This window comes from Streptomyces sp. NBC_01320, from assembly GCF_035974375.1.
GTDB lineage: Bacteria > Actinomycetota > Actinomycetes > Streptomycetales > Streptomycetaceae > Streptomyces > Streptomyces yanii.
Genome location: NZ_CP108390.1, coordinates 1,436,372 through 1,494,042, shown reverse-complemented (window position 1 = coordinate 1,494,042; position 57,671 = coordinate 1,436,372). Strand labels below are relative to the sequence as shown.

The 57,671-nt window shown below is 68.1% G+C and carries 36 protein-coding genes and 8 pseudogenes (1 of these 44 cut by a window edge); 20 read left to right on the top strand and 24 right to left on the bottom strand.

Annotation, left to right across the window (positions count from 1 at the left end):
- Positions 1–3: 3 nt before the first annotated feature.
- A complete protein-coding gene (locus OG395_RS07210; protein WP_327241580.1) occupies positions 4–1,464 on the bottom strand; it encodes an IS1380 family transposase in 1,461 nt (486 codons plus the stop codon).
- Between the two features lie 200 nt (positions 1,465–1,664).
- Here OG395_RS07210 and OG395_RS07205 point away from each other — a divergent pair, with 200 nt between their 5' ends.
- On the top strand, positions 1,665–3,512 hold the full coding sequence (locus OG395_RS07205) for a discoidin domain-containing protein (RefSeq protein ID WP_327242136.1): 1,848 nt from the start codon (positions 1,665–1,667) through the stop codon (positions 3,510–3,512).
- A 790-nt stretch (positions 3,513–4,302) separates the two neighbouring features.
- On the opposite strand, the gene OG395_RS07200 is transcribed toward OG395_RS07205, so the two are convergent.
- The gene (locus OG395_RS07200; RefSeq protein WP_327242135.1) at positions 4,303–5,409 is read right to left on the bottom strand and encodes an ROK family transcriptional regulator; all 1,107 of its coding nucleotides are present in this window, start codon (positions 5,407–5,409) and stop codon (positions 4,303–4,305) included.
- Positions 5,410–5,723: 314 nt separating this feature from the next.
- Between OG395_RS07200 and OG395_RS07195 the strand changes: the two genes are divergently transcribed.
- The 5 genes and pseudogenes from OG395_RS07195 (at position 5,724) to OG395_RS58155 (ending at position 11,567) form a co-directional block, all read left to right on the top strand.
- A complete protein-coding gene (locus OG395_RS07195; protein WP_327242134.1) occupies positions 5,724–6,029 on the top strand; it encodes a hypothetical protein in 306 nt (101 codons plus the stop codon).
- Positions 6,002–6,217: pseudogene (locus OG395_RS07190) on the top strand (carbohydrate ABC transporter permease); the annotation flags it as partial. The gene OG395_RS07195 and the pseudogene OG395_RS07190, both read left to right, overlap by 28 nt.
- A gap of 119 nt (positions 6,218–6,336) precedes the next feature.
- Entirely contained in the window at positions 6,337–7,602 is a 1,266-nt protein-coding gene (locus OG395_RS07185; RefSeq protein WP_327242133.1) for a Gfo/Idh/MocA family protein, read from the top strand.
- Between the two features lie 180 nt (positions 7,603–7,782).
- Positions 7,783–10,917, top strand: coding sequence for a discoidin domain-containing protein (locus tag OG395_RS07180; protein WP_327242132.1), 3,135 nt, complete (start codon positions 7,783–7,785; stop codon positions 10,915–10,917).
- A gap of 437 nt (positions 10,918–11,354) precedes the next feature.
- Positions 11,355–11,567 (top strand): hypothetical protein, encoded by a 213-nt coding sequence (locus OG395_RS58155; protein WP_442818742.1) that lies wholly within the window; start codon positions 11,355–11,357, stop codon positions 11,565–11,567.
- A 152-nt stretch (positions 11,568–11,719) separates the two neighbouring features.
- Here OG395_RS58155 and OG395_RS07175 read toward each other — a convergent pair whose 3' ends face one another.
- Together OG395_RS07175 and OG395_RS58150 are read right to left on the bottom strand one after the other, a co-directional pair.
- Positions 11,720–15,421, bottom strand: a complete 3,702-nt coding sequence (locus OG395_RS07175) for a beta-galactosidase (protein WP_327242131.1) — start codon at positions 15,419–15,421, stop codon at positions 11,720–11,722.
- Between the two features lie 1,773 nt (positions 15,422–17,194).
- Entirely contained in the window at positions 17,195–17,347 is a 153-nt protein-coding gene (locus OG395_RS58150) for a transposase (RefSeq protein ID WP_442818741.1), read from the bottom strand.
- Between the two features lie 107 nt (positions 17,348–17,454).
- On the opposite strand from OG395_RS58150, the gene OG395_RS07170 reads away from it, so the two are divergent.
- The 3 genes and pseudogenes from OG395_RS07170 to OG395_RS07160 form a co-directional block, all read left to right on the top strand.
- A complete protein-coding gene (locus tag OG395_RS07170; RefSeq protein ID WP_327242130.1) occupies positions 17,455–20,247 on the top strand; it encodes a galactosylceramidase in 2,793 nt (930 codons plus the stop codon).
- Positions 20,248–20,441: 194 nt separating this feature from the next.
- Positions 20,442–21,617 (top strand): annotated as a pseudogene (locus tag OG395_RS07165) (ROK family protein); the annotation flags it as partial.
- 55 nt (positions 21,618–21,672) lie between these two features.
- Positions 21,673–22,089, top strand: a pseudogene (locus tag OG395_RS07160) (transposase); the annotation flags it as partial.
- A 60-nt stretch (positions 22,090–22,149) separates the two neighbouring features.
- Here the strand turns inward: OG395_RS07160 and OG395_RS07155 are convergent.
- On the bottom strand, positions 22,150–22,908 hold the full coding sequence (locus OG395_RS07155) for a GntR family transcriptional regulator (protein ID WP_326791699.1): 759 nt from the start codon (positions 22,906–22,908) through the stop codon (positions 22,150–22,152).
- Between the two features lie 213 nt (positions 22,909–23,121).
- Between OG395_RS07155 and OG395_RS07150 the strand changes: the two genes are divergently transcribed.
- The 5 genes from OG395_RS07150 to OG395_RS07130 all read left to right on the top strand — a co-directional run bounded on the left by OG395_RS07150 (position 23,122) and on the right by OG395_RS07130 (position 27,965).
- Positions 23,122–24,279, top strand: a complete 1,158-nt coding sequence (locus OG395_RS07150) for an ABC transporter substrate-binding protein (RefSeq protein WP_327242129.1) — start codon at positions 23,122–23,124, stop codon at positions 24,277–24,279.
- Positions 24,276–25,208: an ABC transporter permease gene (locus tag OG395_RS07145; RefSeq protein WP_327242128.1), complete on the top strand. Its 933-nt coding sequence runs from the start codon at positions 24,276–24,278 to the stop codon at positions 25,206–25,208. Before OG395_RS07150 ends, OG395_RS07145 begins: the two co-directional genes overlap by 4 nt.
- Positions 25,196–26,023, top strand: coding sequence for an ABC transporter permease (locus tag OG395_RS07140; protein WP_326791696.1), 828 nt, complete (start codon positions 25,196–25,198; stop codon positions 26,021–26,023). The genes OG395_RS07145 and OG395_RS07140 overlap by 13 nt, the downstream gene beginning before the upstream one ends.
- A complete protein-coding gene (locus OG395_RS07135; protein WP_327242127.1) occupies positions 26,020–27,150 on the top strand; it encodes an ABC transporter ATP-binding protein in 1,131 nt (376 codons plus the stop codon). Before OG395_RS07140 ends, OG395_RS07135 begins: the two co-directional genes overlap by 4 nt.
- Before the next feature lie 125 nt (positions 27,151–27,275).
- Positions 27,276–27,965, top strand: coding sequence for an HAD family hydrolase (locus tag OG395_RS07130; RefSeq protein ID WP_327242126.1), 690 nt, complete (start codon positions 27,276–27,278; stop codon positions 27,963–27,965).
- A gap of 164 nt (positions 27,966–28,129) precedes the next feature.
- On the opposite strand, the pseudogene OG395_RS58145 reads toward OG395_RS07130, so the two are convergent.
- Positions 28,130–28,672, bottom strand: a pseudogene (locus OG395_RS58145) (alanine racemase); the annotation flags it as partial.
- Between the two features lie 62 nt (positions 28,673–28,734).
- Between OG395_RS58145 and mobF the strand changes: the two are divergent.
- A pseudogene (gene mobF / locus OG395_RS58140) lies at positions 28,735–29,961 on the top strand (MobF family relaxase).
- A gap of 649 nt (positions 29,962–30,610) precedes the next feature.
- On the opposite strand, the gene OG395_RS07120 reads toward mobF, so the two are convergent.
- Together OG395_RS07120 and OG395_RS07115 are read right to left on the bottom strand one after the other, a co-directional pair.
- Positions 30,611–32,041 (bottom strand): IS1380 family transposase, encoded by a 1,431-nt coding sequence (locus tag OG395_RS07120; RefSeq protein WP_327249265.1) that lies wholly within the window; start codon positions 32,039–32,041, stop codon positions 30,611–30,613.
- A gap of 32 nt (positions 32,042–32,073) precedes the next feature.
- Positions 32,074–33,111: a group II intron maturase-specific domain-containing protein gene (locus OG395_RS07115; RefSeq protein ID WP_327242125.1), complete on the bottom strand. Its 1,038-nt coding sequence runs from the start codon at positions 33,109–33,111 to the stop codon at positions 32,074–32,076.
- Positions 33,112–33,225: 114 nt separating this feature from the next.
- Between OG395_RS07115 and OG395_RS07110 the strand changes: the two genes are divergently transcribed.
- Together OG395_RS07110 and OG395_RS07105 are read left to right on the top strand one after the other, a co-directional pair.
- On the top strand, positions 33,226–33,573 hold the full coding sequence (locus OG395_RS07110; RefSeq protein ID WP_266649909.1) for a hypothetical protein: 348 nt from the start codon (positions 33,226–33,228) through the stop codon (positions 33,571–33,573).
- Between the two features lie 132 nt (positions 33,574–33,705).
- A pseudogene (locus tag OG395_RS07105) lies at positions 33,706–34,827 on the top strand (recombinase family protein); the annotation flags it as partial.
- A 528-nt stretch (positions 34,828–35,355) separates the two neighbouring features.
- Here OG395_RS07105 and OG395_RS07100 read toward each other — a convergent pair.
- Positions 35,356–36,003, bottom strand: a pseudogene (locus tag OG395_RS07100) (reverse transcriptase/maturase family protein); the annotation flags it as partial.
- Between the two features lie 884 nt (positions 36,004–36,887).
- On the opposite strand from OG395_RS07100, the gene OG395_RS07095 reads away from it, so the two are divergent.
- Positions 36,888–38,321 carry a hypothetical protein gene (locus OG395_RS07095; RefSeq protein WP_327242124.1) on the top strand — a complete coding sequence of 478 codons (1,434 nt, stop codon included), beginning with the start codon at positions 36,888–36,890 and terminating at the stop codon, positions 38,319–38,321.
- A gap of 97 nt (positions 38,322–38,418) precedes the next feature.
- Here the strand turns inward: OG395_RS07095 and OG395_RS07090 are convergent, their stop codons facing one another.
- The 8 genes and pseudogenes from OG395_RS07090 to OG395_RS07055 form a co-directional block, all read right to left on the bottom strand.
- Positions 38,419–38,937, bottom strand: coding sequence for a hypothetical protein (locus OG395_RS07090; RefSeq protein ID WP_327242123.1), 519 nt, complete (start codon positions 38,935–38,937; stop codon positions 38,419–38,421).
- A gap of 506 nt (positions 38,938–39,443) precedes the next feature.
- Positions 39,444–39,872, bottom strand: a complete 429-nt coding sequence (locus OG395_RS07085) for a DUF4279 domain-containing protein (protein ID WP_327249264.1) — start codon at positions 39,870–39,872, stop codon at positions 39,444–39,446.
- A gap of 82 nt (positions 39,873–39,954) precedes the next feature.
- Positions 39,955–41,220 carry an ISL3 family transposase gene (locus tag OG395_RS07080; protein ID WP_327242122.1) on the bottom strand — a complete coding sequence of 422 codons (1,266 nt, stop codon included), beginning with the start codon at positions 41,218–41,220 and terminating at the stop codon, positions 39,955–39,957.
- 81 nt (positions 41,221–41,301) lie between these two features.
- Positions 41,302–41,769 carry an IS3 family transposase gene (locus OG395_RS07075; RefSeq protein ID WP_327242121.1) on the bottom strand — a complete coding sequence of 156 codons (468 nt, stop codon included), beginning with the start codon at positions 41,767–41,769 and terminating at the stop codon, positions 41,302–41,304.
- A gap of 851 nt (positions 41,770–42,620) precedes the next feature.
- Positions 42,621–43,861 (bottom strand): annotated as a pseudogene (locus tag OG395_RS07070) (IS701 family transposase).
- A gap of 160 nt (positions 43,862–44,021) precedes the next feature.
- The gene (locus OG395_RS07065; RefSeq protein WP_327242120.1) at positions 44,022–44,804 is read right to left on the bottom strand and encodes an amino acid ABC transporter ATP-binding protein; all 783 of its coding nucleotides are present in this window, start codon (positions 44,802–44,804) and stop codon (positions 44,022–44,024) included.
- Positions 44,801–45,775 carry an amino acid ABC transporter permease gene (locus tag OG395_RS07060; RefSeq protein WP_327242119.1) on the bottom strand — a complete coding sequence of 325 codons (975 nt, stop codon included), beginning with the start codon at positions 45,773–45,775 and terminating at the stop codon, positions 44,801–44,803. The genes OG395_RS07065 and OG395_RS07060 overlap by 4 nt, the downstream gene beginning before the upstream one ends.
- 147 nt (positions 45,776–45,922) lie before the next feature.
- Positions 45,923–46,855, bottom strand: coding sequence for an ABC transporter substrate-binding protein (locus tag OG395_RS07055; RefSeq protein WP_327242118.1), 933 nt, complete (start codon positions 46,853–46,855; stop codon positions 45,923–45,925).
- 390 nt (positions 46,856–47,245) lie between these two features.
- Between OG395_RS07055 and OG395_RS07050 the strand changes: the two genes are divergently transcribed.
- Positions 47,246–47,821, top strand: a complete 576-nt coding sequence (locus OG395_RS07050) for a MarR family winged helix-turn-helix transcriptional regulator (RefSeq protein WP_327242117.1) — start codon at positions 47,246–47,248, stop codon at positions 47,819–47,821.
- 48 nt (positions 47,822–47,869) lie between these two features.
- Positions 47,870–49,687 carry an asparaginase domain-containing protein gene (locus tag OG395_RS07045; protein WP_327242116.1) on the top strand — a complete coding sequence of 606 codons (1,818 nt, stop codon included), beginning with the start codon at positions 47,870–47,872 and terminating at the stop codon, positions 49,685–49,687.
- Between the two features lie 163 nt (positions 49,688–49,850).
- On the opposite strand, the gene OG395_RS07040 is transcribed toward OG395_RS07045, so the two are convergent.
- The 7 genes from OG395_RS07040 to OG395_RS07010 all read right to left on the bottom strand — a co-directional run.
- A complete protein-coding gene (locus OG395_RS07040; RefSeq protein WP_327242115.1) occupies positions 49,851–50,408 on the bottom strand; it encodes a MarR family winged helix-turn-helix transcriptional regulator in 558 nt (185 codons plus the stop codon).
- 132 nt (positions 50,409–50,540) lie between these two features.
- Positions 50,541–51,746, bottom strand: coding sequence for an XdhC family protein (locus OG395_RS07035; protein ID WP_327242114.1), 1,206 nt, complete (start codon positions 51,744–51,746; stop codon positions 50,541–50,543).
- Positions 51,747–51,923: 177 nt separating this feature from the next.
- A complete protein-coding gene (locus tag OG395_RS07030) occupies positions 51,924–52,523 on the bottom strand; it encodes a thiamine pyrophosphate-dependent enzyme (protein WP_327242113.1) in 600 nt (199 codons plus the stop codon).
- Positions 52,520–53,077: a thiamine pyrophosphate-binding protein gene (locus OG395_RS07025; protein WP_327242112.1), complete on the bottom strand. Its 558-nt coding sequence runs from the start codon at positions 53,075–53,077 to the stop codon at positions 52,520–52,522. Before OG395_RS07025 ends, OG395_RS07030 begins: the two co-directional genes overlap by 4 nt.
- Positions 53,078–53,162: 85 nt before the next feature.
- Positions 53,163–54,299, bottom strand: a complete 1,137-nt coding sequence (locus OG395_RS07020; protein WP_327242111.1) for a pyridoxal phosphate-dependent aminotransferase — start codon at positions 54,297–54,299, stop codon at positions 53,163–53,165.
- Positions 54,300–54,522: 223 nt separating this feature from the next.
- Positions 54,523–55,005 carry a (2Fe-2S)-binding protein gene (locus OG395_RS07015; RefSeq protein WP_327242110.1) on the bottom strand — a complete coding sequence of 161 codons (483 nt, stop codon included), beginning with the start codon at positions 55,003–55,005 and terminating at the stop codon, positions 54,523–54,525.
- Positions 55,002–57,671: the 3' portion of a molybdopterin cofactor-binding domain-containing protein gene (locus OG395_RS07010; protein WP_327242109.1), read on the bottom strand. Its footprint extends 696 nt past the window's final position; the window shows 2,670 of its 3,366 coding nt (coding positions 697–3,366); the start codon falls outside the window, past its right edge; its stop codon occupies positions 55,002–55,004. The genes OG395_RS07015 and OG395_RS07010 overlap by 4 nt, the downstream gene beginning before the upstream one ends.

Here is a 57,671-nt window from a genome sequence, read left to right as displayed (position 1 = left end):
TCGTCAGGTGACGTCGGGAAGTTTCATTACGTGGTGCCAGGCGGTGGTGAACGCGGACGCCCAGGGCCAGGTCTGGTCAAGGTGGAGGGTGCGTCGGCGGGCGTGGGAGGTGAGGCGGGCGGGCAGGTGGTACAGCTTCCTGCGGATCGTCTCTGGTTCGGACTTGGCCAGGCCGGGCTCGTCGTGCAGGAGGAGGAGCCGGGTCCAGGCGTCGAGGTCGGCGGCGAGGGTGGAGGCCAGCACCCAGGCGGCGTTGAGCTGCCAGGACTTCGAGGGCAGCAGCCCGAGACCGATCCGCTTGGTCGCTTTCACCCGGTCCTCCACCTCGGCGTGATCGCGATACAAGGCGTCGAGGAACCACACCTGCCCGGATCCGGGCACGCCGGAGAGTCCCTGGTGGGCGGGGATGTTCGTGGCGACGATCTGGTAGCGCCAGCCGGTGCGCTTCTCGAAGGCGGTCAGCTGCTTCGCGTCCCGGCGCGAAGGCTTGACCCGGCGCACGATCAGCCGCATCCCGGCCGGCCAGCCGGCCAGGTCGCGCACCCCGGTCAGCTCGGCGACCTGGTAGAACAGTCGTTCTCCGTCGGGGTTGTTGATCTCGTGGACCTCGCCGTCCTGTCGCAGCGCGGCCGTCCACACGTGCTCGGGCAGCAGCGCGATCGCGGCCTCGTCCGTGTCGTTGACGGCCCAGCCGGTCACCCACCGCACCCGGCGCCGGCTCGTGGTCAGCGACTGCAGGTGCTCGAGAACCCCGTGGCTGAAGGCGGCGCCGTCGATCCGGATCAGCAGCTTCGACCACAGCGGCAGCGGCAGTTGCCGCAGCGCGGCGGCCAGGACGCTCCTGTGATCAGCGACATCGTTCGGAGCGGCATTGCCGGGCCGCAGCAGCATCGCGACGCACTCGCGGGTGTTGGCCACCCAGGCCCCCAGCGGCATGTGACCGAAGGTGCCCTTGAACGTGCCGCCCGCACCCTCCTTCTTGCTGGTGCAGGCGACGATGGTGGCGTCGAGATCGAGGACGTACCAGCCGAGCAGATCCCGGCCGCACACCGTGATCCAGGGAAAGCCGCCGGGGCGCAGGGCAAGCAGTGTCCACACCACGCGACGTATCGCGGCGCGGACCCGCTCGACCCGCACCGCCACCGGGCCGTCGATCGTCTCCAGAGTGCGCCACAGCGTGCTGTCCGAGACGGGATGCGGGAACAACATCCGCCAGTGATGCTGGAGTTGCTCAGCCTCCAGGACGTTCCTGGCCCCGAGCGCGATCGCACAGGCCAGCTGGACCAGCGCCATGCCCCGGTCCCGCCATCCGGGCCCGACACCCTGGGGCAACGCGCGGGTCAACGCGATGGTGAGCCCCACGCGGTCCGCGACCTTCCGCAACAGCACGATGCCCGCATGTCCGACGAGATTGCGATCGTCGGCCCGCACCACGAGCCGCCGATCCCACCCGCTACCCTTCACCTTCTGGGTGCCCCTTGCTCCGCGACGTTCTTGATCTAGTCAATCCAGATCATCGCAGGCCAGGGGCACCCTTCTACTGTCAAGACGTCAGTTCACAGGCGGACAAACGCTATAGCTGAATACATGAGGTCAACGGTCCCGGGTACTGGGACTGGGGCGGACTGGACGCCAACCCCCGGATCGGCGGCTACTTCCTCTGGGTGTTCGAGGACTATGGCACGAACTCGCCGTATCAGAAATCCGGGGTCGTGGACATCGACCGGTACCCGAAGTACTGCTACTACTATCTCAAAGGGATGCAGTCGCCGAAGAACCCCAATCACGGCGGCCCCATGGTATTCATCGCCAGCAGTTACTCGGCAGCATCCAGGCGGGACGTCATGGTCTTCAGCAACACCGACCACGTGAAGCTGTACCAGAACGACACCCTTGTCGGCGAGAAGAGCCGGGCCCAGAACGCCAGCACCGCCAAGCACGTCGCCGCGAAGGGCGGCAGTCCGTACTACACCTTCTCGCTCCCCTCGTTCGTCGCGGGCGAGCTGAGAGCCGAGGGCTACATCGACGGTAAGCTGGCCACCACCCAGGTCGTGAAAACCCCCGGCGCCCCGCACCACATCGAGATCGAAATCGACGACGCGGGTGTCCGGTCGACACTGCGAGACCTGCTTGCGTACTACCTGGGGGACGTGTCGCCGGCCGGGGTGAAGGCGGCTGCGGCGTTGGCCGACAACGTGCAGCCCAACACGGTCGAATCGTTGATCAAGGAGGTAGGCGCGAAGCGCGGCAGCCCGCTGCCCGCTGCGGCGGCCGATGCGCTTCGTCGTTACGCCCGCGCGCTCACACGCATCCAGCCGGTGGCAGACGGCTCGGACCTGATCCCGGTGTTCATCAAAGTCGTTGACGCGAACGGCACCGTCGTCCCGACGTCAACTGCGGAAATCAAGCTCGTAGTGACCGGACACGGCAGCCTCGTCGGCCACGACATCCCCCGCATCGCGGTACAAACTCAGAAGGCTCGGGCCGGCATCGGCTACGCGTTGCTCGCGGTGGACAAGGAACCAGGTGACATCAAGATCACCGCGACGTCCGACGGGCTGGAGGCCGGCAGTTTCACGGTGGCGACAAGCCCCTATTCCGGCAGCTACCTGCCCGACGGCCAGCATCCCGAGCGGAAGGACATCTCGACGCTGGAGATCCAAGGCGCGCTGAACCTCGCGTTGAACAGGCCGGCCACAGCCTCGAGCTTCCAAGAAGGCCACAGCCCCGGCGACGCCGTGGATGACGACACGGATACCAAGTGGGTCACGAACGGCAACATCCCCGGATGGTGGCAGGTTGATCTCGGCCAGTCGTCGGACATTTCGGAGTTCCAGATCGTCTGGGAGTCCGACCAGGCAACCTACACGTACGCCATCCTCACATCGGATGACGGGACGAACTGGACCAAGGTGGTCGACCAGGAGTCGAACACCGCCAAGCGTGGCACGTCCTACCATAAGGTGTCGGCCAAGGCGCAGCATGTGCGGGTGAACCTGCTGTCGGCCGGCGGGTGGTGGTGGCCGAGCATCCGCGAGGTCCGCGTCGTTCCGCCAGGCGGCAACGGTGGGGCGCAACCGGCTGACCCTGGGCCGAAGATTCCCCGCAGTCAGATCAGCGAGGTGACCGCCTCCAGTTCCGCGAGCGGCTTCGAACCCACGAAGGCGTTCGATGACGACATCACCTTCGGCACGGGATGGCTTGCCGCGTCGGCAACGGTTCCGCAGACGCTGACCGTGAAGCTGTCGGCTGCCCACGACCTGGCCGGCTCTCGCATCAACTGGGGCAAAGACAGCAGTTGGTACACCTACAACATGCAGGTCTCCGGGGACGGGAATTCATGGACAACCGTGATCCCCGGGCTGACCCGCGGCGGCCAGCACACGCTGCCGGAGACCTTCACCGCCGCCGGCGTACGTTACGTCCGCATCAACATCACCGACGTCGTCGGCGGCGGCGCGCAGTCGATCGCGGGCATCGCGGAGGTGGTCCTGTACGGCTCGCCGAGCTGACCAATGAGACAGAGCCGGGAACATGTACTTCGCGGCTCGTTGATTTGGATGGATCGGGTGTCACGGTGGTGTGCGGGGAGAGGCCGCGGGGTTTGGCTGGGTGTGTCGACGACTTCCCGGTCCTCGCGGCTTCGATCCCGCCGTGAGTGCCTGGTGACGCCTGTAGTTGAGAAGCGTCTGGGAGCTGTGCCTGTCGCTGCTGAGTTTCTGCGCTGCCTGGACGTGACCGGGATCGTCGACGAGCTGTGCCCAGGCGGTGCGAGCGCGCACTTGACGCATCGGCAGGTGATCGAGGCGCTGGTGGCGAACAGGCTGACCTCGCCCTCCGTTGGTGCGGGTCGGCGATTGAGGCCGCACCTGGGCGGTGGAGGAGGTGCTGGCATCGACGCGAACCAGCTCAACGACGAACGCCTCGGGTGATGGACGCGATCGCTCCCAACTGGAGCAGATCGATGGCCTCCGGGTCTCTCTGGTTCACCCGAATCCCAACGCCGGGGCTGGACGGCCGCTCGGCGGTCGGCCAGCCCCGACCTCATCAGGGCCCCGGATGGGTCGCCGACGATGAGACCACTGTGGATTCTCGGTTGCGGGTGTGTCGGCGTAACCTCAATCGGCCTGCCGCGGCCGAGATGGCCCCAGGTTGCTGCCAGGCCGCCTCGCGAATGACGAGCCGGAACTCCTCCAACTTCTCGGGGACGTCTTGGCACTGGGAGCGCAGGTCACCTGCGGCCCACCCGGGGCGGTTTAGCGTCGGCGCGCCCGTCGCCTCGATAGGCACCGCAGTCGGCTGTCAGGGGGAAGATGGAATCGGCCCGAACAGGCGCGCCTCCATCTGCTGAAGTCCGTTGCGCACGGCGCCGAGCGCCACGGACTCGTCGCCGAGGCTTGAGGCTTTAACCTCCGGCGGGAACAGGCAGAGGTCGATCAGGTGCTGGCGGACAGGTTCGATGATGTCGTCGCCGGCCCGGGAGATGCCGCCGCCGACGACGACCAGCGTCGGGTCGATGGTCATCGACATGACGGCGACTCCGGTGGCTAGATCGCGGGCAAAGCTGTCGACAAATTCCCGGGCCCGGGCGTTGCCCTCGCGCAGGTCGGTGAAGACCCGCAGCGTCGCATCGCCCGTCGTGCTGTCGGGGACGTAGGACAGCAGCCGGCGGTAACTGTTCGCCCAGTCCAGGAGACCAAGGGTGCCGATCTCCCCGGCCGCGCCCCGGCGGCCGCGGTAGGGCTTCCCGTCGATGAGGACGGCCGCGCCCATGCGGTGGCCCGCGTGGATGTACACGAGGTCGGGGACGCCGGCGGCAACGCCGCGCCACTGTTCGGCGAGAGCGGCCAGGCGCATGTCGTTCTCGGCGCGGATCGGTCCGTCGACCCGGCCGGGACCCAGGATCCGGGCGAGTTCGTCCGCAAGGTTCAGCCCCGTCAACTCCGGCAACGGGTTGGACAGGACGACCCGGCCCTCGGCGTCGATGATCCCCGGGGAGGCGATCACGGCTGCCAGCAGAGGGCTGTGGTCGGCAGAGGGTTCGGAGGCCAGACATGCGGTGACCGCGTCGCCCATCGCCGCCAGTCGCTCCTTGGCGGGCAGGGCCGGATCGACGTCGGTGCGCCGGACTGCGGTCACGGCGCCTCGCAGGTCCGCCACCATCGTGAGGATCTTGTGGGCGCCGACGTCCACACCCAGAACCCGACCCGCGTCGGCGTTGAACTCATACCGCTTGGCCGGCCGCCCCGGCTGGCGCGCGGCGGTCGGGTCCGGCGGCGCGGTCTCGGCGGCCCAGCCTTGGGCCACCAGCTCGACCACACCCTCCTCGCAGGTCGGCCGGGACAATCCTGTGGACCGGGCGAGCTCGGTGACCGTCTGGGCTCCGTGCTCATACACGTTGCTCAGCATCGTTGCCAAGTTGCGCCTGCGCAGTGCTGACGGGTCCCCGCCCTTGATTCGCATCTGGCCCCTTCCTCGGTTCGGACGTGATCGTTCCGAGTTCCCCCCTTGACAGCCGGTCGCGAAGGGACGCTATCTTCCCCTGGCAAATGTTAAACAAGTCTTGTTATCTATTCAACTCTGATGGGGGAGGGCCTCGTGAGACGCAAGTTGATGTCCCTGGCCACCTCGGGGCTGGCAGCAGCGGTGGTGGTGGTGCTGTCACTGCCGGGATCGATGCCCCGCCGAAGACCTACCAGGACCTGCTGGACGATTGCGCGAAGTTGAAGGCCAAGGGGATCAACCCGTTCGTTGTGGGCGGCGGCGGCAAGGACACCCGGGCCGACATGTACCCGCTGATCGGCGCGGTGGCCACCGACACCTACAAGCAGACGCCTGACTGGCTGACGCGGAAGGCGAAGGGTTCGATGAAGTTCACCGACCCGGCGTTCACCAAGGCCGCGCGGAAGGTCTCGGACCTGGCGAAGAAGGGCTATATCGACACCGCGGGCCCGTCCCGCTCCTACGCCGATGACGAACAGGCGTTCCGCGACAACAAGGGCTCTGGAACGACTTCCTCAACCCCCTGATCATCCTGGGCCCGGCAAACGGCACCACCGTCACCGTCGGCATCTACCGCGCGATCGGGGAGCACCAGTCGGATTTCGGGGCGGTCCTCGCGTTGATGTTCCTGGCCACCCTCCCGATCCTCATCTTCTACCTGGCGTTCCAGCGCCACTTCGTCAAGGGCCTGACAGGCGGGGCGACCAAAGGATGACGCCACCTGCCTCAGTCCCGGCCGCTCATCGACCAGATTGCTCAACGGGAGTAGTTGTGAACCCTGCCACCGTGCCCGCCAGTGGCGCACATGCCTCCGCTCCGTTCCTCACAGGAGACTTGGCCACGCCGCTCGGCCGTCCGCTGTCGCTTGTGGTCCTCGGCGCGGGGGCCCGTGGCTCGGCCTACGCCGACCTGGCCGCCAAGCGTCCCGAGCGGGCCCGCGTCGTGGCCGTCGCCGAACTCCGCGACAGCGTCCGCACGGCGTTCGCCGCCAAGCACGGCCTCACCGATGAACGCTGCTTCGCCGACTGGCGTGAACTGCTGGATCGCCCGCGGCTGGCCGACGTCGCGATCGTCGCGGTCCAGGACGCCGACCACGTCGAGGCGGCCGTCGGACTGGCAGACCTGGGCTATCAGTTGCTGCTGGAGAAGCCGATGGCCACCACTGAGGAGGGCTGTGACGCCATCGCCGAGGCCGTGCGGCGCAACGGCACAGCGCTGGCTCTGACCCACGTCATGCGCTACACCCCCTACACCGTCGCGCTGAAGCAAATCCTCCTGGAAGGCGCGATCGGCGACATCGTCTCCCTGCAGCATCTGGAGCCGATCGGCTACTACCACTTCGCCCACTCGTTCGTCCGCGGCAACTGGCGGCGCGAGGACCAGTCGTCGTCACTGCTGCTGGCCAAGGCCTGCCACGACATCGACTGGCTCTCCGACGTCGTCGGCCGGCCGGTCCGGCGAGTGTCGTCGTTCGGGTCGCTCACCCACTTCCGTCCCGAATCCGCACCCGAAGGCGCCACCGACCGCTGCGTCACCTGCCCGCTGGAGTCCTCGTGTGCCTATTCGGCCCCACGGCTCTATCAGGGAGGGCTGCGCAAGGGAGGCACCAAGCAATACTTCACCCGGATCACGACGGCCGGAGAGCTGACCGAGAAGGCCGTGACCGAGGCGCTGACCGAAGGACCATACGGCCGCTGCGTCTACCACAGCGACAACGACGTCCCGGACCACCAGGTGGTGAACCTGGAGTTCGACAACGCCGTGACCGCATCATTCGTCCTGACCGCGTTCACCCCCCTGGACAACCGGCACACGAAGATCTTCGGCACCCGCGGGCAGCTCACCGGAGACGGCCGCCGCATCGAGGTCTACGACTTCCTCACCGAGCGCACCACCGTCGTGGACACCTCCCTCGACGGCTCCTCCGCGGCCGAAGGTCATGCCGGCGGCGACGAGGCGATGTTCCACGCCTACGTCGACGCCCTACAGGACGGCCGGCCCGAACGGATCGTCTCCGGGATCGACGCCAGCTTGGCAAGCCACCGCGTGGTGTTCGCCGCCGAGCGGGCCCGGCGCGCCGGGACGGTCATCGAGCTCTGACCGTCAGCAGGTTATGAAAGCGTCCGCCGGTCCTCCGCTACTACGGCGGACCCACGTGAGACGCCCGTCGCGATGCGCTCCGGGAGGACGGGGCTGTCGAGGTTCAGAGAGCGACGGGTGAGTACCACCGCACCACCACCGTGAAGTTCACACCCTCATCCGAGGAAGGAAGCATCACGTATGAATCTGAGACGAAAACTCATTGCACGTCTGATGGCCACGATCGCGGTCGGAGGCCTGCTGACTGCCGGACCGGCAGCGGTAGGCGTGGAGAGCGCGTCAGCGGCGGTCGGACCGGACCCTTCCAGCGGTGTCCAGGTGGACGCCGGGTACCTGCGCGTAGGGATGGACACCACCGGTCAGGTCACGAGCCTGGTCGACTCCCGCACCGGCCAGAACCACCTGGCGGCAGGGCACGGCACGGCTCCCCTGGTCAGCCTGGTGATCGGCGGGAAGCAGGTGAAGCCGACCGCGCTGACGCGGACCGGCAGCGTGCTGGCGTTCACGAACTCCGAGGCCGGCACCGAGGTCGACGTGGTGGTGCACGACCGGGCGTCGTATTCGACGTTCACCGTCACGAAGGTCAAGGCGCCGTCCACCGCTGATGTGCAGACCCTGCTGTGGGGTCCGTTGGCGACCACGCTCACCGACACGCTCGGGGAGTCGGCCGGCCTCGCGAGCAACGGCAGCTTCACGGCTGGGATGAAGGTGCTGAACGACCGCACCGAGGGCGGCTGGCCCCGCGACTACACCAGCATGGGCTGGCAGAAGGAGGTGGATCTCAACTACTCCCACCTGCGGGTGTCAGATTCGGATCATCCACTGGAGCAGTGGGCCGTCGGCGGCCACACCCCGTGGGGGAACCTGCTGCGCGCCTTCACCTTCGACTACACCAAGCAGCGCCTGCGGATGAACGATTCCGGCTACGGGATTCCGGTCGGGCCGTTGCCCAGCGGTGGCGAGATCGTCGGGTCGGAGATCGCGCTGTACGGCACCACGCCGGATCTCGTGCCGACCGTGCTGTCGACGATCGCCAAGAAGCAGGACCTTCCGTACCCGACGATCAACGGGCAGTGGCAGAAGGCGGCGCAGGCGACCTCCAAGTCCATCCTGGTCCTGTCGGACCTCGACACCGGCAACGTCAAGACGGCCGCCCAGTTCGCCAAGGCCGCGGGCCTCGACATGGTCTACTCGCTGCCCGGGGCTGACGGCCCCTGGCAGTCGGCCGGGCACAACGAGTTCAATTCCAGCTTCGGCGGCAGCGACGCCGGCGCAACCAGTTTGGTGACCACGTCCAGGTCCAACGGCGTCGCGGTGGGCGCGCACACTCTGTCGAACTTCATCGGCACGAACGACCCCTACATCAGGCCTGTGCCCAGCCCGGATCTCGCACGCGGGCAGAGCGCCACGCTGACCCGGCCGCTGGCCTCCGCCGACACGTCGCTCTCCATGGCGAGCTGTGACCCGCTGGCCGCCGGTCTGCAGGGCAGTCGGCTGCTGATCGACAACGAGTTCCTGACCTACACCGGGTCCAGCACGGTCGACGGCGAGTGCAAGGTGACCGGGCTGGCCCGGGGGCAGTGGTCGTCGTCGGCGGCCTCCCATGCCGCCGGCGCCACCGCCTACCGGGTGCAGATGAACCAGTACGGCGGTGGCTACGGCAACCTGAACATCATCGACGCCATCGCCACCCGGTTCGCCACCATCTGGAACACCACCGGCATCACGGGGACCTCGTTCGACGGGCTGGAGTCCGCCTCGGACGCCGGCTGGGGCGCGTACGGTATGGCCCGCATGGTGAACGGGTCCTTCGCGCAACTGAACGCCAAGGACGGCTTCATCTCCGAGACCAGCCGGATGGGTTCGAACGTCTGGGACGGCCTGTCCCGGGCCAGCTGGGGCGAAGTCGGCTCCACCAGTATGAAGCAGGTGTTCACCAACAACGCCTATTACCAGGCCAACTACCTGCCTGGGATGCTCGGCTGGATCGCGCTGCCGGGAGGCGCCGGTCTGCGTACCGTCGAGGACAACCTCGCGCGGGGCGCGGGCCTGAACGCCGGCTCCGGACTCCAGACCTCCGTGTCCAGCCTGACCCGCGGCGGGCAGAACACGTCGGTGCTGCTGGACGCGGTCAAGCAGTGGGAGACGGCCCGCAACCTCGGAGCCTTCACCGCCTCGCAGCGCGCCCTGTTCCGGGACCAGTCCACGCACTGGCACCTGTCCGTCGTCGTCCCCGGGAAGTCCTGGTCGCTCCAACAGCTCGACGCCGGCGGCAACCCCGTCGGTGCCGCGCAGTCCGTCGTGGCTCCCACCCCGGCGTTCACCACGAAGGGGCTGCCCGCGCTGGCCGCAGGACGCCTGTACGAGGCGCGAGTGGCCACCATCAGCCCGGGAACGGTCCGCTACAGCGTCACAGAGGGCGCCCTGCCGTCGGGCCTGCAGCTCAACCGCGACACCGGCGGCATCACCGGCATCCCGACGTCCTCGGCGAACAAGACCTTCACCGTCACCGCAAAGGGCGGCCCCGGAGTCGCTGACGCCCAGGGCACCTTCACGACCGGCACCCTGGCCGCCTCCCCGGTGGTGACGTTCTCGTCGGACAACAGCTCCGTCGAGCGCGGTGGCCCACTGACCATGACCGCGTCCATATTCAACATCGGCACGACCACGATGCCCGGGACCACGGCGACGATCTCGCTGCCGTCCGGCTGGACCACCTCCTCGGCGACAGCCAACGTCGGCTCGATCGCCGCCGGGGCCAGCGCCAAGGCGTCATGGACGGTCAACGTCGCCTCCGACGCCGCTTACGGAACGCACACCAGCACGGTGTCAGTGGCCTACACCGGCGGCCCCGGCGACACCACGGCGTCGCGGGCCATACAGGTGCCGTACCCGCACCTGACCGTGGTCTCCGCGGACAGCCAGGAGACCGTCGGCGAGAACGCCCCGGCCACCAACGCCGTCGACGGTGACCCGGACACCATCTGGCACACCAAGTGGTCCGGCACCTCCGACCCGATGCCGCACGAGATCACGCTCGACCTCGGCAGCAATAAATCCGCGACCTGCCTGTACTACCTGCCACGCCAGAGCGGTTCCAACGGCCGTATCGCCAAGTACGAGGTGTACACCAGCATGGACGGCACCACCTGGGGCAACCCGGTCGCCACCGGAACCTGGACCGACACCGCCGATCAAGAGCAGGCCTGCTTCACCCCGGTCAGCGCGAGCTACATCCGGCTGCGTGCGCTCAGCGAAGTGAACGGCAACCCGTGGACCTCGGCTGCCGAGATCAACGTCGGCTTGGCCGGCTGACGTCCGACCCCGTCCCGGCAGGCGCAGGCATCACGCCCGCCCTGCCGGGCCTTCACCCCAACCGAACAGCGTCCCCCACCGGGCACACACGACGGAGCGGACCCGTACCGGTCCGGGAGTTCGTACGCCGTGTTACTTCGACGGCGGCCAGTCCCGGCTCCGTGCCACCAGACCGCGCACGGCGGAATCGACGGGAGAGGGATGAACGCTCCGCGTCCGTGCTTGCTGCCTCACCCGCGTACGACGGGGGAAGCTGCCGGGCCGCAGCCAGTCTTTCCCGCCAGGGCGGCGCCGTCGTTCCCGGTAACGGCGCGGGCACCGTTCCCGCCTCCGCCTTGGTCACGGCGGTGATCTCGGCAGCGGACACGGCCAGGGTCTCGACGAGTTCTCCCGTGTGATCACCCGCCGGTCCAACTCGTTCTCGGTCCCTCCAACGCATCCGCTACTCCGTCGCCGAGGGCGCCCTGCCGGCGGGCCTGCGACTGAACGCCGACACCGGCGGCATCACCAGTATCCCGACCACTGGCGTTGCCTCCACGTTCACTCTCACCGGCACCGGCACCCCCGGAACACCGGACGCACGGCAGGCCTTCACGATCGGGGCCGGAAGCCCACCGTCCACCGCAGGGACGGCCCGCAAAGCCGGATGAGATGCCAGTCGAGACCGGGAACGACGCGGGCCAATCGTCAAATGCCCCTCACGGCACGAACCCACCCCGAAAGATGACGACGGCCTGTACGACCCCAACGGGGTCGTACAGGCCGTCGTCATGCAGGCCCTGGATCTACCAGCAGTATCCGCTCAGCCGACGTTGATCTCGGCAGCCGTGGTCCACGGATTGCCGTTTACTTCGCTGAGCGCGCGCAGCCGGATGTAGTGCGCGGAGACCGGGGTGAAGCAGGCCTCCTTCTCCGCCGCGGTGTTGGTCCAGGTTCCGGTGGCGACCGGGTCGCCCCAGTTGGTGCCGTCCTTGCTGGTGTACACCTCGTACTTGGCGATGCGGCCGTTGGCGCCGTCCTGGCGTGGCAGGTAGTACAGGCAGGACACGGTGTTGTCGCCGCCGAGGTTGAGCTGGATCTCGTGCGGCATCGGTGCGGCGGTGCCGGTCCACTGGGTGTGCCAGATGGTGCCCGGGTCGCCGTCGATGGCGTTGGCGGCCGGGGCGTTCTCGCCGACGGTCTCCTGGCTGTCCGCGTAGGCCACCGACATCTTCGACTGCGGGACGAGAAGGCTGACCTTCCCTACGATCCGCTCGTCGGTGACGGTCTGCGACCGGCCGGCCTGGACGAACTGCACAGTGGTGGTGAGCGGGTTCACCTTGCCGGGAACGGCCGGCGCGGTGACGTCCCAGGTGAAGGTGGCCGATGTCCCGCCGGCGACCCGCACGGGGTCGGCCGCTGCGGCGTGCGGGGTGACGGTCCAGCCGTCAGGTGCCGCGAGCGCGGCGGTCACCTCCGTGGCCGGGGGCGCGTCGGCAGGCACGCTGACCGTCGTGGTCGCGGTGAAGGACTGGCCGCCCCTGACCGATCCGGGCACCTGGAGGGCGACCGTGGATCGGGGCGCGGCCGGCATGGCGTATTGCGCCTTGTCGTAGCGGGGGCTGTCGTTCTGCGCGACCTTCAGGGAGGAGGCGTAGCTGCCGTAGTTGGTGAGTTCGACCTTGCCGAGGCCGCCGGTGCTCCCGTCGATGTTCCACACGGCGATGGCGATCCGGTTGTTCCCGTTCGGGTTGAGCACGCCGTTCGGGACCGGGAAGCTGTGCTGGGGGCCGAGGTAGTTGACGTAGTTGCCCATGTGCCAGCCGTTGACGTAGATCTCGGCGCGGTACTTGCGGGAGGGGTCGTCGGTGATGGTGAGGCCGAGTGAGGTGTCTTGTCCCTTGGGCAGGTCCAGGCTCGCGTCGGTGGCGTACCAGGAGACGCCGGGGGTGTTGTCGGTGGCTGGAAGCTTGGTCGGGGTCCAGTCGTCGGTCGGGTAGCCGGGCAGCATCCAGCCGGCGCGCTCGCCGTACAGGCCGCCGGTGGCCAGCGGGCCGCGCACGGTGTCGACCGGGGTCTCCCCGCCGCGTACGCCCTGCAGCCGCCAGGTGATGGTGGCCTGCGTGTCCCCGACCAGGGTGGCGCTGGTCAGACCGCGGACGGTGCTGGCGTCGGACCGACCCCAGTTCTCGTCATGTCCCATGTTCACGGTGAGGACGGAGATGACGTTGTCGCGGCCGGTCTTGAGGACGCCGGCCGGGAAGGTGTAGGTGTGCTTGCCGTCGTCGGTGGAGCTGCCGAGGAAGGTGCCATTGAGCCACACCGAGGAGGCTGCCGCCTTGCCGCTGCTCCGGGCGGCCAAGGTGATGCCGGTCGTCTTGCTGTCTCCGGTGAACCGGCCGCGATACCAGGTGGATCCGGTGTGGAAGCCGTAGTCGTCGGCGGACAGCACCGGAAGGGTGGCCGGTGTGGTGATCTTCGACGTGGTCTTGTCGGCCACCTGCCAGGACGAGTCGTTGAAGCCGGGCTGCGATTCCGGCGACTCCTGAGTGTGCTTCCAGCCGGTGAGCGCTGGCACGGTGACCTCGTCGGCGGTGGGGAGCGTGCCGGTGAGGCCGCCGTCCTTCATCAGACTGGTGTGGACCTTCCGGCCGTTCCAGGTCAGGGAGGAGGCCGTGGACCAGACCTCGACCGAGCCGTCGGTGCCGATGTCGCCGTTGAGGGCGAGAGTGCCTTCGTCGGACGAGGCGCCGCGCAGCAGGTGGGTGCCGCGGACCAGGACCGGGCCGGCCGCGGTGTCCTGTCGCCAGAAGGTCTTGGCGGTCGCGGTGTCGGCGAGCAGCAGCTGGAGCGGGTGGCCGCCGCCGCTGATCTGGACCCGGTTCAGGCCGGTGTGCTGGTAGTTGAGCCGCAGGTCGCCGGTGTCCGCGTCCCAGGTGGACGTGACGCTACCGCCGGTGGAGGTGACGGTGGGCTTCGTGTCGTAGTGCAGGACTGTCTCGCCGTCCGAGTCGTGGTCGCCGTAGAGGACGGCGACGTCCCGCTCGCCGATGGTGGCGTTCGTCATGATCTGCGAGGTGGAGTAGCGCAGCTTGTTGCTGCCGAGATCGTAGTTCGCGACGATGATCGAGGACTCACGGCCGTTCAGGGTCAGCGACGTGCCCGACTGCTGCGGAACGGTGTAGGCCTGCGCGCCGAGGTTGATCTTCAGGTGCGCGCTGTCGGTGCTGGTCGCGGTCGAGTCGGTGTGCCGCAGCACGTGGAACTGGGTACCGGTGTCGGGATTGGCCCGGGCGGTGTCGACGATCTTGGGATTGTCGGTCGGGACCCTGGGCAGGGCGTTGGTCTTGGTGAGCGGGGCGACGGCCTGCGTGAAGTAGCCGATCAGCTTTTCCTGGTTGTACTTCGGGTCGAGCTGGCGCGATTCACGGATCGCGGCGCCATAGTCGTAGGACGTGTAGTGGCTCATCATGCTCAGCCAGCCCCAGTTGGTGCCGCCGTAGGTCATGTAGAGGTTCTGCATGGTCGCGCCGACCGCGATGTTCTGCTTGAAGAACACGTCGGCAAACTGGTCGTTGACCATCTGCGCGCACTTGTCGTAGCCGGGGCCGCCCCACCAGTCGAACGCACCGCCCTGGAACTCCATGGTGGCCACCGGCCTTCCGGCCGGGTGGTTGTAACTGATGTCCGGGACGCCGCTCCAGTGCGACGGGTTGTCGCACTCGAAGCCCTGCGGGTAGGAGTCGACCATGTCCACGTCCAAGGCGCCTGTGCCGGAGTTGAACGTGCCGTTGTTGTTACCGACCAACGGCACGCTGATGCCGTCCGCCCTGGCCTTGTCCTCCAGGTGCTTCATATACGCCCGGGCGCCCGAGCTGCTGTCGTAGAACTCATTCTCGACCTGGTACTGAATCACCGTGCCGGTGCCGTTGGTGAGCTGGTGGCGGGCGAGGATGCGGTCGATCTGCGTCTGGTACTCATCGGAGTACTTCAGCCACTCCGGGTCGGTGGTACGGGTCTCGCCGACCTTGTTGTGCAGCCACGCGGGGAATCCGCCGCCGTCCACCTCGGCGTTGATGTACGGGCCGGGACGGGCGATCACGTAGATGCCGAGCTCGTTCGCCATGTCCAGCAGCTTGTCCACGTCACGCACGCCGGTGAAGTCGTAGACCCCGGCCGCGGGCGAGTGGTAACCCCAGTCGAAGTACACCGACACCGCGTTGAAGCCGGCCGCCTTCATCTTCTGCAGCACGTCCAGCCACAGGTCCTGGCTGGGCAGCCGGAAGTAGTGGAACTCACCGGACCACAGGTTGATCCGCTTGCCGTCGATCTTGAACGAGTAGTCGTCGTACGTCACCGTATGCGCCGTACCCGCCGGGCTCGCGGACTGACTGGCCTGCGCCGCTCTGGGCTGCGACGCCGCCGCCGCACCCGTGGCCACGCCCAGGCTGCCGAGCAAGGCGACGACTGTACCGGTCGCCAGAAAGCTGTGCAGGAGCCGGCGTCTTACGCCTCTCAAGCTCATGGGAACCTCCACTAGATGGATCACAACACTGAAGCGCTCCCGCTTCGGTGCCGCGGAATCAGGAGCGATCAGAGTTCGTCGATGCGTCACGCCGGGAAACGCGACGCAAGATGGGGCACAGGCGGCGTGCGTGATGTAGCCGCCGCCGTGCCTTTTGTCGGCCAGCCTCCGGGCCGGGGAACACGGCCCGGAGGCTGGGCGGAGTGAAGAAGACGCCGAAACAGCACGTCAGGAGAAGGGCGACGACGAGCAGGTTGAGAGGTCCCGCCTCACCGAGGCCTCAGTCCAGAGCCGAACGCTGAAGGGAACCGTCAGCGAGGCGCTGGTGGTGAACAGCGCGCCCCGGAGAAGTTCGTGCTGGATCACGTATGCCGGCCCGCACACCCCGCAGCCGAGCAGCACAATCTGCCCCGATTGGGTTGTGGTGAGATGACCGGCTCGAGCTGACCAGCCGCCTGCTGTGCGGCGGACTCGTCGAGGTCGGCCACGGCGGTGATACGAGGGCCATGGCCGGGTCTGTGTGCCGTCGCGGCGAGGGTGTGGCGCTCCTCGCACCCGATCGCGCCGATCCGCGGATCACTCACAGTTGCACACTCCCGTCGTCGCCATGGGCCTGCGGCCCAGCACCTCCAGCGGATGGGTGGTCCGTGATACATGAGGTGGACTCGTTGCGCGCAAATTGAAGCGCGGATCCGCACTGATCTCAATACTTTCCAACAGATTCGCTCATGGAGGGTGACTCTATTCAGTCGCCGCGTCTTCGTGAGGTGCCGCTTCCTTGGCGGAGCACTCGGGCGGTCCACGGAAACGCCGTGCTCGCAGCACACTCAGGGCCGATGGCGCGGCAAGAGCCGGTGGTCCGCTCGACAGGACCGCGCCCGAATCCTGTGGTTATGGGTACCGGCGGCTGTGCGGCCGCATTAGCTGAAAAGCGTGCGTGCCCGGTCGGCCGCAGCGTGTGCTGGGAGTTGACGTTCAGCAACGGGCGTATGGGGTCACACCCAAGTCTGCTGCTCTTGGCCAAGGGTGCGGTGACGACACGTTTTCCGCGGCATGGGAACTCCCCGCGGCGAACCAGGCCGTAACCCTTCGCCCGTGAGAACCCGAACGCTTTGGAAGTGTCCTCCGTGCTCCCGGTGTCGTCCCGGGTGGCGCGGATGCCGCTGACTTCCCTGCTTGAGGCGTGAGCTGAACTGATCGATGTGGCGCCCTATCGAGCATCGCAACGCACCGTGTTACCGGCGCGAAGCCTTGACGCAATGAAGGCGTCTGCCTAACCTCAAGCCGTCTGAGCGGATCTGTTCGATTTAGTTGGATCAGTTGCGTTTCTGGCTGGCCTCTCGTATCGCTCCACATGGCCAGTCGCCATCCACTTGGTGAGGGTGCCGCCCCCAGGAGGCTAAATGTCATGCTCACATCAGAATCTGCTCGGCGGCTTGGTAGGACTCCGCGGTTGTGTCGTGGCGGGTGGCGATGCCGCGTCACTGCTTCAAGCGGTTGAAACGCCGCTCAACTATGTTGCGCCGCTTCCCGCCTGTGACGGTGAAGGCGTGCGGGCGGACGATGGCATCGCAGACGAGGTGGATCTTGCTGGTCAGGCCCCCTCGGGAGCGTCCGAGGGCGGGGCGGCAGAGCCCCCTTTTCGGACCCTGGCGGAGTGACGGTGTGCGCGGACGACGGTGGAGTCGACCGACACGAGCCAGTCGATCCCCCGGCCTCGTCCGGTCTGGCCTGTGCCGCCTCGAGCATCCGCTCGAAAGTGCCGTCCAGGGCTCAGCGGCGGAAACGGAGGTGCAGCGTGGCCCACCGCCCGTACCGCTTGGGCACATCCCGCCAGGCCGTGCCCGTCCGGAACCTCCCCACAATCCCGTTGACCACCGTGCGCTCGTCCAACCGCTCCCTGCCCCGCAAGGACTCGGCCGGCAGCGGCCGGACAAACTCTCACTCGCCATCGGACAGTGCATGGCGACGTATCACCCGACCATGATCCACCACGCGAGATCATTTGTAGACATCGCCCAGGAGACAAGCTCATGTACACGCATAGAGAAGGCCAACGGATAGGTGGTGAAGGCCGCTTCGCGGCCGTCGTCGCTGTCCTGGCCGTGATCATGGCCGCTGCGGCGGCCCTGCTGGCCCCGGCCCGAGCGGGCGCGGCCGCGTTGCCGGACACGTCGATCGCAGTCAACGGTCAGGACACCGGCCGGACCTTCGACGGGATCGGTGCGATCAGCGGCGGCGGCGGCAACACCCGGCTGCTGACCGACTACCCGCCCGCCCAGCGCAACGCCATCCTGAACTACCTCTTCACACCTGGTTACGGCGCCAACCTGCAGATGCTGAAGCTCGAGACCGGCGGGGACGGGAACACCACCTCCGGCGCCGAGCACACCATCGAAGAGACCCGGGGAGTGATCAACTGCAACGTGGGTTACGAGTTCTGGCTCGCCAAGGAAGCGGTGAAGCGCAACCCTCAGATCTCGCTCTCCGCGCTGACCTGGTCGGCACCGGGCTGGGTCGGTTCGAACATGTACTCGCAGAACGGAATCCAGTTCCTGCTCGACTGGCTGGGCTGCGCCAAGCAGCACGGTCTCACCATCGACTACATGGGTGGCTGGAACGAGCGCGGCGGCTGGAACACGACCTGGTGGAAGAACATGCGGGCCGCCCTGGACGAGCACAGGTACGGCGCGGTCAAGCTGGTGGCTTCGGATCAGGTCGAGTCATTCTCTGAGGTCGGCGGCGCCATGGCCCAGGACACGGCCTTCGCCAAGGCCGTCTCGGTCATCGGTGAGCACTACCCCTGCGGGTGGAACGGCCCCACGCCGATCTCCGAGTACCCCAACGTGGAGACGGACTGCCGCACCTCGCAGGCCGTTCAGGCGCTGAACAAGCCGCTGTGGGCCAGCGAGCAGGGCTCGATGAACTACAATTTCGGCGGTTTGCCGATGGCGCGGGCCAACAACATCGACTACGTCGACGGCCGGATGACCGCAAGTATCAACTGGCCTGTGGTCGCCTCGACCTACTCGGACGTCGCCTACGCCGACCAGGGACTGGTCATGGCCAACGAGCCCTGGTCCGGCCACTACGATGTCGGCCTGTCGACGTGGGTGACCGCGCACACGACGCAGTTCGCGCAGCCGGGCTGGCAGTACCTGGACGGCGGGAGCGGCTATCTGGGTGGCCAGACCTCCGACAAGGTCGGCAGCTACGTGACCTTGAAGTCGCCCAACAGCAGCGACTGGAGTTCCATCGTCGAGACGACCCGGGCCACCGGCCCGCAGACGGTCAAGCTCACCGTCAGCGGCGGCCTGTCCACCGAGCCCGTGCACGTCTGGAGCACCGATCTGGTCTCCGGTGACCGTTCGCAGTGGTTCGTGCGGGGCAAGGCGCTCGTGCCCGACGCGGACGGCTCGGTGACGATGAACCTGCAGCCCGACTCCATCTACTCGTTCACCACCACGACCAGGCAGCACAAGGGCAGCGCCGCGTCGCCGGCGAGCAAGCCGCTCCCGCTGCCCTACTCCGACTCGTTCGACAAGGGAACCAGGGGCCAGCAGGCCCGCTACCTGGCCAACATGGAAGGCGCGTTCAGCGTCGAGCCGTGTGCGGACCGTGACGGCAAGTGCGTCCAGCTCGCCACCCCGACCAAGCCGTTGGAGTGGAGCGACCGTCCGGGCTCCTACCCGTACACGGTGCTCGGCGGCCAAGCCTGGAGCAACTACCAGGTGTCCGCCGACGTGCGCAACGCCAAGCCGGGCTCGGTCGGGATCCTGGGCCGCGAGCGCAACTTGGACCCCGACCCGACGCAGGTGAACTTCTACTCGCTCACGCTCAGCGACACCGGCGCCTGGTCGATCAACCTCAGAAGCGGCTCCGGGAACGTCAAGTCGCTGGCCAGCGGAACCGTGGCCTCGGCCGCCGGGCTGAACACCTGGCACAACCTGGCGCTCACGTTCGACGGATCGCTGATCTTCGCCTCGGTCGACGGCGCCACGGTCGGCTCGGTCACGGACGCCACCCACTCCGCCGGCAAGGTCGGTCTCGTCGCCAGCGGTTACTCGGCCGGCGAGCAGTACGACAACCTGAAAGTCAGCGCGCTGACCGATCTGGCCGTCCCGGTGGCGCTGCCGGCAGGCGTGCACACCCCGGGAGTGGTGACGAACGTCGACTACTCCACGACCGGCAGTGCAGTGAACCAGTGGCAGTACAGCGGCACGTGGGCGTCCGGCGGCGGAAACACCTGGAACAACACCGTCGGCGACAGCGCGAAGCTGACCTTCCAGGGGGACAGCGTCACCCTTCAGTCCATAACCAACGGCAACAACGGCATCGTCAACGTGTCGGTGGACGGCGATTCCCCCACCGCTGTCGACCTCTACAGCAAGAGCGGCGGCGTGACATCGGTGTTCACCCGCACCGGTCTCGACCCGGCCAAGCAGCACACGATGGTGGTGACCGTCACCAACACGAAGAACCCCGCGTCCGGCGGCACCTGGACCTCCGTCGCCGGAGCCCGGGTGACCACGCCCGGCAAGCCGGCCCCGACACCGGCAATCACCACGCCGGCGGACCAGTCCACGATCCACCCCGGCTCTGTCCGGATCAAGGGCACCGCCGCCGCGGGCGAGCTGATCACCGTCTTGGTGTCCGGTGCGCCGGCCTGCGTGAACGAGCCCGCCGATCAGGACGGGAACTGGCACTGCAGCACGCTGGTGGAGCCCGGCCAGTCGGTACTCACCGCAGTCGGCGTCGATCCGGTGACCGGTCTGCTGTCGGAGCCCACCGCCCCGGTTCACGTGCTCGTGTCCGAGACCGGCTGAACACCCCGCGGCCGGGTCCGCGACGAGAATGCGGGACCTGAGCTGTCCGGATCGGGGACTGATGCGGTGACACTGCCGCGCTCCGTCCCCACCCTCCGCCCGTCGAACCGCACATGCTGCTCGACGGGCGGAGGTCTCACTAGCAGCGTCGGCGGTGGGGCTGGGGCGGGCTTGCCGGCGGGCGAGGGTGTCGGGTGAGAACACGGGTGCGCACGCACGTGGCCGCCGTGCTCACCGACCTCGGGGCGCAGCAGCTCGCGCGTCTCGTCGCTCCGCTCGACTCGCTCGAGGCCGAGTGCGTCCTGTCCGTGGCAGCTGAGTTGACGGCGGAACTGCTCGCGCTCGCCCCCGATCCCGGCGCGGCGGTGCTGGGCGTCGGCGTGGGGGTCGGCGGGCGCGTCGATGCGGCGGCCGGCGTCTGCCACTCCGCCGTTCGGCTGGGGTGGACTGATGTCGACATCGCGGGACCGCTGAGCGCCGCGACCGGGCTTCCGGTGGTCGTCAACAACGACGTGAACGCCCTTGTCATCGCTGAGCGTTGGTTCGGTGAGGGGCGGGACGTCGACTCCTTTGCGGTGGTCTCGGTCGGGCGCGGCGTGGGCGGTGCGCTGATGCTCCACGGCGTGCTGCACTCCGGAGCGAGTGGACTCGCTGTCGAGTTCGGACATCTCCCGATCGAGCCGAACGGCCCCGAGTGTGCCTGCGGCAACCGGGGTTGTGTGGAGGCGTTGGCCTCCTCCGACGCGGTGCTGCGAATGTTCCGGGAGGCGGGCGGCTCACCAGAGGCCGACTTCGACGCCGTGACGGAGCTGGCGCGGTCCGGTGCCGGTGCTGAGCGCCAGGCCGCTCGTGACGCGTTCGCGGTGGCGGGGGACGCGCTCGGCCGAGGCCTCGCCTGTCTGTGCAATCTACTCAATCCCGGACTGATCGTCATCGCAGGGGAGGGAACGGTCGCCTACGAGCACTTCGGGCCGGCCAAGACGTCGGCGTTGGAACGGCACGCGGTCTCCACGGCAGCGCGCGACTGCGTCATCAAGGTCGACGAGGCGAGCGAGGCGCTCTGGGCGCGCGGCGCCGCCTGTCTGGTGATCAGCGACCAGAGGACCGAGTACGGCATCCCGCACACCGTCGCCTGCCGCGCGTTGGGCCTGTCGGAGGCGTGGTTCTACAAGTGGCGCCGCCGTCCGGCCGAGCCGACGAAACGCGAGGTCAGGAGGGCGCGATTGGAGGAGAGGATCACGCACTTCTTTCGTGAGTCGGGCGACACGTATGGCTTGCCGCGGATCACGCTGGACCTGTGGGCCGAGGGCTGGCGGGTGTCGGTGAACACCGTCGCCGAGATCATGGCCGACCTGGGCTTGCAGGGCCGCAAACCGCCGCGTCGGCGTCGCTCACTGACGCGGCAGGGCAAGCGCCGCGCGGCCCCTGCCCCCGGTCCGTCGGGACGTGGAGCGGGCCTTCTGGGTGAAGATCGCCGAGGGGCTGAACAGCGAGGATGCGGCGATCGCGTGCGGAGTGTCGGGGCCTGTCGGCTCACGGTGGTTGCGGGAACGTGGTGGCATGCCATCGATCCAGCTCGGGCCGCTGTCGGGCAGATACCTGTCGTTCGCCGAGCGTGAGGAGATCGCGCTGCTCATGGTTGAGGGCATGGGAGTACGCGAGATCGCGCGCCGGCTGGGCAGGTCGCCGTCGACTGTTTCCCGGGAGTTGCGGCGCAGCGCGGCCACGCGCGGCGGCAGGCTTGACTACCGGGCCTCGATCGCGCAGTGGAAGTCGGAGTTGATGGCACGGCGTCCGAAGACGCCGAAGCTGGTGGTCAACAAGCGGCTGCATGCGTATGTGCCTGGATGTGTGGCATCCGCAGATCCGGTGACCCCGCCGGCTCCGCTCGGCGACGATCGGTCAGCCACGGCGGCGCGACAGCGCCGTTGTGGCCACCGAGTTGTGGACCGTGAACGCAACCGTGCCCGGCAGGTAGCGGTCCTCCGACCACTCCAACGGCGTTCCCGCCGGGTCCGTGGCGCGCCGCCGCTCCCGTATCAGCGGCCCGCCCTCGGCGCAGCCGAGCAGGCCTGCGTCCTCGGCGGCGGCCCAGACGAGGTCAACCGTGTGTTCGGCGTCGGCGAACACCACGCCCTGCTCCGCCAGCGGCTCGGTGTGCGAGATCGCATCGGGCTCCAGGCGGGCGATCATGGCACCGATCTGCTCGGGGTAGATGGTCCGCTCAATCATGATCGGGACGCGCGACAGAGTCCGTAGCCGAAGCACCCAATAGACCTTCGATCCAGGTGCGAGACCGAGTTGCTCGCACTCCAACGGGTCGGCGAGACGGCGTTCGATGTCGATCGTGCGGCCGCCCGGTTCTTCCCCGATCGAGCGAGCCCAGCGGGTGAAGCTCAGCAGTTCGAAGAAGCTCTGGGTACGTGCGGTGCCGAGCACGACGCGCCGCGTGCCGCGTCGGGACGTGACCAGGCCATTGGCGCGCAGCACCCCCAACGCCTGACGGACGGTACCGCGGGACACCCCGTACTGCTGGGCGAGCTTCTCCTCACTGGGCAGCCGGCCGCCGGCCCCGTAGGCACCGGCCTCGATGGCCTCACGCAGGTCGGCCGCCAACCGTCGGTATCGCGCTCCGGTTGCCCCGCCACCTGCGACTGCCATTTCGCTTTCCCTCTCCCTCTGCGGCCCACGCCGCTGGCGTGACCCTATCCGTTCGCAGCCCAACCTGGCTGGCCGGGCCCTGACTGCCCGAACCGACCCGCGCCCCTTCCCGCGAAGATCGCCCACCCGTTCGACGGCGTTCACCTCCCGGACATCACCCTCCGAGGTAATGGCTCAAGTTGTACAGCCAACTTTACTCACCAGGAGAACCTCGTGCGACGACACCGCGTCCGCTCAGCCAGCCTCGGCTGCTCCCTCGTCGTGGCCGCGCTCACACTCAGCGCCTGCGGCTTGACCAGCAATAATGGGTCCGGCACCAGCGGCAGTAAGGCCGCGACGGCAACCTCGGCACAGGACCTCGGCGGCATGGACGCCCTCATCGCAGCAGCGAAGAAGGAGGGCAAGTTGAATGCCATCGCCCTGCCGCGTGACTGGGCGAACTACGGCGAGATCATCGACACCTTCGAGAAGAAGTACGGGATCAAGGTCGAGGTCGAGAACCCCGACGCCTCCAGCCAGGACGAGATCACCGCGGTCGCCTCGCGCAAGGGCCAGGACCGGTCTCCGGATGTCATCGACGTGGGCCGTGCCTTCGCCATCAGCGGGGCCCAGCAGGACCTGCTGGCGCCGTACCGCGTCCGCTCGTTCGACCAGATCCCCCGGACGCAGAAGGACGCCAAGGCCCGTTGGTACAACGACTTCGGCGGCTACGTCTCCATCGGCTGTGACGCGGCCCGCGTCAAGAAGTGCCCCAAGTCCTTCGCCGAACTGCTCGATCCGCAGTACAAGGGGCAGGTAGCGCTGACCGGCAACCCGACGAAGTCCGGCTCGGCCTTCGGCGCCGTGTACGCAGCGGCCCTCGCCAACCAGGGCTCCTTCGACAGCATCAAGCCCGGCCTGGACTTCTTCGCCCGCCTGAAGAAGACCGGCAACTTCAACCCCGTCGAATCGACCCCGGCGACCATTCAGAAGGGTGAGACGCCGATCAGCGTCACCTGGGACTACCTCAACGCCGGGTACGTCGACCAGCTCCGCACCAAGGGCGTCGACTGGAAGGTCAGCGTTCCGACCAACGGCATGTACGCCGAGTACTACTCACAGGCGATCGTGAAGTGGGCACCCCACCCGGCCGCCGCCCGCCTGTGGCAGGAGTTCCTGTACAGCCCGGAGGGGCAGAACCTGTGGCTCAAGGGACACGCCCGCCCCGTTTTGATGCCCGCGATGCACAAGGCCGGGACTCTCGACGCGAACGCCGCTGCCGCGCTCCCGAAGGCACCCGGCAACGCCACGGCCGCCTTCCCGACCGAGGACCAGATCAGCAAGGGCAAGCAGGCCGTCGTTCAGGGCTGGGCCCAGGCCGTAGCCGAATGAGCACCCTCAAGACTGCCGCCGCCGGCGACACCCGGCACCACTCCCTCGGCGGCAACGCCCGCATCGGTGCCGCCCGGCGGTGGCACCGTCCGCGCTCGGCAGGCTGGCTCGGCGTCGCGCCCCTCCTCCTGTTCACGGCCGTAGTGTTCGGCCTTTCCGCAGGGACGATGGTGTTCGGCGCGTTCACAACGCCCGACACCGCGCCGGGCGGAGCCCGCCTCACCACCGCGAACATGAGCGCTTCCCTGCATGGCCCCCACCTGACGGCCCTGCTCGGCAGCGTCAAACTCTCCGCAGTCTCCGCACTGATCGCCGCCATCGTCGGCCTGCCACTTGCCCACGCGGTCGTCACCTCACGATTCCGCGCCCTGCGCGAGGCGGTCCTGGCAGGGGCCGGCGTACTGGCGAACTTCGGTGGCGTCCCGCTCGCGTTCGCGTTCGTGGCGACGCTCGGCAACGCCGGCGTCCTGACGAGCCAATTCCATCTGGCCGACCATGGCTGGAGTCTGTACAGCTTCTGGGGCCTGACCTTGGTCTACCTATACTTCCTGGTACCGCTCATGGTGCTCACGCTCACCCCCGCTTTGGAGGGGCTGCGGCGGCAGTGGCGCGAGGCCGCCCACAATAACGGCGCGAGCACCTTCCAGTACTGGACGCACGTCGCACTCCCGATCCTCATGCCCTCGCTGCTCGGCGGCTATGTCCTGCTGTTCGGCACCGCGTTCAGCGCGTACGCGACCGCGGCCGCGATGGTCGGCAGTTCGGTTCCGCTTGTCACCATGCAGATCGCGGATGCGTTGTCCGGCGATGTGCTGGTCGGCGAGGGCAACGTCGCGCTGGCACTCGGCGTCGACATGGTGCTGGTCGCCGGACTCGTGATGGCCATTCACCTGCCACTGCACCGCAGGAGCGCGCGATGGCTCGCCTGACCCGCCCTCGCTGGGGGCGCGGTGCCGTGCTGCTGCTGACCGGTGTGTACTTCCTCGTCCCGCTCGCGTGCGCCATCGCCTTCAGCCTCGGAGTCGGCGTCCCGCACCAGGGCACCAGCTTCGAGGCCTACACCGCCATCTTCGGCGCCGACGGCTTCACCGAAAGCCTGACCCTGACCCTGAAACTGGCCGCGGCCACCATCGCGCTCGTTCTGGGCCTGCTCGTGCCCGCCCTGATCGCGGTCCGACTGGCCGCACCGCGGCTGCGTGCGCTCGTCGAGATCGTGTGCCTGCTGCCGCTGGTCGTACCCGCTGTCGCCCTCGTCACCGGGATCAGCACGGTGTTGCGCTGGGGCCCGGACCATTTCGCCGGCACACCGCTCTTCCAGGCGCTGATCGCACTCCAGAACCCGGAATTCCCCTTCGTTCTGGTGCTCGCGTACACGCTGATGGCACTGCCACTGGCGTACCGCACGCTCGACACCGGGCTCGCCGCCATCGACCTGCGCGTGCTCGTCGAGGCTGCCCGGGCCTGCCGGGCACCGTGGCCCCGCACGCTCATGCATGTGGTGCTGCCCAACCTGCGCGGCGCCCTCCTCAACACAGCGTTCCTGACCCTGGCACTCGTGCTCGGCGAGTACACCGCCGCCGCGGTCCTCGGATACCAGCCGTTTGCCGTGTGGATCGTCGTCATCAGCGGCTCCCAGGCACAGATGTCGGTGGCCGTGTCGGTGCTCGGCCTGCTCGTCACCTGGGTGCTGCTGCTGATGATCGCCGCCGCCGGACGCGCCCGCCGCCCCATGGAGACCTCATGACCACCCTTGCAACCGATCGCGAAACCATCAGTCCGACACAGACTGGCTCCACTGTCGAACTCCGCGGCCTGCGCCGCACCTTCGGCGCCACGACGGCACTGGACGGCCTGGACCTGACGGTCCGCCCGGGCGAACTCCTGGCGCTGCTCGGCCCGTCCGGCTGCGGCAAGACCACCGCACTGCGGACGGTCGCCGGATTCGAGCGGCCCGACGCGGGGGAGGTGGTCGTGGACGGGGAGGACATCACGTCCGTCCCCGCGCACCGCCGCGACGTGGGCATGGTGTTCCAGTCGTACAGCCTCTTTCCGCACCTGAACGCCCTCGACAACGTCGCGTTCGGACTGCGGATGAGCGGCACCGGCAAGGCGGCGCGACAGGCTCGCGCCGCCGAACTCCTGGAGCTGGTCGGGCTGCCGGAGCATGCCGCCCGTTTCCCGCGCCAACTGTCCGGCGGGCAGCAGCAGCGGATCGCGCTGGCCCGGGCCCTGGCACTGCAGCCGCGCGTGCTGCTGCTCGACGAGCCGCTGTCCGCACTCGACGCACAGGTCCGGCTGACGCTGCGCGAGGAGATCCGCCGCCTCCAGCAGCAGGTGGGCATCACGACCCTGATGGTGACCCACGACCAGGAGGAGGCCCTCTCCATGGCCGACCGGGTGGCGGTGATGCGCGGCGGACGACTGGAACAGTGTGCGCCCCCGGCAGAGCTGTATGAGCGCCCCGCGACCGCGTTCGTCGCCGAGTTCGTGGGGGTGATGAGTCGGATCCCGGCCCGGGCCGGGTCGGACGGCAGGACCGTGAACGTGTGCGGCCGCACACTGGCGGTCCACGGGACGCTGCCGGGCGCCGAGGTCGCCGGCGGAGCCCGCGACGTGGACGTACTGGTACGGCCGGAAGCGGTCGAGGTCACGGCGGACGGGAGCGGCACGTCCCGGATCATGGGCGCGGCGTTCCTCGGCTCCACGACACGGCTGACCGTACGCCTGGCCGACGGCGCCGAGGTGACGGCCGACGTGCCGACACACTCCACGGCCACGCTCCCTGTCGGTGCGGCGGTGACGCTGATGCTGCCGGACCGCCCGGTGCTGGTGGATCGTCGCCAAGGGAAGGGCGGCGGTGATGTGACCTGACAGCCCGGCCCCTGCTCGATCGGACGACTCCGCCGGCCCGGATCAGGCCACTTGATGATTCCGGCTTCCCCGTGGAGTACGTCCGCTTCAGCCCCCCTTTGCTTCGTACTGGAAAGAAACGCACCATGAATCGTCGCATCGCCGCGACTGGCCTTCCCTCCGCCGTGCTGTTCGACATGGACGGCACACTCGTCGACACCGAGCGGCTGTGGTGGGCCGCGGTGGAACAGGTCGCCGACGGGATCAGGCGGCCCCTGACCGCCGCGGACACACCGCATGTGCTGGGTCGGCCGGCCTCGTACACCGCCGCTCACCTGCAGAGCACGGGTGGCTCGGCGGCGCGTGACCTCGGCACGCTCGCGACTGAGCTGGATGCGGTGTTCGCCGACCTGGTCGCCCACGAGGTCGTCCCGTGCCCGGGCGTACTGCGCCTGTTGGACGAGCTGGCCGCGGCTGACGTGCCTGCGGCGATCGTCACCGCGTCGCCGCGCCATGTCCTCGACCTCGTGCGCAAGGCGCTGGGCGAGGAGCGGTTCGCGTGGACGGTCGCGGTCGAGGACACCCCCCGTACGAAGCCGGCGCCCGAACCGTACCTCGCCGCAGCCGCCGCCCTCGGCGTCGATCCGCGCACCTGCGTGGCCGTCGAGGACACGCCCACGGGCATCGCCTCGGCCGAGGCCGCCGGGTGCGCGGTACTGGCCGTGCCCTCCACCGTGCCGATACCGCCTGCGACCGGGCGGACCGTCCTCGATTCCCTGGAGCAGGCCGACTTGGGCCTGCTCTCGTCCCTGCTCACCCCGGCGGAAAGGAACTGACACCTTGACGCTCTCCCTCCTGAAGGAGGGACGGCGACGAGCCCTGCGGTGAGCGTCATCGCCGGTCGCAGGCCCAGGGCGGCCGGGCCGGCCACCTCCGGTACCGGGCTCAGGCCGAAGAGCGCGAGGCCGGGGCGTACGAGGTCGAAATGGGTGTGCGGAAGGGTGAGCGTGGCGGCCGAGTTGGCCAGGTGCAGGACTTCAGGGCTCAGCCCCGCCTTCCGCGCCAGCTGAACCGCGTCCCGGAAGGTCTCTACCTGCCGGTCGCACTCGGGGTGGCCGGGAGAATCGGCGTGGGAGAGATGAGACCAGATCCCCACGACCCGAACATGCCCGCATGCCTCTGCGCGCGAAGCCGCCTGAAGCAGCGCAGGCCAGTCGGCGCGGGAGGCGCCACCGCGCCCCATTCCGGTGTCGATCTTCAGATGCAGCAAACCCGGGCGGTCTGCAGCCTGGGCCGCCCGGGCTGCCGCCTCGACCGCCCACGGGGCGCCGGCTGACAACTCGATTCCCTCAGCTACGGCGGAAGCCCAGTCGTCACCGGGGGCCAGCAGCCAGGCGAAGGTCCGGCTGCTGATGCCCGATGCGCGCAGTGCCAGCGCTTCGTGCAAACGGGCGACGCCGATCCACGTCGCGCCGCCGGCCAACGCCGCGCGGGCGCACGGGATCAGGCCATGCCCGTAGCCGTCGGCCTTCACCACGGCCATCACGTCGGCGGAACCCGCTGCATCGCATAGCGCCGTCGACGGCACAGATCGCGTGGGCGCTGATGGGCAACGAGCATCGCCGGGTGCTGGAGCTGTGCCAGGACATCGCCCGGGACAAGACGCTGGCGCGGCTGGAGGAGTCGGTCGCGCAGATCCGCTGGGGGAGCGGCGGCAAGCACCGGCGTCCGGTGAAGGACGGGCTGATCGTCGCGGTCTTCCGGCACTACGAGTCGAGAGCCGGGAAGCCGCTGCTGCATGACCACGCCGTAGTTTCGATCAAGGCGCGGCGGCCGGACGGGAAGTGGGGGAACGTGTCCGCCGCCGACATCCTCGACAACATCGTGGCGGCCGGCACGCTTTACACCCTGACCTTCATGGAGGAGGTCTCTGCCCGGCTCGGGTGGGCGTAGGAGCCGCGGGAGGTGACGCCCGGCAAGCGCCCGGTCATGGAGATTGCGGGTATCGACCAGCGGCTGATCGGCTGGCAGTCGACCCGCCGCCAGCAGATCGCGGACGTGATGCCCGCCCTGCTGGCCGACTACGAAGAGAGGCAGGGGCACCCGCCGGGGGAGCGGGCCGGCTACGCGCTGGACCAGCAGGCCGCCGACCGGACGCGCCCGCCGAAGCGCAAGGTGCCGTGCTCGCTGTCCGAGCTGCGCGACGGCTGGAGAAGGTCGGCGATCCGGGCGTTCGGCGCCCGCACCGTCTACCGGCTCGCACAGCGGGCGCGGGCGGCAGCCGCGGCGGTGTGGGCGCGGGTCCGGCCGGTGGTCGACGTCGCCCTGGCTGCCGTCGCAGGCGGGCGGCAGCCAGCGCACCGACTCCACACACATCGTTGCCGCGGTGCGGGATCTGAACCGAGTCGAGCTGGTCGGCGAGAGCGTCCGCGCCGCCCTGAACGCGCTGGCCGCCGCATGCCCCGAATGGGTCGATCAGGTGCTGGTGGTGGAGGACTGGAGCCACCGCTACGCGGACCGGATCGACAACTGGCGACTGCCGAGTTCCAAGACCAAGCAGTACGAACTCGCGCTCGCCTACGCCGCCGACGGCTACACGCTGCTGCAGGCCCTCTACGCGCCCGCCTCGCCGGGGTGGCTGCGCGAGCTGCCCGCGGTGCAGACCCTACGGTGCGTGCTGGTGCAGAACTACACCCGCACCACCGACCGGGCCGGCAGGCTGCGGATCCGGCAGCGCGAGCGGACCGACGACGGCGGCGACGGCCTGCCGCCCGCCCCGATACGCCTGGCCTCTCCCTACGACACCGACACGCGTTGGTCCGCCAAGCGTGACCTGTTCTGGAACGGCTACAAGCTGCACGTCTCGGAGACCTGCCACCCGCAGACCGACGGCGACCGGCCGACCCGCCCGAACCTGATCACCAACGTCACGACCACCCGTTCCACCCTGCCGGACAGCAAAGCCCTGGACCCGATCCACCAGGCCTTTCGCCGCCGCCACCTGCTGCCCGCCCGGCACTACCTCGACTCCGGCTACCCCAGCGCCGACCTGATCGTCTCGTCCGCCAAGGACTACGGCATCGCCTTGGTCACCCCGGTCCTGCTCGACACCTCCCGCCAGGCCAAGGCCCAACAAGGCTTCGCCGCACACGACTTCACCATCGACTGGGATCGCAAGCGAGCCGTCTGTCCGGCCGGAAAGATCAGCGCCACCTGGAACAACGTCGCCCAGGAAGGCGTGGCCAAGACCGTCGTCGCCTTCGCCGCCCTGGACTGCATCCCCTGTCCGACCAAGGAGCAGCGCACCAGCTCACGAAAGGGCCGCCGACTCAGCCCGGATCCACCGGCTCACTTCGCGGGTGATCATTTCTGGTGGTCCGGGTCGGTGTGTCCGGCTGCGGGCATGAGGTGGCCGCTGGTCTGCCCAGCATTTCCACGGGTCCACAGCTCTCGGGCCCTCTCGGGCGGGTCGGATGGCGGCTCAGGCAGCCGATGGTGGGGCGTGCACGGTCCTGAACAGGGCCTCGAAGGCGTCCTGGTAGGGCCAGCGTTCGGGCAGGTGGAGGGTGAGGTGTCGAGCCGAACGGGCCAGCCGGGCGGGCACGTTGATCAGAGGGTCGCGGATGGTCGCGCAGGTGGCCTTGGCGTGGAAGGTGCCGGCGAGGGTTCCGCAGGCGCGGGTGAGGTTGAAGGCCAACGCGGCCGGCGCCAGCCAGGCGGAGTTCGCCTGGAAGCTCCCCGAGGGGGCGTGCGCGAAGGGGCCGTTCTTCAACTCCGCGATCACCTGTTCCACGATCGCGTGCCGCCGGTGGTCGGCCTCGGCGTCCACCAGCGGCAGGCGGGTGTCGGTGAACGCGGCGTGGCAGCGCCAGGCCGTGAACAGCTCGCCCTGCCCCTCGGGCACCGCCGCCGGGTTCAGGCGCTTGACGCGGCGCACGATCAACCGTGCGGTGACCTGCTGCTTCTTCGGCTTGGAGGCGAACGCGGTGTACTCGACCTCGGCGATCTCGGCGTCGGATATCCAGCGTTCCTCCTCGCTGTCCCACACTGCCTTGGGGTACTTGATCGGCCTCCAGGCGTCCTCGCCGATCGCTGCGATGGCCGCTTTGATCGAGGCGTTCATTCGCACCGTCACGGAGAACCGAACATCCAGGGCCCGGCAGGCGGCAATCACGTCGGCGGCGTAGTAGGCCGAGTCCGCCCGCACGATCAGCATGCCGGCCACGCCGCAGGCACGGGCGGTGCGGATCGCCTCGGCGGCGAACGAGCCCGCCCCACGCACGGAGTTCACACCGCCCCGGCGCAAGCGGGTGGCGGCGATGACCGGGGCGGCGAGTGGCGTGGAGAGCGTGGCGATCAGCGCGTTCAGGCCCTTGACCTTGTTGTATCCGTAGCCGACGCCCTGCTTGGCATAGCCGTGGGTCGGCTTGATGGTGTCGTCCAGATCGAGGTAGGCGACCGTGTCCATGCCGGGCAGCAGCGGGGTAAGTGCGGCCAGGCGTGGCAGGAACCGGCGGAAGACGGCGTGCAGTTGCTTCACGTGCCCGTGGGTGAAGGACCGCAGGAAGCTGCCCAGCGTGGACGGTGCCCGCACCCCGGTGAACAGGCGCTTCATCGCTCCGTGCCGCAGCCGGTCCATGTCATCGATGCTGTCCGCGCCCGCCGCCATCCCGGCGATGAGCGCCATCACCTTGGCCGCGGGGAAGGAACCGGTGCCGTTCTTCGAAGCCGGCAGGCGCACCCGCTCGGCGACCAGGCCGGCAAGCCCGCACCGCTCGGCCAGGCGCACCAGCGGAGCCAGCCCGCCGTACGCGATCAGATTCGGATCATCGAACCGTGCGGAGACCCTCGCCGTGGCGTGGGAAGATTGGTCGGGTAGCGGGGATGCATTGCTGCATCCCCGCCCCCTCAGAACCGGGCGAGCGAGTTTCCCCGCGCCACGGCTCAAGCAAGCCCCACGGGCTTCGCAGTAGCACTGTTTCCCCTGCCGCGACGGCCTGTGAGCCGTTGACGGCAGTGGGTGTGCACAAGTTGGAGCGCTTCATCCTTCGCGTCGAGTCGCCCCTCGCCGGTAGCCCGGACTTTCCTGACTGACCTGCGAGTTGACGCCTGCCATGCTTCCCATTCCTGCGGGCTGCGTGGCTGGTCGTCGGCGTGCAGGAGCCGTTCCTTGCAGAGCGGACAGAGTCCGCGCTGTTCCCGGGCAAGGCGGAGGGTCTCCTTGTCCAGCGGAAGCGGTTTTCTGCTGCGACGCTTGGCCCAGTACTCGGAGAGGGCAGCATCGTCGGGAGACGCCGCCCCTGCGACCAACTGGTGCCGGACGATTTGCGTCCAGACGAAACGGACCATGTAAGCACCGCTGTTGCGGTCCCCAAAGACCCATCGATCGTTTCTGGACGGGTTGAACCGGTCGAAGTATTGGTTGATCACCCAGCTCTTCGACTTGTTCGGGTGCGCGCGAAGTGCCCACTTGTAGGTGACCCGCCACAGATGATGATCCACCAGGGCGAACACCTCTTTGGACACCACGCTCCGGTAATAAGCGGCCCAGCCCCGCACAATCGGGTTAATTTTGCGGAGCACCGCGATGGCGTTCGTCCCGTGCAGGGCGCTCATCTCGGTGGTGAGCCGGTCCCGGATCCGTTTGACCGCCGTGGCGCTGGGTTTGATGAGGAGCTTGCCGTTGGGATACCGGCGAATGTTGAACCCCAGGAAGTCGAATCCAGCATCGATATGCGTGATCCGGGTCTTGTCCTCGTTGAAGGCAAGACCTCGGGGTCCGAGCCAGTCGGCCAGCCGTGCCTTGACCTGTTCGGCCTGGTCACGCGTGTGACACAGAGCGACAAGATCGTCGGCGTACCTCACCAGCACCACGGAGCCCGGGACTGTCCGCGCAGCATTACTGCCGAGCGTCGAGTATCTGACTCCGGCGGCTTCCTCCAGCCCGTGGAGGGCGACATTCATCAGAACGGGACTGATCACGCCCCCAACGCAATGGGCAACTTCTGCTTCGAGGTGACGCTCGGCTACCGGCGCTTGGAACTCCTTCCTCGCGCGGAGGGTAAGGAGCGTCACAATGGGTAGTAGGTTTGTGACATGGTGCGTGGTGATCGTGTCGATAGCGTCGAGTACGCCCGGCGGGTCAACGCCGCCGCGGATCTGGTCGGGGCGGGTGTGCCCGTGGCCGCAGCCGCCCGCACGTTGGCGAGTAGGTACGGGGTGTCGGTGCGTCAGGCACGCCGGTATCTGGAGCAGGCCATGGCCGCTGGACATCTCGAAGTCCCCGAGTCGAGCGTGGTGTTCACTGTCAAGCTGCCGCAGTCGCTGGCAGGACAGATCCGCGCCCGCGCCCACGAGAGCGACCGGGCGATCTCCGCGGTGGTGGCCCAGGCCCTGGCCGAATTCCTTGAGCGGGGTGCCCCGGAGGGGCGGCCGGGCAGGTGAGGGGCCGGCCGGTGGAGGTGGAGGCGGTCTTCGACCGTCATGCGGCGGCGGACTTGTCCGCGGCCTACGCGGCGTTGGTTCCGCAGCGGCGAGCCCGGATACCGGACCGCCTCGAGCAGGCAGGAGTGAGCGATGACCAGCGTGGCGATCTACGCCCGGGTGTCCTCGGCCCGGCAGAAGAAGGACCAGACGATCAGCTCGCAGACCGCGGCCCTGCGCGCGCACGCCGCAGAACAGCGTCTTGAGCTGCCCGAAGAGTGGGTGTTCGAGGACGAGGGGCACTCCGGGGCAACCCTGGTGAGGCCCGCACTGGAGCGGCTGCGCGACCTGGTCGCCCAGGTCGGCGTGGACGTGGTCCTGTGCTACGCGCCTGACCGCCTCGCCCGCAAGTTCGCCTACCAGGCCCTGCTGATCGAGGAGTTCGCCCGGGCCGGTACCCGGGTGGAGTTCGTCCGCGGCCCACGCGGCGACAGCCCCGAGGACCAGCTGATGGTCCAGTTCCAGGGCATGTTCGCCGAGTACGAGAAGGCCCAGCTGATGGAACGCTACCGGCGCGGGAAGACCTACCGGGCCCGCTCCGGATCGGTGAACGTGCTGGCCGGAGCCCCATTCGGCTACCGCTACCTGCGCAAAACCCCCGAGTGCGGGGCCACCTACGAGATCGTCGAGTCCGAGGCAGCGCTGGTGGTCGAGCTGTTCCGCCGCTACACCGACGACGGGGCCTCCATCGCGGACCTGACCCGCTGGCTCACCGACAGCGGCACTCCCACCCGCACCGGCAAGACCCGCTGGGACCGCAGCGTCGTCTGGGGCATGCTCAAAAACCCCGCCTACCAAGGGCAGGCAGCCTTCGGCAAGACCCAGATCCTCCACGAGTCCCCGGGCCTGAACCGCCGGGCCCGCCTGGAGGGCCGTGGCACTCCGCGCGCCGTCAAGACCGCCGACCGCTCCCGCGAGGAGTGGATCATCATCCCCGTTCCCGCGCTCGTCACCCCGGCCACCTTCGAACGCGCCGCCCAGCGGCTCGCCGACAACAAGCGCTTCGCTTCGCGCAACAGCAAGGTCCCCTCCCTACTTCAGGGCCTGTCGGCCTGTGTGAGCTGCGGATACGGCTACTACCGCACCTCGACCACTACTTCCTCCGGCAAGAAGATCTACTACTACCGGTGCCTGGGATCGGACGACTACCGCTACGAGGGCGGCCGGGTCTGCACCAACAAGCCCGTCCGCGCCGACTACCTCGACACCGTCGTCTGGGACCACATCATCGGCATGATCGCCGACCCGCACCTGATCCGGTCCGAGATCGACAAGCGGCTGGACCGTGCCCGCACCTCCGACCCCGCCACCCGCCAGCGCAGCCGTCTCGAACTGGCCCTGGCCAAGGCCACCGCAGCGATCACCCGCATGATCGAGGCGTTCCAGGAACAGCTGGTCACCATCGATGAACTGCGGGCCCGGATGCCCGGCCTGCGGGCCCGGGAGAGCAACCTGCGCGGCCAACTCGACGCACTGGAAGCCCAGCTCGCCGACCGCGACGCCTATCTCAAGCTTGCTGACGACCTCGAAGGCTTCCTCGCCCAGCTCCGCGAGAACGCTGGGACAGCCGAGGTCCCCGAACGCCAGCGCGTCCTGCGACTCCTCGTCAAGGACGTCCTCGTCGGCCCCGAGAAGATCACCATCCGGCACCGCATACCCGTGCGTGAGCACACCGCCGACGACCAGCATCAAGATCAAGACGCTACGGAGGGTGACTCATGCCCGAGTTACCCATTGCGTTGGGGGCGTGGCCACCCCTCCTTGCGGCGCGCCGCTCAGAGTGGCGTGCCACCTCCAGTCCTCCAGATACCCCGCCGTGAGCATGTTGCTCACCAGCCGAAGGAACCGGCCGTCGTGGACCTTCTCACCCAAGATCTCGATCATGACCTGATGGTCGAGTCGGTCGAAACATTGGGTAATGTCGCCCTCGATAAACCACGTCACACCTTGCCACGTATCTGCTATCTCACGCAGCGCAGTATGGCACCCTCGGCCCCTCCTGAACCCGTGGGAACGGTCGGAGAACTGAACGTCGTAGTACGCGTCGAGCAGCATGCGAACCACCTCGGCCAGCAATTTATCCGACCATCCAGGCAGTCCTAATGGCCTCCGTTTCCCGTTCTGCTTGGGAATATACGTCCGCCGGACGGGAGCCCACCGGTACCGCTCGGACCGAACGAGATTGATGATGCTCTCGACCTTTTCTAAGGACATGCCGTCCACGGTCTCTCCCGTGACGCCCGGAGTCATCGCACCCGCATTTGAGTACAACTTCCGGTAGGCCAGTAGGTAGAGCTCAGGATTGAACAGTTGTCTATACAGTCGTTCCAGCGGCAGACCCTTCCTACCGCGCTCACGAATGACCTCTAAGACGGTTTCGGCGTTCTGCATTACGCATCCCTCACGCGTCCGGAAGGTCCTGTCACCTGCGCCACTTTGCCCTGTGTCCGGCTTTCCCGGACTCCCCGGCAGGTCGTTACTCCTGCGACTACTATTGGCGCTCCGTCACCATGGGGCTCGCACCCTTTAGGTGATCCCGCGGTACGTCTCTGTTGTACGTCCGAGCACGACTTAGGCAACCCACTCATCTCTTTGACTGCCCTCACTGGGCATCACCCGCCCCACGGAAGTTGCATCAGCAGGCGAACGATACTGACGCATGGAGCGGCACCGGTTACAGACGTCTTTCCGGTGGGCGCGGACATTCACCGATCGGAGATTAGGTTTCAAGCAGTCTAGCTTTTGCCTTATCGCACGGGTCCCACAGCGCCCCGCTTCGACGTCTTCGCGCGGTCGCTGCTTTCCTGACATGCTACTGTCCCCTTCGTCTTTCGATTCCAGGTTAGTCATTGGACCCAGGAACATTCTTCCAAGTTCTTCCCGATTGAATCGGGGATACAACAGAGCGCCTCACGGCGCACTTCGCCCGTCCGGCTTTCCCCTCACCTGTGACATCCGGATGGAACGGATGTCCTTGGGCTTGAGCCCTGAGCTTCGCACCCTGCCGTTACCAGCAGCGCACGTCAGGGCGGGGACAGGTCTTGAACACTGACCTGGGGCTACGTCGTCAACTTCATCGCCCCTCCCATGGACGAACCCACTTGCCACCAGCGACTTCGTGTCGCACCATCTCGGAAGTGCCCTCGTGGTCGTGCGTGCTGGAAGCCTGAAGAACTCCCATCATCGCAGGTCACAGGGCACTTCCTCGTTCCCGGCAACATCACCGCCGCACATCAACCAGTGGATCCGGGTTCAGACAGGCTTAGGGTGCCCCCGTGAATGTTGATGATCTTCAGTGGCAGTTGAGCCACCTCGGCGGTGTCCCGCCGCGGATTGTGGACGAGATCCTGGAACGCGGCGGTCTCGAGGTGTTGGTGGAGGCGGCACGTGAGCGCAAGGACTGGTTCTGCGCTGTGGGTGCGGCGCGGGGGCTATGCACGGCAGGGGAGTTCGGGCGGGCCTGGACGGTCGTGGAGCCGTTCGCAGCGTCGGGCTGGCAGCCAGCGGTGCGGGTAGGGATCGATGTCCTCCTGCGGTGGAACCGCGTCGAACAGGCGCTGGAGCTGGCGCACCCCAGCGGGCGGGGGCAGGAGAGCGGTGACGCGTGGCGGGACTACGCCGAAGCGCTGGTCCGTGCCGGGCGGGTGGACGACGCGATCGGCGTGCTCGTTCCGTGCCTGCGTGACAGGCGGGTGCTGCGTGGCCTGGTGGAAATGACCGACGGGCAGGGATGCGACGAGCGGGTGCTGGAGGCGCTCGCCCCGATCGCCGAGGAGTTCCGGCGTGACCCGACGCAGTGCGGCGTCGGTGACCTGTGGGACGTCCTGCCCGCACAGGCCCGGGTCCTGGAGCGGTCCGGCCGCGCGGACGAGGCAATCCGGCTGCTCGGCATGGACGTGGCCGCACGCCGGTACGGGCCGCAGAACAACATCGAGTTCTATGCCGAGCTGCTGGCCCGACACGGTCGGGTCGAGGAACTGCGCGACCTCGCCACCGGCACCCAGAAGTCCACCGCCGCGGTTCCGTACGTAAAAGTCCTGGAGAACCTGGGCCGAGCCGGAGAAGCAGAGGCGTACCTGCGCGACCTCATCGCTGCCAAGCATCCGGGCTGGTACGAGAACGCGCTGATGGAACTGCTCATCCGCCAGGGTCGCTTCGATGACGCCATCGAGGCGGTGAGGCACACGTTCGACGACCTCTACGACGGAAACCTTCTCCAGTCGACCATGATCCTGCTCGCCGAACAGGGCCAGCACGACAAGGCCCTTGAACTCACGAAAGGGCGCAGCCCCGAGTTCCTCGCGGAGAACGAGGCGTTCTGGCTCCGGTCCAACCGGTGGTGGCTGATGGGAGAGGCGGGACGCGCTCGGGAAGCGATCGAGGAGATCGAGGCACTGCCAGCCAGCGAGGTCGACGACCGCGAGCTGACCATTGCCTGGCTGCTTGCTCAGGACAGCCGCGTCGAGCAGGCCATCGCCCGCCTGCGCCCGCTGCCCGGCAAGCGGGCCGCAACCGACCTGGCCGAACTGCTGATCCGGCAGACACGCTTCGCCGAAGCTGTCGCCGTCATCCCCGACGTGGCCGCCCAACGGGAGGAGGAACGGCGCTTCTGGACGGACCGGACGGAACAGAAGGAGATGGCTCCATCCGATAGCGGCGACGGGTGGGGCGACCCATGGACGGCCCCGAATACCACGCACTTGGAATGACGCCCCCCCGCCAGTCAAGTGGGCAAAATTGCATCCGATGCAAATCGCCACCCGCCAACAGCCGGACGCGTGACAAAGGGCTTGATCTGTCGTGCAGTTACCCGAGGGAAGCGAATGGGTTCGAGAACGAGGTCAGGTCGCTCACGCGGACCAGGCTGAGCTCGCTGGGTTCGATCTCGGAGCCGGAAAGGATCACTTCAGTGCTCTCGACGCAACCCCGTGCGACCCAGTAACGGTTGCTGCTGTTGCGCCAGAGTTCGAACGTCATAGGTTTCCCGTCTGTGGTGATGCTGACGGGCTCGGAGGCCGGCAGGCTGGCAGGGGGTTCCTCGCCGGGGTGGAAGTAGATCTCGAAAGCCCGCTCCAAGGCCTCGCTGGCCTCTGCATTGCCGGAGGAGGCGCTGAAGACCGTGACGTGCTCGACCTGGGGGTCGAAGTAGGGAGAGCCGAACCACAGGTACACATGGATGTCGCCGGTGGCTCGGTTGTAGCCGTGGCCCGTGACCTTCCGTGATTCCGGCCAGGTGCCGTCGACAGCGAAGATGCTGAAGCCTTCTGCCGAGCCATGGTTACCTTGATCGTTCATCGGGTCTCCCGTGTGCTCGTCAGCGATCAAGGCATCCTGTCACCGCAAGAGAATCGGCGGGAAGAAGGGTGGGCATCAACGGCTTGGCCTGGGGCTGGACGGTGCACGCCCACACCGGTCTCATTAACGGGCCCCCCTCCACCCCACAGCTGACGAAGCACCAGGCGAACAAGCCTGGACGCCAGTCCCACACCACCATGGCCCAGACGATCGGACTGTCCGTCAGCGCGTCGACGCACCTCGAGCTGTAGCAGCTGACCACATCATCCTCAGCGGCATCGCCGCGCTCGATTCCGTCCGCGTGCCGTGGATCCGGCCCGTCCTGCTTCGGCAGCCGGAATAGCGCAGCTGAGAAACAACGGCTCTGCGCCAGTACCGCTGCGCACCCAGGGCTGTTGCAACGCATGCAACACCGGCACCGAGCCCACCCCCGGTACCTACTTCGCTCCCCCGGCCAAGCACCTGCTTGCTTCCTAATGCTGTTGTCAAGCCGTCGGAGTGCGACTCATGTGCGAGGTGAGTACGGGGTCATGTGTTCACGTGGTGTCCTCGGCTTCGGCCAGGTCGTACTCGTCGATGTCGAGCTCGGCTCCGGTGGCGCTGAGGAAGTCCAGGATCTTGCGGTCCAGGTGCCAACCGAAGAGGTTGGGGGCGTCCGCTGCGCCTGGCTGGGCTTGGTCGGTGTCGTTGAAGTAGCGCACGATGTGAAGCACTGCTCCGCCGCCGGTGCGGGCCAGCCGCCCGGTGAGGTCGCAGATGCGGTCCGTGTGGGGATGGAGCCTGTCGAGAATGCGGGTGACCTGCTCGTCGACGCGCAGACCCTGCTGCCGACAGACAACCATCCACGAGTGGTCGACCGGAACCACCGCCGGCTCGGTGAACCGGCTGCCGCGAACAGCCACCTCGTCAGGAGTGACACCCAGCTGGGCGGTCATGTCGTCTGCCGAAATGTGCCGGCTGTACAGCGCGAAGGAGGCGTACTAGCGAAGTGGCATCCCGTGGAGGATAGCCGCGCGGGAAATGGGGCTCTCCTGCCGTATGTGTGGGTCATCGGGTTGCGAGTTGACGGCCGGGGAGGGTGGGTTTGTCTCCTGCGAGGGTGAGCATGACGAGGGCGATGATGGCGTCGGCGGAGTGGAAGCCGAAGCCGCGGCGGATGATCAGGCGGGTCTTGGTGTTCGTGGATTCGATCAGCCCGTTACTCATCCCCGTGATCAACGCGGCCCGGATGGCGTCGTAGTGCCGGACGATTCGGCGTTGGAGACCGACGAAGGCATCGATGCGGCAGCGTCGGGCCCAGCCGATCCATCGGTCCAGTGCCGTGAGGGCCGCGGTGGGACGGGTCTTGGCCAGGGTGAACACCATCCGCAGGGCCTCCTTGAGGCGCCAGGCGCGGTGCAGGCGGGGGTCGGTGGCTTGGATCCAGGCGAGTTTGGCGATCTGCCGGTCGGTGAGGTCGGTCTCGTTCTTCCACAGCGCGAAGCGGGAGTCCTTCAGCGCCCGGGCCCGTTCGCGGTCGTCGGCTTCGCGGCGGGCGCGGTTCCAGGAGGCCCGGCGCTCGGTGTCCAGGGCGTCGGTGGCCCAGGCGACGATGTGAAAGGGGTCCATGACACGCACGGCGCCGGGGACGCGTTCGGCGAGGACGTCGGCGATCCAGCTCGCACCGTCGGCGCTGATGTGAGTGAGCCGCGGGGCGCGTTGCTCTCCCAGGGTGTCGAAGAAGCGGTGCAGGACGTCCTTGCCGTGACCGTCGGCCATCCACACCACCTTCGCGGTGTCGTGGTCGACCACCACGGTCATGTACTTCTGACCCTTGCGGTAAGAGATCTCGTCGATCCCGATCCGGTGCAGACCAGACAGCCGGTCACGATCACGGTCGCGGTCGGTGACGTGCCGCTTGACGATGGCCCCGACCGTCCGCCACGAGGTCCGCATCAGCGCGGCCGTCGCGGACTTGGAACATTCGGCAGCCATCCAGGCCGTCTGCTGGTCGAAGCCTCGGGTGTGTCCCGCACCGTGCCTCGCCCAGGGCATCGATGTCACCGCCGGCCCGTGCACCCGGCAGTCCACCCGGGGCGCGTCGGCCTCCAGGAACACCTTCACCACCCCGTGGTCCAGATCCCGCCGGCGGCGCCGGCCCCGCCCGGCGTCGTACCGGACCGCGGGTCTGCGACAGATCCCGCATCGCTGCCGACGTCGCGCGTCGGACCGTACCGACACGATCACACACTGTTCGGGCCCGTCCCAGCGGACACCCTCGACCACGGCGTTTTCGACCGTCAGGGTCCGCTTCCCTATGCTGAAGGAAGACACGCCGTTTCCTTGCAAGATCAAGCTTGTGACTAGACACCTCAAGCCTTGCAGGAAGCGGCGTGTTTCATGTATCACCGCAGGTCACAGCACCCACACATACGGCAGAAGAGCCTGTATTGGCAGCCGTGGGCGGCGTGATGGATCAGCTGTCCGGGTGCGACTTCGCGGCTGGCCAGGGCGCACTCCAGCGAGGACAGGACGAGGTCGGCATCCGCGCGGGCGGAAGTTTCCCAGGCCACCACGCGGCGGGAGCAAGGTGTCCCGGATGGCCGACAGCCACAGCGGCCCCTCGCCGGTGGGGATCATCGTGAGGTCGGTGACCCACAGACGGTTCGGCTCGCTCGCGGTGAAGTCGCGCTGGACCAGGTCCGGGGCGAGAGTGGCTTCCGGGTCGCGGCGGGTGAAGCCCTTGCCGTGCCGGCGTGGGCTGACTCCGTGCAGTCCGGCCTCGCGCATCAGGCGCTCGACCCGCTTGCGGCTGGTCGCATCGCCCTCGCGCCGGAGCGGTGATCTCGAACCTGGGAATGCCTGGGCGAAAGAGGGGTTCACAACTGTTGGGCCGGCACATCGTTTTGGCGAACATGGACACGATGGGGTGATCGGCGCGATGAGCTGCGGGTATGCCCGGCGGGGTGTGGGTCACGTTCTCGGTGCGATCTGGGACGCCGGGTGTGGTGTCAGCAGTCGGGTCCCCGTGTCACCAGCGAGATGGTTCGGGGCCTCCCCGTCGCCTCTGGCCGCACCCATATGGCCAGGTCGTAGGGATTCCGCCCGCCTGGGACGGAGCGCATACGGGATATGCGTCGCCGCCCGGGATGCGAAAGCGGAGGACCAGTGCGCCCAAGACCGTTCGGGGCGTGCCGGTGAGCCAGGACTCACTCCTGCTCACTGCCCAGGAACGGTTAGTACTCCAGCCGTAGATCGTGATCTTCACGGCTAGAGTATTAGAAGGGCGGCCAGTTCGAACCGAAGGGAGGCGTGCCCTGTGCCCGGTTCCAGCCTCGCATTTCCAATGGCCAGCGCTGGTCGATGACGACTGCGGCCTCCTTGCAGGCTTGGCAGGCGTCTTCCCATCCCGGCATCCACGGGTACGGTGAGGGAGACATGCTGTCCTGCTGTATGCCGCAAAGGGTCGTACCGAAGCACCCATAAGCATGGGAGACGTCAGAGGGCAGCTCCTCCGCGTCTGCCCGTTCCCAGCGCAAGTTCATGGACTGGTACTGCGGCCGTGAGACGTCGCCCGGGCCGGTCCCCAGCTCGGTCCACGCATAGCACCAACGGCACAACCATGCCTCCTTCAGCCGCGGCTCTTCTGTCGGCACCCGCTGCATCTCGTGTCCACACACATCACAGGTCACGGCCTGATCCTCACACACGGCGCCGACCGACCAGGTCCGCAGTCATGGCTGGGCGGCTGCTTGCCGTCGGTAGTGAGAGTTGCAGGCACGGGCTTGGTGTCGCCGTCTCCACTGCGACCAGCGGAGCCGGTGCCGGAAGGTGTGGACCGAGCTGATCAGCGCGCTGAACAGGTGCTGGATCTCGTTGCCGGTCAAGGGGATCAGGTCGTCGGGCGCGGGACGGTCGCGGCGTTCGGTGGCTGCGGTGACGGCCAGGAAGGCGTGGGCGAGCATGGCGAGGGTGACCCAGCGGTGCCAGGAGTTCCAGCGGCGGACCTGGTGCTGTCCAGGCCAGCCAGGCCCTTGCCTGCCTGGAAGGTCTCCTCCACGGTCCAGCGCCGTCCGGCCACGCGCACCAGCTCGGACAGCGGCACCAGGCAGGGTGAGAAGCAGCGGTAGAAGGCGAGTTCGCCGTTTCGCCGGTTGCGGCGGACCAGCAGCCAGCAGTGCCCGGGCCGCCCCGCCGGACCAACGATGTCGAGCTGGGCCCAGTCGTAGTACCGCTCGCCCTTGGCGCCCGCTCCGGCCGACAGCCGCTGCCAGGCCCGCTTGGGGATCTGTGGCACCAGGGCCTTCGCCTGGAACTTCCCAGCGCGCGTGGCGACTTGGTGGGTGCTGGAGACGGTCAGCACGTAGCCGATCGGGCGGGCTTCCAGCGTGGCCCGCAGGTGCGGGTTGTCGCCGTAGACCTCGTCCCCTGCGACCCAGCGGGCAGGTGTGCCCGCGTCCAACGCCCGGGTGACCATCCTGGCGGCCAGCTGGGGCTTGGTGGCGAAGGTGAGGTCGTCGGGGATGCCGGCGGCCCGGCACCGGTCTGGGTCGTCGGTCCACGAACGCGGCACGTACAGGGCCCGGTCGATCGCGGCATGGCCGCGTGCGGCGGAGTAGACCAGATAGACAGCGACCTGGGCGTTCTCGATCTGCCCGGCCGTACCGGTGTACTGGCGCTGCACGCCGACTGTCGCGGTGGCCTTCTTCAGGTCCCCCGTCTCGTCGACCACGAGCACCGCCTCGTCGTCGCTCAGGTTCTCCACCACGTAGGCGCGCACGTCGTCGCGGACGGTATCGGCGTCCCACTTCGCGCGGTGCAGCAGGTGCTGCATGCCGTCCGGGGTGGCATCACCCGCATACTCGGCCAGGGTCCAGCAGTTCTTCCTCGGCAGGTCGGACAGCAGGCCCAACACCAACGCCGTGCAACGCCGACGGGATTCGACTCGTGCGAACCGGCCCGCGACGCGGCCCATCAGCTGATCGAACATCGCCCGCCACCGGGCAGGCACTACGCTGTGACCCGCGGCCACCGCCTGATCTTCGTTTGTCGACACAACTCACGATGATGAACGGTGGCCGCAGCCATCTCCGCACCTGCCCTGACCAGCAAGATCACGATCTACGGCTGGAGTATTAGACGGCCCCAGGCCGCCGAACCGACGCCAGGAACGACCGGGTACGAGCGTTCCGAGGACGCGACAGCACCTCGCTCGGATGTCCCTCTTCGACGATGACACCGCCGTCCATGAACACGACCCGATCGGCGACGTCGTGAGCGAAGCCCATCTCGTGAGTGGCGATCACCATCGTCATGCCATTGCGCGCAAGATCCCGCATGACCTCCAGCACCTCTCCCACGAGTTCTGGATCGAGGGCCGAGGTGGGCTCGTCGAAGAGCATCAGGCTCGGCTTCATCGCAAGCGACCGCGCGATGGCCACCCGCTGCTGCTGCCCGCCGGACAGCTGGTTCGGGTAGGAGTCCATCTTCTGCGCGAGGCCCACCTGAGCCAGCAGCTCGCGCGCCAACGTCCGGCCGGCCTCCTTGCTCTGCTTGCGCACGAGGACTGGGCCCAGCTGGACGTTCTCCAAGGCGGTCTTGTTGGCGAACAGGTTGAAGCGCTGGAAGACCATGCCCACGTCCGCGCGTTGGGCAGTGATGTCGCTCTCCTTGAGCTCGCGCAGCCTGCCCTTGTGCTCGGCGTACCCCACCAACTCGCCGTTGACCCACAGCCAGCCGCCGTCGATGCGCTCGAGATGGTTGATGCAGCGCAACAGAGTCGTCTTACCTGATCCGGACGGTCCGATGAGGCAGACGACCTCGCCGTTGGCCACGTTCAGACTGACGCCTCGGAGTACCTCGACCTGGCCGAATCGCTTGACGACGCCTTCGGCCCTGACTTTCGCGTCAACGCTCACCGCTGCTGCCCCTCGCTCGACATCTCCGCCATCCCTGGGACAGCGGCGATCGCTGTTTCCCCTGTGTGAGTGTTCTGGCGTTTGGCCCCGGATGCGGGTTGCGTCACACCGCGGGCGAAGTAGCGTTCGATGTAATGCTGGATCACGGTCAGCACCGTGGTGACCAGCAGGTACCACACGCATGCGACCGTCAGCAGCGGAATCTGCAGGAAGTTGCGTGAATAGATCAGCTGCACCGAGGTCAGAAGGTCCGGGATGGCGATGATCAGCACCAGTGACGTCGTCTTCAGCAGCGAGATCGCGTTGTTGGTCGTCGGCGGGATGATGATCCGCATCGCTTGGGGGAGGACGATGTGCCGCAGTGTCTGCCCCCTGGACATGCCGATCGACATGGCCGCCTCGGTCTGGCCCGGGTCGACCGAGATGATGCCCGCGCGCACGATCTCGGCCATGTACGCCGCCTCGTTGCAACCGAACGCGAGGACGGCCGCGACGAACTGGGTGATGAGCACGTTGGTTTGACCGGAGATGAACGTCGGGCCGTACGGGATGCCGACGCCGAGCTCGGGGAACAGCGCGGCAAGAAAGTAGAAGAACAGCAACTGGACGAGCAGTGGCGTCCCGCGGAAGAACCAGATGTAGAGCTTGCTGATGGCGGCCAGCACCGGGTTGGGCGACAGCCGCATGACGGCCAGGACGATACCGCCCGCGATGCCGACCGCCATCGACATCGCGGTCAGTTTGAGCGTCACCAGGAGGCCGGTGATGACGGAGTCGTCGAACAGGTACGCGCCGACAACGTCCCATCTCATGTTCTTGTTCGTCGCGATCGACTGCGTGAACATGAAGAGGAGGAACAGGACTGTCGCAGCCGACACCCACCGTGCCGGGTGTCGCGCGCGCTGCACTTTGACCGTGCCGCCAGGCAGAGCATGAGTCATGATGGCCGCCTTCTCCGTCGTCTCGTTCATCCGTGTCACGATCTCGGCCTGGTGCCGCTTGTGAACTCGGTTCGGGTGAGCGTCTCGAGCGAGAGGGAATCGCGCTCCACCCGGACGGCCGCACCGTCATGTCCTGAGGAGGCCGCTCACGACCAGGGCTCGCCGCTGTGCGAACTGTCAGCTGGTTGCCTGCTGAAGATGAGCTGACGGAACGGCCTCCTGGCCGATTCCCCACTTGTCCAGCACCTTTTGATAGCTGCCGTCGCGAATGATCTGCGCCAGTGCGGCCTCGACCGCCTTGGCGAGCTGCACGTTGTCCTTCGTGAACGCAGCCCCATAGGGGGTGTCCGGGTACAGAGTCGGCAGCACCTCGAGCTTCCCTCCGAACTGCTGCGCCGTGTACTTGGCCACCGCGAAGTCGATGTAGGTCGCGTCGGCCCGCCCGGCTGCAACGGCTGTGTAGGAGTCCGACCCCTCTGCGTAGGTGTCGATCCGGATCGCCGGCTTCCCGGCCGGAACGCAGTACTTGTCGGTGGCGTCGGTCAGCGCCTGCTGGTAGATCGACCCCTTGAGGATCGCCACCTTGAGGCCGCACACGCTTTCGAGGTCGCTGACATGCTTCGGATTGCCGTCCGCGACCATCAGAGCGGCGCCCGTGTTTTGGTACGCCAGCATGTTCAGTTGCTTCAGGCGATCAGGCGTGATGCTCATCGCTGTGATCGCCGTGTCGAAGCGTTCCGCGATCAGCCCCGGGATGATCGAGTCGAAACTGACGTTCGAGAAGACGAACCGTACGCCGAGAGCCTTGCCGAGCGCATTGCCCAGGTCGACCGAGATCCCGGTAGGTGTCTTGTTGTCCGCCTCGTAGAACTCGTTCGGCGGGTACCCGAACGTCGAGGCGACCCTCACTGCACCGCTCGATCTGATCTCCTTCGGCAACATGGCGTTCAGCGGCGAGGAACCCGCCGGCCCGTGCGCCTTGTCACCGCTGCCGTCGGCCGCGTTCGTGCTGTCGTGGCGTGTCGAGCTGCATCCGCTGATCAAGGCGGCGAACGAGAGGGAGAGCGCCACAGCTTGCAGGGCGGTCCCTCGGAGCCATCGCTTCATCATTGTCGTGCGACCTCCGTGTACCTGTGGTGTGTATCGGCGACCGGATCGGCCGGAATGCCATGGCCCTCGATCTCGGTGCTGGGCGTGTCGCCGCTGAGCAGGAAGTTCCCATTGCCGCCTTGGGTGTGCGGGATCGGGGCCGGCCGGTTGCCTGGCGAGGGTTTGAGTCCCCGCGCCGCGCCGCAACCGGCGCACGTGCCGGTGACGACGACGTCACCGGCACGTGCACCGGATGATCGTGGGCGGATGTTACGTGCGTCACCGTCAGATCTGCATACTACGACGCATTGATGCCGCGTCAACCCTTCACGTTTGCTTGACTTACACGGCTTATGGTTTGACCATGCTGCTGTAGATGTGCGTTGTACGACGTTTTTTTAGGGGGAGTCGTTGGCTGTCGGTGAGCAACTGGGACCCCGAGGTCGAAGCAGACGCGGCAACAGTTCGTCGAGCCCTGACGGCGGTGCGCAGACAGCACCGGAGTTCGACCTGACCTCGAACGTCAACTACCTTCTGCGCCGGGCGCACGCCCGCGCCGACTTCTTGTTCAACCGCCTGATGGCAGACCTCGGCCTCACCCCGCGCCAGGCCGCGATCCTGTCCGCGGTCGGTGTCGCACCCGGCTGCAACCTCACCGAGCTGTCGAAGATCACTGGCATCGATCGTGGGACGATCGCCGAAATGGTGCCGCGACTGGTGCGGAGAGGTCTGCTGCTGGAGAGGCGGGATCCGGATGACGCGCGGGCCAAGTCGTTGGTGTGCACGGATGCGGGCACTGCCGCATGTCGGCGCGTGAGCGAGCGCACGCCCGAGCTCACAAGCCAGGTACTGGGCTCATTACCCGTCGAGTACCACGCACTGCTCATCAAGGTGCTGCGCCTCCTTGTCGGGGTCGAGATCGAGGAACGCACCACGACATCCGCCGCCGCGCACGATGCCGGCGGTTCCACGAGGACGAAGGGCTAGGGGATGCAGCTGCCACGCGACGCGCGGAGCACGTCAGGTGTTGACCGGGTGACGGAGTTCCCCCGGGGACGCACGGAGGCGATCCGCCGTGAGGGGAACGAGTCGGGTTTCGCCGCACCGGAGGACATGCGGCCGGCTGCCGTCCAGGCGGCAGAGGCCCCCGACGGCACAACCCCGCCGGCGAAGCCCAGGATCGCCGTGTTTTCGGGTCCGCTGGCGACGATCAGCAACAATGCGCCTCTGGTCACGTCCAACAAGGCCCGCCGGAAGCACGGCCTGCCCCTGGCCGACATACCGGACGTGCTCCGTCCGCAGCGGCTGGCGGCGCCGGTGACCGTTTACGTGGCCGCCCATTCCGCGCACCCGCTGGAAGCGGACGCCGCCGCCCTCTACGCCCCGCCCGACGGTTGGCTCGACGAGCACGGCACCTTCCACGAGCGACAGCCGGCCGGCGGGGGCACAGCCGTGTACGTCGTCGAACTACGGCCGGAGGATGGCCTCTACCCACTGCCTTACATGGCACGCAAGGCCGACGGTACGGCCTGGGAGGACGCCATGGCGGAGCCGCTGGCCTCCACCGCGAGTGCTCGGCAGACGTTCTTCCCGGACGCGAGCCGCTTGTACGAGGAGGTCGAGCGGCTCGGTGTCGGTGGGGACGGGCGGGCTGTCGGACTGTGGCACCAGGCGGACTTCGACTTCTTCCGCGCCGTGCCATCCGGCGGCTGGACGGGCGGGCAGGCGGCGGAAGAGCGCACCGATGTCGGCGAGGGCCCGATCCCCGTCGAGCGCAACGGCCTGGATTTCTTCGCCTATGCGCCGTTGCATCTGTACCGCGAGCCGAGCCTGGGCATGCTGGCCCGCGCAACGAATCGGGTACAGCGTGCGCTGTCGAACGGTGACTATGCGGGTATGCAGTGGCTGGAGAGCAGCCCGACCATCGAGGACACGCTGTACTGGCTGAATCTGACCATCGACACCGAGCTGCCGATCGTGGGGCACTCGGCCCAGCGGGCGCACGGCACGCTGAGCGCCGACGGCGATCGCAATATCGTCGACGGCCTGAAGTACATCCTGTCCGGTGTGTGGCGCGACGAAGCCGGCAGGGACCGCGTCGGCGCCGTCCTGGTCGTGGACGAAGTGGTTTTCGCCAGCCGTGAGGTGACAAAAGTCGATGCGCGGCCGGGCGGCTATGACGTCGTCGGGGGCCATGGAGGTGTGGTCGCGGACATGGGTGCATACGCCCCGCCACAGGTCACCTTCGTGCCCAACCGGCGTCACACCCATGCGTCGCTGCTGCGGTTGCCGCTGCTTCCCGCGTCGGTGCATGGCGTCCGCGGCGGCCTCTCGAGTGATCGGCGCGTCATCGAGGTTGCCGTGAGAGACAGCGCCGGTGACCTGATCGGGTCGGCGATGCCGACCGTCTCGTTCGTCAAGTACGGCCACTACGTCACCGTGCCGATCGCGGCCGAATCCACACCTGATCCACGCAACGAGGTGGAGATCCTCGCCCGGGTCGAGGCCAACCTGGCCGGTGCACCGCTCGCCGGCTTCGTCGTGGAGGGAATGTCGCCCTACGGGATGAGTGACCCCGCCACGGACTCGGCCCTTGCGGTTGCGGCATTGTGCGGCATGCCAGTGGTCCGGGTCGGAGGTGGGAACACCGGCGGAATGGCCTACAAGCGTGATCCTCTCGCCGTGGCCGGCAACAATCTGTCGGCGTCCAAGGCACGGATGCTGCTCATGGCGGCCCTGCTCAAATTCGGAGCGCTCCCCATCGCGAAGGACCCGTTCCAGCCGACCGCTGCCGAGATCGCCGCGGTGACGTCAGCGCTCTCCCGATACCAAGCGATCTTCGACACGCACTGACCTTTGCGTTCGGGGCGAGGTCCGCTCTGCCGGGTTGATCGCGTTGACGGGGGCTTGCCGGCGGCGTGCGTCCGCGGCGGCCGGGTCGTGGTCCAGCAGCCGCGTTCGGGTCCGGAGGAGCAGGTCGATGACGGTCAAGCTGGAGCCAAGCCTTGCCGGTGCGTCAGAGCGCTTCGCTCGACACGCGCGTCTCGACCTCGACCCCCACCATCTGCCTGAGCATCTTCACGAAGAGTTGGCGGTACTCCTCAGGCAGGCTGCCCAATACCCGCTCCGCCAGTCCTTCGGTACGGTGCACGACGTCATGGACGAGCGCCTCGCCGGACGGCGTCAGGGTCAATGCTTTGGCACGTCCGTCACTGTCCGCCCTGCTCTGGGTCAGCAAGCCACGCCGCTCAAGCCGTGGCACCATCCCCGAGATCGAACCTCGGTCGATGCCGCTGTACCGGGTGAGGTCGCTGAGACTGGCGCCTTCGTTCTTCCCGATCACGAAAAGCAAAGTCGCCTGCCGCGGAGTGACGTCCAGGCCGGTCATGGCTTCGGCGAACAGCTCATCGGCGCGCTGGTGCGCACTGCGCAACAAATAGTTGACGTTGCTCGAGAGGTCGAACGGCACCTCAGCGGCGCTCGCGCTCCGCATCGACGACCGATCACTGTCCTCCGCGATGGGGCGAGACCTCGGCACGTCCAGCCTCTTCCTCTTCGCTTCCCTCTCGGTCACCGGCACCGACCCTATACCTACGGGTGTCGGGCTTCGACAGTGGTGTGATGTCTCCGGTCCGTCGCCGGGCATCACTGACCGATCGAGGTCAAGGCCGCGAAGCGGTGATCGGCACGGCCTGATCGGAGATGCTCAGCGGCCGTTCCGCAGCTCCACGGACGTGGCGGAAACGGTCCCGGAAGATGTGTCGCCGTGGTGGATGGGGCCCTCTCCCGCACTGAGCGGCAGACAACCGCCCCCACGCCGGTGCACCACGATCTCCGCCGCGATCGCGACCGCCGTCTCCTCGGGGGTACGGGCTCCGAGGTCCAGTCCGATGGGCGAGCGCAGCCCGGCGAGCTGATGCTCGGTGAGGCCAGCCTCCCGCAGGCGCGCCAGCAGGTCGCGGTGGGTGCGGCGCGAGCCCATGGATCCGACGTATCCCAGGGGCATGCGCAGCGCCCGGTTCAGTAGCGGCACATCGAACTTGGCATCGTGGGTGAGCACGCACACCACGGTGCGGCCGTCCAGCGTGCCGGCGGCGGCCTGGTCCTTCAGGTACCGGTGCGGCCAGTCGACCACCACCTCGTCGGCTGCGGGGAAGCGGCGGACGGTGGCGAAGACCGGCCGGGCGTCGCAGACGGTGACCCGGTAGCCGAGGAACCGCCCGATACGCGCCACTGCGGCGGCGAAGTCGATGGCGCCGAAGATCAGCATGCGTGGGGCCGGCGCGTGGGACTCGATGAAGAGCACTGCCGAGCCTTGCTCCTGCGGGTCGCACGGCCGGCCGTCCAGGCCGAGTGTCAGCAGTCCCGTGCGGCCGGCGTCGAGCATCACACGGGCCTGCGCGACCACCGCCTGTTCCAGCGGCCCGGCCGCCGCGCCCGGTCCGGTGCCCGGAGCGGCGAGCGCGCCCCGGTGGCCGGCGGCGTCCACCGTCAGGCAGGCGCCGTGGAGTTCCTCGGGCCCGGCGATGACCCGGGCGAGGGCCACGGGCGTGCCGGCGGCGAGGGCACGGATCCCCGCGTCCAGGCCCGGGCCGCCGCCGGGACGCACCGGCTGGACGAAGACATCGACGATCCCGCCGCAGGTGAGGCCGACGGCGAAGGCGTCCTCGTCGTCGTACCCGAAACGCTGCAGGACCGGGCGCCCGTCGAGCAGCGCTTCCTGACACAGCCGGTACACGGCGCCCTCTATGCAGCCGCCGGTGACGCTGCCGACCACCTCGCCGGCGGCGTCCACCGCCAGGGCTGCGCCCGGGTCGCGCGGGGCGCTGCCAGAGACCTGGACCACGCTGGCGATGGCGAAGGCGCGCCCTGCGGAGTGCCAGGCGGCCAGCTGCTCGGCGATGTCGTGCACCTAGGAGGCTCCTGTCGTGTCGAGGCCGGGGTACAGCGGCCGGTCCGGCCGGGGCGTCGGGCCCGCCGCGGTGCCGACCGGCCGACGCGCCCGTCCGACGGCCGCGGCCGCCTGGCGGTGGCCGATGCCCGGTCGAGGACGGGCCCGGCCGGCCGAGTCACGACCTGCGGAGGCGGATCACACCGCCCAGATGGTCGGCACCAGCCCCCGGTTCTCCAGCGAGCGGCGGAAGGTGATCGCGGCCTCGACGATGTCGAAGGGATAGGCCTTGGACCGCCCCGCCGACCGCACGTCCTCGTGCTCGACCTCCGCCACGATCAGGTGCGGGCCGTCGGACTCGACTGCCCTGGCGAGGGCCGTCTCGACGGCCGCCATGTCGGCCACGCACATCGAACTCACCAGTCCGGCCGCCCTGCCGACCGCTGCGATGTCAGTCGCCGACGCCGACGCGGTGGGCTGCGCCCCGGTGGTGGCGAACGACCGATTGTCGATCGCCAGGATGATCAGGTTCCGGGGCGCGTAGCGAGCGACCGTGGTCAGAGTGCCGAGGGCCGCGATCAGCGAACCGTCGCCCTCGACGGCGAAGACCCGCTCCTGCGGCAGCGCGAGTGCCAGCCCGAGGCATACGGCGACCGGATAGCCGAACTCCATGTTGTAGATCGTGGCGGGCTGATGGTCGATCTCGTGCAGGATCCGGCCGCCGAATCCCGGGCCCACCACCGCGGGTGACATGCCGCGGTACCGGGCAAGTGTCTCCAGCACGTCACGGCGCTTCACCGGCGGTCCTCCTTGGCGTGGAGAGTGTGCCGCGGGAAGAGCACGGCGACCGGGCGCCGATCGCCCTGGACGGTCATCTGCGCCTCTTTGATGAGCAGTGGCGCTTCCGCGCCGTCCCGGGCCAGGACGTAGGGAATGCCCAGCGCGCGCAGCAGCGGCTCGCTGACCCGGCGCGCGGCGGCGGTGTAGTCGTGGCGCTCACCGAGCGCTTCGTTGTGGCTGGTCAGGATGAGCAGCGGGGTGCGCTGTACGGCCGCCCGGGCCAGGATCAGTCCGGACAGTCCGAGCCCCGAGGCCTCGGTGATCAGCACCGGCCACCGGCCGCCGAGGAAGGCGCCGACCGCCATGGCGACGCCTTCGTCCTCCCGCGCGACGCAGGCGGTGATGACCTCGGAGTCCTCCTCGAGTGCGGCCATCACCGGGTACAGGATCGTCTCCGGCAGGTAGGTTGCGAAGGTGATGCCGGCCTCGCGCAGCGCCTGGTGGATGCCCGCGACGACCTGCTTGTCGTGGATGTAGGGGGCCCGGCCCGGAGGCTTCGCCTGTTGCAGCATGGGTGCTCCTTCGTCCTCTCCGCGCGGCCGGCGTGGTCCCGGCCGCCCGGCACTGTCGGCTGGGTCTGGGCGGTCCTGCTGTCGCTCAGGCGAGCAAACGGTCGATCCCCTCGGCCAGCTGGTCGCGGGAGGTGGCGAGCGAGAGTCGCACGTGCCCCTCGCCGAGCGCCCCGAACGCCGTCCCCGGGGTGAGGGCGACCCTTCGGTCGGTGAGCAGCTTCACGGTGAATTCCTCACTGGCCAGGCCGCAGTCACCGGTGTTCAGCCAGACGTAGAAGCCTCCGTCCGGGGCGTGCGCGGTGAACGGTGAGCCGGCGATCTTGTTCAGGACCAGGTCCCGGTTCTCCCGGTACTGTTCGCGCCACTGGTCGAGGTAGTCCTGCGGCCCGGTGATCGCGGCGAGTGCCGCGAACTGGGCGGGAGTGTTCACACACATCACGCTCGGCTGCAGCAGGGTGAGAACCGGGTCGACGACCTGGGGCGGCAGCGCGCAGTACCCGATGCGCCAGCCGGTCATCGCGTAGACCTTCGAGAAGCTGAAGACCGAGATGACTCGCCAGGGCTCACTCTCCAGGCTGCCGATGCTGACGAACTCGCCGGAGAAGTCGATACCGTCGTAGCACTCGTCCGAGATGATCCAGACATCCTTCTCCGCGCACACCTCGAACAGCCGCTCGGCCAGCTGCCTAGGGATCACGCTGCCCAGCGGGTTGGACGGCGAGTTGAGCACGACGGCCTTCGTCGAGTCGTCGATGAGCGCGGCGATCTGTTCGGGGTCGGGAAGGTATCCGCCCTCGGCGGTGAGCCGGTAGTACCGTGGGCGCGCGCCGAACGCGTTGGCCATCATCGTGAAGTTGGACCAGCCCGGGTCGGGGACCAGGATGGAGTCGCCCGGATCCAGTACCGACCCGAAGACGGCGAACAGGGCGTTCGCCCCGCCGTTGCTCACCACGACCTGGTGCGAGCCGGGCACCTGGATCCGGTTGACGGTACGCAGCTTGTGGGTGAGCGCTTCCTTCAGTTCGGGCAGGCCCGGTGTGGGGGCATAGCGGGTGTGGCCCTCTTCGGCGGCGCGCTGGGCCGCCGCACGGACATGAGCCGGCGTCGGGAAGCCTGGCTCCCCGATCTCCAGATGGATCACGTCTTCGCGTCCCCAGGCGAGTTCCATCATCTTTCGCACGCCCGACTTCGGCCGGTTCGCTGCGGTGCGGGAAAGCTTCATGAGACTACTCCTCCGGTTTCTGCCTGCGTTCGGGGGCGATGTGGAGCGGGCCTTGCTGGTTGGGGGAGGGGGAGGCCGGGACGCGTGCCGGGGTGACCGGCACGAGCCGCGGGAACGACAGGAAGTCCGCGCGTGCATGCGGGAGTTCCGTCCGCCAGGCCTTGTCGGCACAGGGCGGGTGGATGGGGCGAGCAGCGTGTTCGACGCGTGGGAAACCGGTGGCTCAAGGGCCTGTTCGGGATGTCAGGCGATCGACTTCACGCTGCGCGGCACGGATGATGCCCAGGTACCCCGTGCACCGGCAGACGTTGCCGGTGATTTCTTGACGGAGGGTCTCCTCGCCTGCCGGGGTCGCGGAGGCGGCGTTGTCCCGCACCAGCGCCCAGGTGTTCACCACCTGTCCCGGGGTGCAGAATCCGCATTGGAAGCCGCCCTCCTCGGCGAATGCCCGACGGAGTCCGGCGGCCGTGTCGGCCAGTCCTTCGACGGTGGTGACCTCGGAATCCGCCGTGGTCGCCGTCAGCGTGATGCACGAGAGCCGGGGACGGCCTGCGACGAGAACAGTGCAGGTGCCGCACTCGCCCACGCCGCATCCCTGTTTCGTGCCGGTGAGGCGAAGACGCTCCCGGAGCGTGTCGAGCAGGCGCTCGGCCGGAGCGATGTCGACCGTGTGCTCCACACCGTTCACGACGATCTGCTTCTTCATGACGCCACCACGGCGAACAGTTCTCGTAGCACGCTCGCCAGGACATTGCTGCCGGCGAACGCCTTCCAGTGATTGCCCGGCAGCGGGTGCGTACCGGACAGCCACGTGCCGGCGCATTCCTCGATCACCTCGGCCGTGACCTGCCTGCCCTCGAGGATGCGCTCGAGAGCACGGACGCGGTACGGCCGCGGCGCCAAGCCGCCGAGAACGACCCGGACGTGGTCCGCCCGGCCCGATTCCGGATCGGCGGCGGACACGCAGACCGTGGCCACGGCGAACGCGCCGTGCCACAGTGCGAGCTTGCGGTACCGGGTGATGCGCCGTAGCGCCGGGGCCGGTACGTCGATGGCTGTGATGACCTCGCCCTCGGCCAGGACGACCTCCCCCGGCCCCGAGTAGAGCGATTCCAGCGGCAGCGTACGAGGGCCGGCCGGGCCGTCGATCCGGGCCAGGGCGTCGAGCGCGATGAGCGTGGTTGCCAGGTCCGAGGGGGTCACCGCCTGACACCGGTGTCCGCCCTGTACGGCGTGGTAGAAGCGGTGATCCCCCATGACCGCGTAACACGGCCGGGTGGCGCCGCCGCGCTTGTAGCAGTCGAAGCCGTTGCGGTAGAACCAACACCGTTTGGCCTGGCAGAGGTTGCCGGCGACCGTCGCGGCCTGCCGGATCTGCGGGGTGGCGATCTGCGCCGCGGTCTCCTGCAGCGCGGGCCCCGCCGCCGGATCGGCCGCCAGCGCGGCCAGGGTGACCGCGCCGCCGATCCGCAGGGATCCGTCCGCAGCGGTGCCCACGGTGGTCAGTTCGCGGCAGGGGGAGAGGTCGACCAGCACCGGCGGGACGGGAAGCCGCTGACGCTCCCGGGCCAGGAGGTCGGTGCCACCACCGAGCGGAGATGCCGGCTGATGCCGCTCCAGCAGCGACAGTGCTTCGCCCAGCGATGCCGGCCGGACGACATCCGTGATGCTCCCGGCCTGGCGCAGGGGCGCGATCCGCGGGCCGATGCGCGCGAGGGCGGCATGCAGGCCGTACGGGTATGCCCGCCGCACCGCCTCGGTCCACCACCGCTTCGGGTCGCGCCCGATCGAGCCCGCCCGCGCCGGGAGCCCGGCCTTGGCACGCATCGCCCGCAGCACCTTGTCCGGGGTGAGCGGTGCTTCGCGGAGCCGCACACCCACCGCATGGGCGATTGCATTGGTCAGCGCAGCACCGGTCGGCAGCAGGACGATCTCACCGAGGCCTTTGGCGCCGAACGGACCGGCCGGGTCCTCGGTCTCGATGAAGTGCACCAGGATCTGCGGCGTCTCCGCGGCCCGGGGCACGAGATAGTCGACGTAGCCCGGGTTGGCCGTCCGGCCGGCCTCGTAGATCAACTCCTCACCGAGCGCCGCCCCCAGGCCCATCACCACCCCGCCCTCGACCTGCCCGCGTGCCGTGACGGGGTTGAGGATCGTGCCGGAGTCGTGGGCCGCGACGACCTTGACCACCCGGACCACCCCGGTGTCCTGGTCCACCTCCACCTCCACGGCCTGAGCCGCGAAGGAATAGGTGGGCGAGATGTCCTCGTACCCGTACCCGGCGGGGCCGGGATCCGTCCATTCCCCGGTGAACTCGGACTCGACGTGCAGCGCCTCACCCTGCGGTACGCACAATGCCGCCAGCTCGCCCAGGCCCAACCGGTCATCGCCGTGCACGGCGTGCCCGTCCTGCCAGGTGATCCGGGAGGGGTCCGCGGCGAACTTCTCCGCCGCAGCCTGTATCAGCGTGGCCTTGGCGTCCTCGGCCAGACGCCGGGCGGTGCTGACGGAGACGAAACTGCCACGGGACGCGCCGGCGCCGGCATCGTGCGGGGTCCGTGCGGAATCGGTGGTCACGATCGCGATACCGCCGGGGTCGATATCGAGGACCTCGGCGACTGCCTGGCAGATCAGGGTCTTCTGCCCCGTGCCCGCATCCCCGCAGCCGGACAGCAGGGTGATGCGTCCGTCGGTGGAGAGGTCCATGGCGGCACTCGAACGCAGCATGTACTCGCGCCGCAGGGCGGTGACGTGCATGCTGCAGGCCACCCCGACCCCCCGTCCGGCACCGCCCTGCGCCCGCTTCGCGTCCCAGTCGATCTCCCGCCGGACCGTCTCCAGGCATGCCGTGAGAGCGCTCGACTTGATCTCCCAGCCGGTGATCGATCGTTCACCGGCCTGGCTGAGTGCGTTGCGCAGGCGGAAGTCGATCGGGTCCATGCCTGCCTTCTCGGCCAGTTCGTCGATCGCGCACTCGAGCGTCCAGTTGACCGCGAAGCCACCGGCGCCGCGGAACGAGGAGGGAGGCTGCTTGGTGGTGTACACGCAGCGGCCGTCACCGGTATAGCTGGAGAGCCGGTAGGACGAGGCGATGGCGACCGAGCCGTAGTCCATCTCGCCCGGTCCGGCCAGGTTGTAGGCACCGTTGTCGACGTCGAATCCGGCTCCCAGGTACGTCAGGTTCCCCGAGCTGTCGCAGCCGATCTTGACCCGCGTGTCCCAGCTCAACCGTGACTTGGTGAAGGCGAACTCCTCAGCCCTGGACTGACGTAGTTTCACCGGTCGGCCGGTCGCCATGCTCAGCGCACACACCAGCGCTTCGGTGCTGGAAATCTGGGTGCGGCCGCCGAAGTCGCCACCCACGGTGACCTC

Coding starts and splice junctions, on each gene's coding strand:
- OG395_RS07200 (WP_327242135.1), bottom strand. CDS start 5,409: ATGCTGAGCAACGTGTATGAGCACGGAGCCCAGACGGTCACCGAGCTC.
- OG395_RS07180 (WP_327242132.1), top strand. CDS start 7,783: ATGAATCTGAGACGAAAACTCATTGCACGTCTGATGGCCACGATCGCG.
- OG395_RS07175 (WP_327242131.1), bottom strand. CDS start 15,421: ATGAGCTTGAGAGGCGTAAGACGCCGGCTCCTGCACAGCTTTCTGGCG.
- OG395_RS07170 (WP_327242130.1), top strand. CDS start 17,455: ATGTACACGCATAGAGAAGGCCAACGGATAGGTGGTGAAGGCCGCTTC.
- OG395_RS07155 (WP_326791699.1), bottom strand. CDS start 22,908: ATGGCAGTCGCAGGTGGCGGGGCAACCGGAGCGCGATACCGACGGTTG.
- OG395_RS07145 (WP_327242128.1), top strand. CDS start 24,276: ATGAGCACCCTCAAGACTGCCGCCGCCGGCGACACCCGGCACCACTCC.
- OG395_RS07140 (WP_326791696.1), top strand. CDS start 25,196: ATGGCTCGCCTGACCCGCCCTCGCTGGGGGCGCGGTGCCGTGCTGCTG.
- OG395_RS07135 (WP_327242127.1), top strand. CDS start 26,020: ATGACCACCCTTGCAACCGATCGCGAAACCATCAGTCCGACACAGACT.
- OG395_RS07130 (WP_327242126.1), top strand. CDS start 27,276: ATGAATCGTCGCATCGCCGCGACTGGCCTTCCCTCCGCCGTGCTGTTC.
- OG395_RS07110 (WP_266649909.1), top strand. CDS start 33,226: ATGGTGCGTGGTGATCGTGTCGATAGCGTCGAGTACGCCCGGCGGGTC.
- OG395_RS07060 (WP_327242119.1), bottom strand. CDS start 45,775: ATGAACGAGACGACGGAGAAGGCGGCCATCATGACTCATGCTCTGCCT.
- OG395_RS07055 (WP_327242118.1), bottom strand. CDS start 46,855: ATGATGAAGCGATGGCTCCGAGGGACCGCCCTGCAAGCTGTGGCGCTC.
- OG395_RS07025 (WP_327242112.1), bottom strand. CDS start 53,077: ATGCTGCAACAGGCGAAGCCTCCGGGCCGGGCCCCCTACATCCACGAC.
- OG395_RS07020 (WP_327242111.1), bottom strand. CDS start 54,299: ATGAAGCTTTCCCGCACCGCAGCGAACCGGCCGAAGTCGGGCGTGCGA.
- OG395_RS07015 (WP_327242110.1), bottom strand. CDS start 55,005: ATGAAGAAGCAGATCGTCGTGAACGGTGTGGAGCACACGGTCGACATC.